This window comes from Verticiella sediminum, assembly GCF_007558815.1.
Lineage (GTDB): Bacteria > Pseudomonadota > Gammaproteobacteria > Burkholderiales > Burkholderiaceae_B > Verticiella > Verticiella sediminum.
The window spans coordinates 1-54,234 of sequence record NZ_VLTJ01000035.1 but is presented as its reverse complement, the minus strand read 5'-3'; the positions used below and the strand labels follow the sequence as shown (position 1 = coordinate 54,234).

Here is a 54,234-nt window from a genome sequence, read left to right as displayed (position 1 = left end):
GGCTTGTCGGTCTCCAGGCCCAGGAAGGCGCTGCCGGGCTCGCCGCGGCCGAGCAGCAGCTCGGCGTAGCTTTCCTTGGGCGGCATGGTCTTCTTCAGATCGGCCCCGGTGCAAAACGCCTTGTCGCCCGCGCCGGTGAAGATGATGACGTGGATGTCGTCGTCCTTCTTCATGCGGTCGTAGAACGCATACAGCTCTTCGCGCATTTCGGGGTCGATGGAATTCATGGCGTGCGGGCGGTTGAGCTCGCACACGCAGACCTTGTCCTCCACGGTGATATTGAGGTTGGCCATGACCACTCCTGAAAATGGATGATGTAATCGTTATGAAGCCTGGCGCGCGGCTTTCGTGCAATGCCGACTTTTTATGTTAGCGCTAACTAAGTATATCACCCCGGCCGTCGGTGTCAACGCCGGCCGGGATGCCCACTAGGCGATGCCGAGCTTCTCCCGGTAGTCCGGGTCCACTTCGTGGATCGCCTTCAGGCGCTGCAGCTCGGCCAGCCCCATGGCGTCGAACGGCTTGGGCGACTTGGGGCCGGTGCACAGCACGCCGGCCTCGAACAGGGCGTCGATGGCGGCCTCGTCCATGCCCAGGACTTCGCGCATCACCGCTCTGCCGTCCTCGCCGTAGCGCGGGGCCGGCTTGCGGATGCGCACCGCGCGTTCGGCGAGCTTCCAGGGCCGGCCCATGATCGGGCGCACACCCATCGGCTCGGGCAGCGCCACCCGCTCGTGAAAGCCCCGCGCCGCCAAGTGCGGATCGAGCAGCAGGTCGCGGTTGTTGAGCACCGGCCCGCTGGCGATGCCCGCGGCCTGCAGCCTGTGCATCACCGCATGGCCGTCCTGTCCGCGCAGCCAGCCCGCCACCAGGGCGTTCACCTCATCGCGGCGCGCTCGCCGGGCCTCTGCGTCGTCCAGCCCGGCCGGCACGGCCGTGCCGTCGGCGGCCATCAACTGCGCCAGCGCGCGCCACTGCGCGTCGGTCTCGACGGTCAAGGCTACCCAGCGGTCGTCGCCGGCGCAGGGGTAGGCGTCGCTGGGCACGTGCTGCGCGTCTTCGTTGCCGATGCGCTCGGGCTCGGTGCCGTCGATCTGGTACTGCAGCAGAGCTTCGGGGATCATGGCAACGCCCACCTGGTACATGCCCAGGTCGATCCACTGGCCCTGGCCGGTGGCGCGCGCATGGCGCAGCGCGGCGAACAGAGCCGCCAGTCCGGTCCAGCAGGCCAGGAAGTCCGGGTAGGACTGGCCGACCTTCCAGGGCTTGTCGCCACGGTAGCCGGTGTAGCTGGCGATGCCCATGGTGACTTCCAGCGTGGTGCCCTGGCTGGGGAAGTTGCGCCACGGCCCGGTCGAACCGTAGCCGGTGTTGGACAGGCGGATCAGGCGCGGGTTGATGCGCAGCAGCTCGTCCATGTCCAGGCCCCAGCCGCTCATGACGCGCGGCGTGAAGTTGTCGATCACGATGTCGCTGCGCGCGGCCAGTTCGCGGAACACCCGGCGGCCCTCGTCCTGCCCCATGTCGAGCACCACCGAGCGCTTGCCGCGGTTGACCACCTGGAACATGCCCGAGCGGTTGATCGCGTCGACCCGCGTGTCGTTGTCCAGATAGGTCGTCAGCACGCCCTGCCGGGTGGGGTCGAGCTTGCGCGGGGATTCGATCTTGATGACCTCGGCGCCCAGGTCGCTCAGCAGCGCGGCCATGTAGGGCATGGCGATGACGGTGGCCATGTCGAGCACGCGCACGCCTTCCAGCGGCAGGCGGGGCGTGCCGCCGGCAGGCACGATCGCGGGGACCGCCGCCCCACCCGCGCGCTCCAGTGCGGCCAGCACCTCGGCGGTGTGCTCGCCCAGCATGGGCGCGCGGCAGCGCACGCGGGTCGGCGTCAAGCTCATGCTCGCGAGCTCGGCCGGGTAGCGGAAGCTGCGCCCGCTCGGGTGCGGCACCTCGGCGAAGACGTCGCGCTCGGCGAGCTGTTCGCAGGCGAGCAGGTCGGGGGCGGTCTGGACCACGCCCATCAGCAGGCGGCGCTGCGACCCGTCGATGAAGATCTCCTTGGCGTCGCGGTCCCTGACGCTGTCGGCGATGATTCGCACGACCTCGGCCACGTGCTCCGAGCGCTGGCGGTTGCTGGCGAAACGCGGGTCGCGCAGGCGCTCGTCGCGGAACAGGTCGGCGAAGGTCTCGGCCGGCATCGAGCCGCCGGCCTGGAACGACAGGTAGCCGCGGCGCGTCTGGATGGGCGCGCCGGAGAACGGGTCCTGGACCGCCAGGCGGCGGCCCTGGATCGCGCCCATGAAGGTGTAATAGGTCTCGCAGGTGACGAGTTCCGAGACCAGGCATTCCTGCACCGACAGGTCGACGTGCTCGCCGATGCCGTCGCGCTCGGCCGCATAGTGCGCGGCCAGGGTGGCGTAGGCCGCGTTCAGGCCCGCGCCCAGGTAGGCCTGGTTCAGCCCATGCTTGAGCGGCGCGCGGTCGGCCTGCCCGCTGATCTGCATGATGCCGCTCATCGCCTGGTGCACCAGGTCGCTGCCGACGTAGTGCGCGTACGGGCCTTCGCGGCCGAAGTCGGTGACCGAGGTCACGACCAGGCGCGGGTTCCACTCGCGCAGGCGTGCGGCCGATAGCCCCAGCGCGGCCAGTTCGTCCGGCCGGAAGCTTTCGATCACGATGTCGCTCTCGCGCACGAGCGCTTCCAGGCGGGCCAGGCCCGCCGCCGAGCGCAGGTCCAGCGTGATGCCCCGCTTGTTCCAGTTCAGGTAGGCGAACATCAGGCTGCGCTCGGCCTGCGGCCCTTCGTGCACCAGGGGGTGCAGCCGGCGGCCCGGGTCGCCGTCCTCGGGTTCCACCTTGATCACCTCGGCGCCCAGGTCGCCCAGCAGGCGCGCGGCGAACGGGGCGGCGATGCCCTGGCCGAGATCCAGGACGCGCACGCCCTCCAATGCAGCGGACATGGCGATTCCTCAGCCCTTGAGCAGCTTGCGCGCGATCAGGATGCGCTGGATCTCGCTCGCGCCGCCGCCGATCTGGGTGTGGCGCAGCAGGCGGTAGAACAGGGTGAGCGGCAGGTCCAGCGATTCGCCCATCGCGCCGTGCACCTGGATCGCGTGGTCCACGCAGCGCGCGCCCCATTCGCTGGAGCACAGTTTGACCAGGGCGGCCTCGGCGCGCACGTCCTCGCCGTTGTCGGCGCGCGCGGCCATTTCGTAGGTCATGGAGCGCAGCGCCTGGATGTCGATGTGCATGTCGACCAGCTTCCACTGGATCGCCTGGCGCTCGGACAGCGGCTTGCCGAAAGTGACGCGCTGCTTGGCCCAGTCGACCGACATGTCCAGCGAGCGCTGCATCTTGCCCAGGGCATAGGGCCCGCGCAGCAGGCGGTCGTGGATGGTCAGCCAGCGCTGGCCCAGCGTGAAACCCTTGCCGACTTCGCCCAGCACGTCCTCGTCCGGGACGAAAACGTCGTCGAAGTGCACGACGTGCTGCTTGGCCTCGGTCGACAGCCAGGTGCGGATGCCCGGCACTTCGACGCGCAGGCCGGGGTTCTTGCGGTCCACCAGGAACATGGTGATGCCGCCGCGCTGGCGCTTCTCGGGGTCGGTCACGGCCTGGACCATGAGGAAGTCGCACTCGTTCGCGTTCGAAATCCACATCTTGGTGCCGTTGAGCACCCAACCGTCGCCCTTGCGCACGGCCCGCGTCTGCATCATGCCGCCGGGGTCCGAGCCGGCGTTGGGTTCGGTCTGCGCGAAGGCGGTGACTTTCTCGCCCTCGATCACGGGCTTCAGGAAACGCTCGACCTGGTCGCCCTTGCACTCGTACAGAATGTTGGCAACGTTGGCCAGCGGCAGCATCACCGGCGTGTAATACAGTTGCTCCAGAATGGCCACCTGGGCCAGCATGGGAAGCCCCATGCCGCCGTGCGCTTCCGGCACCATCAGATACCACAGCCCGGTATCGCGCGAGACCTTCTCGATGCGCTTGGCCACTTCGGGCGAGAACGCTGCGCGGATCGCCGGCAGTTCGCGCATGCCGTAGGCGTGCTTGGGGCTGGCCAGCCACTCCTGCTCGAGCGGCATCAGTTCGTCGTGCACGATGCGCCGCGCAACCTCGCAGAACTCCTCGATTTCCGGTGGCAGCCGGTATGACGCGCTCGCAAGCGCGGAATCCGAACCATGCATCTTCAGGTGCTCCTCTGTCTGTATTGGGAATTCGGGGGGATGAAAACAAGAACGGGGACTGTTCGGTCAGCGACCCATATGTTCGTACAAAGTGCGCGTGTCCGGCGCATCGTCGACGGCCATCAAGGCGTCGAACAGCGGGCGGGCATCGCCCGCGAAGCTTCCCGCGGCCAGGCAGCTCGAGAATTTATCGAACAACTCGCCCGGCAGCAGCGGCAGCTCCGGCCCGCCGCGCACGTAGTCGACCGCGCGCCGCGCGTGCAGGCCGTCCACGGTCCAGACCTCGACGATGTCCTGCGGGGCCTCGCCCGGCCGGGCGGTGTCCTCTTCGTCCAGCGGTTCGACCTGCACGCGCGCCATGAAGGCGCGCACGTCGTCGCGGCGCACGAAATCGTCGGTGAGTTCGAGCAGGCTGCAGCGGCGCGCGAGCGCGGCGGCGGCCATCGCGAACTGCATACTGAACTTGGCCTGCATCGTGTCGTCAGGCCGCTCGAAGCGCAGCGTCGACTTGTTGCGCCGGCTGATGCTCACGACCACCCGGGCGATGCGCTCGGCCGGCCAGTCGCGTTCGCCCAGCAGCGCCAGCATGCCGTCCACCGCGCGGTGCGACGCGAAGCACGTCGGGTACTTCTTGACGTTGACCCCGTCGCGCGACAGCCGCCATTCGCGGCCGATGCGCGCGGGCGCGGCGACGTCCACCCGGCCGCGCGGCGACAGTCCCTGCATCAGGCCCTTGGGATGCTCCAGCGCGTCCGGCGAGGCAGTCATGCCGCGTTCGGCCAGCCGCGCCGCCAGCACGCCGGCATGGGCCGCACGGCCCGCATGGTACGGCTTGGTCATGCTGCCGAAGTTGGCGATCAGGCCGGCGCTCTGCGAGGCGGCGATGCTCAGCGCCGCGGCGGTGCGCTCGGCGTCCAGGCCGCGCAGGCTGGCGCAGGCCATCGCGGCGGCGAGCGGGCCGAGCACGCCCGTCGGATGCCAGCTATGGTTGTGGTACAGGTCCGCTTCGCGCCACAATAGCTCGGCCCAGGTTTCGTAGCCGGCGGCGTAGGCGCTCGCCATGGCCTTGCCGTCCGCACCGCAGGCATCCGCCTCGGCCAGGATGGCCGGCACCAGCACCACGCTCAAGTGCCCTTTCTGCGCAGCATCGTCGTAGTCGAGCGCATGCGCGGCGGTGGCATTCAGCCAAGCGGCTTCCGGCGCGCGTGCCGTGCCCTGGTCGACGAAAAGGCGGCTTTCTCCAGCGGGAGGATCAAGGGTGGCATGCAGAATGCGCGCGGGCTCGCTGTGCCTGCCGGCCACCAAGGTGGCGAAGCAGTCGGTGAAGCCGGTGCGGATGAAGGGCAGCGCCGCGGCCGGCAGGTCGCCATGGCGCAGAGCCGAGCAGAACGCTGCGATCTCTTGGGTGAGGGGCATGATGGTTAGCGGTATCACCGACAGGCCCGGAAAGGCCCTCGAGAGCGGTGAAGCTTGGTTTATGATAGCGCTATCAATTGGTATCGTCAAACAACCGCAGTCAACACGACAAGGAGCCACATACCATGCGTGATGCAGTAGAAACCCAATGGATCGACCTGGACGGGTCGGGCCGCTTCCAGGCCTACCTGGCGCTTCCGCCGGCTCGCAAAGGCCCCGGCATCGTCCTGTTCCAGGAGATCTTCGGCGTCAACGCGCATATCCAGGCGGTAGCCCGCCAATACGCGCTCGACGGTTTCGTGGTGCTTGCGCCTGACTTGTTCTGGCGCCAGGAACAGAAGGTGCAGTTGGGCTACGCCGGCGACGACATGGCGCGCGCGCTGGCCATGATGAAGCAGCTCGACGGCGGCGAACTCGAAGCCGACTGCCGCGCGGCGGCGCAGGCGTTGCGCGACCGTGCCGAGACCACAGGCCAGCCGATCGCCTCGCTCGGCTACTGCCTGGGCGGACGCCTGGCCTATCTGAGCGCGTCGATGGGCCTGGTGGACGCAGCCGTGGCCTACTACGGCGGCGGCATCCATGACCAGTTGGACCGCGCGGCATCGATCACCTGCCCGATGCTGTTCCACTACGCCGAGAACGACGGCAACATCCCGCTGACGGCCGTCGAGAAGGTGCGCGAGACCATGGGCAGCCGCGCCGACGTGTTCGTCTATCCCGGCGCCACTCACGGCTTCAACTGCTGGGACCGCGGCTCCTACGACCCGCCCAGCGCCGTGTCCGCCCATGGGCGCACGCTGAGCTTCCTGGCGGGCCATCTGTTCAGCGCATAGCGACGGCGTCTGCACCAGGGCAGCGCGCCGGAACGCGTGGCCCGCTACCCTGGTACGCCGCGCTGCTTTCAGCTCCCCCCGAGCGCCCGGTCGAGCGACGCCGTGAACCGGCGCGCGTTCTGAAAGCCCACCACGCGCGCCTGTGACAGCTCACGGCCGGCCGCGTCGAAGAAGATGATGCCCGGCGGCCCGAACAGGCGAAAGCGCTTGAGCAGCTCGCGGTCGAGGGCGTTGTTGGCGGTGACATCGGCCTGGACGAGCAGCATCCGCGACATGCGCGCCGCCACGCCGGGGTCGGTGAAGGTGAAACGCTCCATTTCCTTGCACGACACGCACCAGTCGGCGTAGAAATCCAGCATCACCGGCCGGCCCCGATTGGCGGCGATCAGTGCGTCGAGTTCGGCTACGCTGGCCACCCGCTGGAACCGCGGATGCGCCGCGGCTGCGGCAGCCGCCGATGCGCCGGGCCGGGGCGCGTCCAGCCATCCCGGCAGCCCCGTCGCGCCGCCCGGAGCAGCCAGGGCGGGAGCGGCTGAGGCTGGGGCGGGAATGGCTGCGCCGTCCCGAGCGGCGTCGACGTGCGTGGCCACCGGCGCGGGCGCCGCCCAATGCGCGAGCGGCTGCAGCGGGTCGCGGCCGCCGCTGGCCAGCCCCAGGGCCTGCACCACGCCGATCACGGCGAACACCCAGCCCATGCCCTTGGCCAGGCGCGCGCCCGTACTCGCGTCGGCGTCCAGCGGGTCGAAGGCGCGCAACAGGCTCGCCGCGAAGAAGGCCAGCACGACCCAGCCCGCCATCTGCACCCAACCCGGCAGCACCGGCAGCAGCATCCACCAGGCCACCGCCAGCAGGAGCATGCCGAAGAAGCGCTTGACCGCATCCATCCAGGCACCGGCGCGCGGCAGCAGCGCGCCGGCGGACACGCCGGCGATCAGCAGCGTCACGCCCATGCCCCAGGCCAGCGCGAACAGCGCCAGCGCCCCCAGCAGCACGTCGCTGGTCTGCGAGATGTAGAGCAGCGCGCCGGCCAGCGGCGCGGCCACGCAAGGCCCGACGATCAGTGCGGAAATCGCGCCCATGCCGAAGGCGCCCGTGTAGCGGCCGCCCGGCATGCGGTTGGCCCAGCCCGTTGCCGCCGCTTGCCAGCGCGCGGGCGTCTGCACCGTGAAAACGTCGAACATCGCCAGCGCGAGCACGAAGAGCAGCGCGGCGAACATCCCCAGCACCAGCGGCGTCTGCAAGGCCGCCGCCAGGCTCGCCCCGGTCAGGCCGGCCGCCACGCCGGCTGCGGTATAGACCAGCGACATGCCCAGCACGTAGGTCGCCGCCAGCCCCAGCCCGCGCAGACGACGCGGCCGCGCATGCCCGCGGGCATGCGCATCGCCGACCAGGATCGACGACAGGATGGGCAGCATGGGCAACACGCACGGCGTGAGCGAGAGCAGCACCCCGAGCACGAAGAACACGGCCACCGTCTGCCAGGTGCCGGCCGTGGCGAGGGCGCCGGCGAGGCCCACGTCGTTCGCGTTCATCAGCCCGCGCCAGTCGAAGCCGGCCCGGGGAGCCGCCGGCGCGGCGACCTGCCATCCGCCGTCCCCGCCCACGTTCATGGCGATCGTCTGCGTCTGGGGCGGATAGCACAGCCCCGCATCGGCGCAGCCCTGGCTCGTCGCCAACAGCGAGAACGCCGCCGGCGGGCCGTTCACCGGGATGCGCACCGCCACCGCTTCGCGGTGGGTCGCCATGTCCTTCTCGAACACCGGGTCGTAGATCACGTTGCCGCGCGGAACCTGCGGCGCGCCGAGGCGCCCGCCCTCCGGCGGATCGGCCGCGAATGCGAACTGCTCGGTGTACATGTAGTACCCCGGCGCAATCCGCCAGCCGACCTCCACCGTGCCGGCGTCGACCATGCGCGCCTCAATCCGGAAGGCCGCTTCGGGCGGCAGGAAATCGTCCTCGGACAGTGCGTGCGCGGGGCGCAGCAAGGCCAGGACGCACAGCGTCAGCAGCAGCGCCCACCAGAGGGCGAGAGGACGCGCCGGGCGCGCAGGTTGCAAGGACATCGGCACTGCAGGGATCACGACAGCGGGTCGGCGGTTTCTTCGCGGACCCAGTTCAGATAGGCAGGCAGGCCGCCATCGACCGGCAGCACGATGGCCTCGGGCACATCGTACGGGTGCAGCCGCGCCAGCATCTCGAGCACGGCGGCCTCCCGGGCGCGGGTGGACTTGATGAACAGCGGGATCTCCTCGTCCCCTTCGATCCGTCCCTGCCAGAGATACATGGACAGCATCGGCGCCCCCAGGTTCACGCAGGCCGCGAGGCGGGCTTCCAGCAGCTCGTGCGCAATGCGCTTGGCCACCAGCAGATCGGGGGCGTTGCTCACCACCAGAATCACATCCTGCGCCATTGCCCTTCTCCTCGCATCACCGCAACAGGCGCCGGCGCATCACGCCGGACGCCAGCCACACCGCAATCACCGCCGTGGCCACCAACTGCAGCAGCAGCCAGAAGGCGTGCGGCGGCAGCTCGCCCAGCACCAGCGGGCGCACCAGATTGATCGCCGCGGCCATCGGCAGCCACTGCATCACGGCGGCGAGCGACTGGGGCAGTTGGTCGGCCGGGAAGAACACCCCGGACAGGAACACCATGGGCGTGATGCCCAGGGTGAAGTAGTACATGAAGAAATCGTAGCCGCGCGCGAATGCCGTGACGACCATGGCCATGGCGGCAAAGGTCACCCCGGCCACCGCGACCACCAGCGGTATCCAGAGCAGGGTGGGTTCCCGCGAGATGCCGAACAGCGCCACGACCAGCAGGATCGCAACCCCGCTCTTGAACGCCTTGGCCCCGGCCCAGAAGATCTCGGCCCACAGCACGTCGTCCAGCGAGAGCGGCGTGTTGAGCATACCCTCCCAGGTGCGCTGCACCTGCAGGCGCGAGAAGGTGCTGTAGGTGGCCTCGAAGGTGGCACCGTACAGTGCCCCCATGCAGATCGAGCCTGCGGCGAGGAAGGTGATGTAGGGCACCCCGTCGATCGCCGGCAGCAGCCTGCCCAGCCCGTAGCCCAGGGCAAGCAGCACGATCATCGGATCGAGCACGTCGCCCAGCACCGTCGCGCCGGCGGTCTTGCGCCACACCAGCAGATTGCGGCGGAACACGGCCAGGGCCAGGCGACTCGGGCGCGGCCAGGCCCAGGGTTTCTGCACGGGCACGCTGCTCACGGGGTCTTCCTCCTGTCGCTGCGCGACATGCGCCGGGCAGCGGGCGCGCGCGCTGCGGATGGCCGGGCGGGCGTGTTCATCACGCCTCCTCCCGCATGCCGCGCCCGGTCAGGCGCAGGAACAGGTCTTCCAGGTTGGCCGGGCGCTGCAGGTAGCGCACGTCGCGCCGCGCGAAAAGCGTGCGCACGACCGGCCCCGGATCGGACACATAGCAGAAGGCGGTCTCGCCACTCACCTCCACCCGGCCGGCCACCTCGTCGCGGTGCGCGGCCAGCCAGGCAGCGAGGCCGTCGCCATAGATTTCGACCACGTACGGCTCCAGGTGCTGCGCGATCAGCTCGTGCGGCGCGCCTTCGGAGATCATGCGGCCATGGTCGATCACGCCCAGGCGCTCGCACAGGCGCTCGGCCTCGTCCATGAAATGCGTGGTCAGCAGGATGGTCTTGCCATCGCTCAGCAGGGCGCGCAGGCGCTCCCAGACGAGGTGGCGGGCCTGCGGATCGAGGCCGGTGGTGGGCTCGTCCAGCACGATCAGATCGGGGTCGTTGACCATGGCGCGGGCCAGGGTGAGCCGCCGCTTCATGCCGCCCGACAGTTCATTGATGCGCGCGCCGCGCTTGGCCGAGAGTGCGGCGAAATCCAGCAGATCGGGAATGCGCCGCCGCATCTCGGCGTCGGACAGACCGAAATAGCGGCCGAACACCAGGAGGTTCTCCTCGACCGTGAAGTCGGGATCGAGGCTGTCCATCTGGGGCACGACACCGACCTTCATGCGGGCCTGGCGCGCCGCGGCCGGGATCGGATGCGACAGCAGCTCGATGCGCCCGCCGTCGTAGGGCGTCAGGCCGAGCAGCGCGCGCAGCGTGGTGGTCTTGCCGGCGCCGTTGGGCCCCAGCAGCCCGTAGCATTCGCCCGGGCGGATCTCGAAGGACAGGCCGTCGACGATGAGCCGCTCGCCGAAGCGCTTGACGAGGCCGTCGACCCGCAAGGCCGGCGCCGCGCCGCTCGGGACATGCTCCGACACGCCACCCGCCGGCGAGGACGATTCGATCGAGGACCGCTGCACTAGGGACATGCCGCCATTCTACCCAATGGTCGCCGGCCGGATCGGCGAGCACCGGCATGCGCGGCGCCGGACCGCTGCCCGCCGAGCGGGCCCGATTGCAGCGCGCACGCAACAGCGCGCACGCCTTCTTGACGCTGGCACAACGTATCGATACATTGAACAACATTACGAATCGTTCGCATTGTCGTTCATGTCAGACGGCGAACGGTCTCGTAGGGTCGCGTGGCGTTCGCCGCGCGTTTGGTTTGACAACGTTCCGTTCGCACCATCCGGCACCCGCAAGTGCCACCTTCCGCCACTGTCCTGGCGGCGCCGCCGCTGTCCCGGCGACGAATCCTTCACTTCCCATACTCCCCAAAAAAACGACCCGCCCACGGCGTTCGTTCACGTTCGCGCGTACACGCTCTGCGGGTCACCAGGAGAATCTCCGCAGATGTCCCACGCTCCGTTCCGCGTGCACCCCCTGGCCGCCGCCATGGGCTGCACCCTGCTCGCGTTCTCATCCGTCCATGCCCAGACAGCCGCACCGGTGTCCACGCTCTCGCCGATCCGGGTCGAAGCCCAGGCGCCCGCCGACTACGGCACCGAGACTTCCGCATCGATCAAGTACACCGCGCCGCTGGTCGATACGCCGCACACCGTCACCGTCATTCCGCGCGCGGTGATCGACGACACCGCCTCCACGACCCTGGTCGAGGCGCTGCGCACCACGCCCGGCATCACCTTCGGCGCCGGGGAAGGCGGCAACCCGCTCGGCGACCGCCCCTTCATCCGGGGCTACGACGCCCAGGCCAGCACCTTCGTGGACGGCATGCGCGACATCGGCGCCACCTCGCGCGAAGTCTTCAACCTGGAGCAGGTCGAAGTCTCCAAGGGCCCTGACGGCGCCTACGGCGGCCGCGGCGGCGCGGGCGGCAGCCTGAACCTCATCAGCAAGACGCCCAGGGCCGAGAACTTCACCAACGCCAGCCTGAGCCTGGGCACCGACGCCTACAAACGCGCCACGGTCGACGGCAACTGGAAGCTCTCGGACACCGCCGCCTTCCGCCTGAACGCCATGGGCCACGACGCCAACGTGCCGGGACGCGACAAGGTGGACAACCGGCGCTGGGGCATCGCGCCCTCGCTCTCGCTGGGGCTGGGCACACCGACCCGCGCCACCTTCAGCTTCTACCACCTGAAGACGGACGACCTGCCCGATTCCGGCATCCCGTTCCAGTACGGCACGGCCGCCTCGATCCCGGCCGGCGTCACCGAGGTGCGGCCGGTCGATGTCGATCGGCACAATTTCTACGGCCTGACCAACAGCGACTTTCGCGAGACCCGCTCGGACATCGGCACCTTCCGCCTGGAGCACGACCTCGCCCAGGACCTCACGGTGCGCAACACGCTGCGCTACACCAACTCGGCCCAGGACTACATCTGGACCCAGCCCGACGACAGCCAGGGCAACGTGAACAACGGCCTGGTCTGGCGGCGCGCGAACACCCGCACCAGCCGGATCGACAGCCTGGCCAACCAGACCGAGATCTTCGGCAAGCGCACCCTGGGCGGCATGCAGCACAGCTTCACCGCCGGCGTCGAACTGTCGCGCGAGAAGGGCGAGTCGGGCAGCTACACCGTCGCGCGCGGCAGCGGCAGCGGCGCGGCCAATGCCTGCGCCAACGGCGTCGGCGCCGTCTCGTCCTACAACTGCACCAGCCTGTACGACCCCAACCCGGACGATCCCTGGACGGGCGCCATCACGCGCGGCGAGCGCAGCACCGAGAACCGCACCACGACGAAGTCGGTGTATGCCTTCGACACCGTCACGCTGACCGACCAGTGGCTGGTCAACCTCGGCCTGCGCGTGGACGACTACGACACGCGCTACCGCACGCCGACCACCAGCGTCGATCGCGACGACACGCTCTTCAACTACCAGGCGGGCGTGATCTACAAGCCGGCGACCAACGGCAGCATCTATCTGTCCTACGGCACGTCCTCGACGCCCTCCAACGCGACGCTGGGCGAGGGCTCGGGCTACGGGATCACCCCGGGCCGCGGCAACGTGGGCCTCAATGCCGCCGACCTGGCCCCCGAGAAGACCCGCTCGGTCGAACTGGGCACCAAGTGGAATGTCTTCGACGAGAAGCTCGCTTTGTCGGCGGCGATCTTCCGCCTGGACACCACCAACGCCCGCGTGACCCTGCCGGACAACACCTACGCGATGGCCGGCAAGCGCCGCATCAACGGGCTGGAACTCGGTTTCGCGGGCAATGTGACGCAGCAATGGCAGGTCTTCGGCGGCTATACCCTGCTCGACAGCGAGGTTCGGGACGACGGCACCAACAGCGCGGCCGCCGGCCAGCCCTTCCCCAACACGCCCAAGCACAGCGCCAGCCTGTGGACCACCTATGCCATCACGCCGGACATCTCGGTGGGCGCGGGCGCGTTCTACGTGGGCAAGCAATACGGCTCGAATGCCGCCGTGCGGCGCATGATCCCGGGCTACGTACGCTATGACGCCATGGCGGCCTATCGCATCAACCCCAATCTGGACCTGCAACTGAACATCCTGAACCTCACCAACAAGTACTATTTCACGTCGACCTATTCGACGCACTACGCCTCGGTGGGCGCGGGACGCGCGGCGATCCTCAGCCTGAACGCCAAGTACTGATCCCGGCTGGCGCGCTGGGGCGTTCCCCCGTCCCGGCGCGCCTCGTCACGGAAAAACAAGCATGCTGGTCCAGATTCCCCAGGTTCTCGGCAAGGCCGGCGTCGCCCGCTGCCGCGCCATCATCGACGCTGCGCCCTGGGTGGACGGCAACGCCACCTCGGGCGTGCAGTCCGCGCAGGCCAAGCGCAACCTGCAACTGCCCGAGGGCTCGCCCGCCGCGCGCGAGGCGGGCGATCTCATTCTCGACGCGCTCGGCGCGAACCCGCTCTTCATCGCCGCGGCGCTGCCGCTCAAGGTGTTTCCGCCGCTCTTCAACCGATATGCGGGCGGGCAGCGCTTCGGCAATCACATCGACAACGCCATCCGCCAGTTGCGCGGCACCGACTTTCGCATCCGCAGCGACCTGTCCGCCACACTGTTCCTCACCGACCCCGCCGACTACGACGGTGGCGAACTCTGTATCGAGGACACCTACGGCACGCAGCGCGTCAAGCTCGCCGCGGGCGACATGGTGCTGTATCCCGCGAGCAGCCTGCACCGGGTCGAGCCGGTCACGCGCGGCGCACGCGTCGCCTCGTTCTTCTGGATACAAAGCACGGTGCGTAGCGACGAAGACCGCGCCCTGCTGCTCCAGCTCGACCAGGCGATCCAGTCGCTGGCGCTGCAGCAGGGCCAGGCAGCGGCCGAGGTCGTGGCTCTCACCGGCGTGTATCACAATCTCATCCGGCGCTGGGCCGAACTCTGAGCGGCTGAGCAACGCATTCCGATGCGCCGACCCGCGCCTATCGCCGTGCTCAGCCCGCGCCCGGGCCGTCTCCGCGCGCGGCGAGCGCCAGCGCCGCCTCGATCGTGCTCTTCAGGAAAGGCGACTCGTCGTCGGCGCGGTGGCTCATGATGACCGGCGAGACGAAGCCCGGCGCCGCCAGCGGCACGTGCACCACGTCGTCGCGCCGCAGGCGCTGCGCCGAGGCGGGCACCAGGGTCACGCCCATGCCAGCGGCCACCAGCCCGAGCGCGGTCTGCAGCTCGTTGGCCTCGTGCACCACGTCCAGCTCGTAGCCGGCGCCGCGGAACAGCCCGGTGATGTGGTCCGCGTAGCTCGGCCGTGGGCGCGCCGGATAGAGGATGAAGGGTTCGCCTGCCACGTCCTCGACGCGCAGGCGCTCCCGACCGGACAGCGGATTGGCAGGCGAGAGCGCCACCGACAGCGATTCGGTCATGACCACGCGCTGGCAGATGGCATCGTCGCGAATGACGATGCGGCCGAACCCGATATCGATGCGCCCGGCCTTGAGCGCCTCCACCTGCTGGAGCGTGGTGAGCTCGGCCAGGCCCACTTCCATGGTCTCGCGCGAGGCGCGCAGCTCGCGGATGAGTTCGGGAATGAAGCCGTAGAGCGTGGACGGCACCAGGCCCACGCCGAACCAGCGCCGGCCGCTCTGGCCGATGCGGCGCGTGTCCTCGACCAGCGCCCCGAGCCGCGCCGTGAGCTGGGCCGAGTGCTCCAGAAAGAAGCGACCGGCCTCCGTGAGCCGCAGGCCGCGGCGCGAACGCTCGAACAGCGCCACGCCCAGCTCGTCCTCCAGTTGGCGGATCTGCCGGCTCAATGGCGGCTGCGCGATATGGAGCCGCTCGGCCGCACGCGTGATGTTGCAGTCCTCGGCAACCGCCTGGAAGTAACGAAGGTGGCGCAGCTCCATCATACTTCTGAGGTATGGAAAGCCATTAATATAGTCTTGGACGCGCGGCGCGGGCAACGCGGATACTAGGGTCCAACCATCACGCCTTGCGTCGCACCGCGCGCCGGCCGGCCGCCTGCGGCCAGACGGCAGTCGCACGGAGCCTTTCATGAACGCCCCCCGCATCCAGTCCATCGAGACGCTGATCGTCGACCTGCCCACCATCCGCGCGCACCAGCTCGCCATGACGGTCATGCACCACCAGAGCCTGGTCATCCTGCGCCTGCGCTGCGACGACGGCGTCCAGGGCATCGGCGAAGCCACCACCATCGGCGGCATGTCCTACGGCGACGAGAGCCCAGAAGGTATGAAGCTCGCCATCGACACTTACTTCGCGCCCGCGCTGATCGGCCAGGACGCCACCAACGTGCACGCCGCCATGCAGCGCCTGGAGAAGGTGGGCCGCGGCAACCGCTGCGCCAAGTCGGCGGTCGAGACCGCCCTCTTCGACGCGCAGGCGCGCCGGCTCGGCGTGCCGCTCGCCACGCTGTTCGGCGGCGCCGTGCGCGACAAGCTGCCCACGCTCTGGACGCTGGCCAGCGGCGACACCGCCAAGGACATCGAGGAAGCCGAGCGCCTGCTCGCCGAGCGCCGGCACAACACTTTCAAGCTGAAGATCGGGCGCCGCCCGATCGCCGAGGACGTGGCCCACGTCTCGCGCATCAAGGCCGCCCTGGGCGATCGCGCCCGCGTCACGGTCGACGTCAACCAGGCCTGGAACGAGGCGGACGCCGCACCCGCCATCGCCCGGCTCGAAGCCGCCGGCGTCGATCTCATCGAACAGCCTCTGCCGCGCGAGCAACGCGCCGGGCTCGCCCGCCTGGCCGCCCGCTTCGTGGTGCCGATCATGGCCGACGAGGCGCTCGCCACGCCCGAGGACGCCTTCGACATCGCCAGCCGCGGCGGCGCCGACGTGGCCGCCCTCAAGATCGCCAAGTCGGGCGGCCCCTATGCCGTGCTGCGCACCGCGCATGTGGTCGATGCGGCGGGCGTCGCGATCTACGGCGGCACCCTGCTCGAGGGCAGCGTCGGCACACTGGCTGCTGCGCACGCCTTCGCCACCCTGCCGCGCCTGGCCTGGGGCACCGAACTGTTCGGCCCGCTGCTGCTCAAGGAAGACATCGTGCTGGAGCGCCCGCTGTATCGTGAATTCTGCCTGGAGCTGCCGAGCGGCCCCGGCCTGGGCGTCACGCTCGACGAGGACAAGATCGCGTTCTACCGGCGCGATCGCAAGAACAGCCAGCACCCAGCGGGCTGACCGCGCGCCGCGCCGGCAAGCCCGCGCGGCGCCCCGATTCCAGCATCATCAACGACACAGGAGGCCGCCATGCTGTTTCTCGTTCGCATGGACGTCAACATCCCTTCGCACGTTCCTCCCGCCGAGGCCGACGCCATCAAGCTCGCCGAGAAGAACTACTCGCAGGAGCTGCAGCGCTCGGGCAAATGGCCCCACATCTGGCGCGTGGTGGGCGAATACGCCAACTACAGCATCTTCGACGTCGAGTCCAACGACGAACTGCACGGCCTGCTCTCCGGGCTGCCGCTCTTTCCGTACATGAAGATCCACGTCACGCCGCTGGCCCAGCACCCTTCGGCGATCTGACGGCCCGCCGCGCCGGTTCGCCGGCCTTCTTCAGCGCCGCCGCGGCCACGCCGCGTGCGGCGTCATGCACACAACCAGAGACACACATGCGTCTGAGCGCCACCCTTGCCCGCCTGGCCCTCGCCACGGGCGTCATCGCCTGCACCGCCGCCTTCGCCGCCGACTATCCCAGCCAGCCGCTGCGCTGGGTCGTACCGTTCCCGCCGGGCGGCGCGATGGACGTGATCGCCCGCACCATGGGCGAATCCATGAGCCGCGACCTGGGCCAGCCCATCGTGATCGAGAACCGCCCCGGCGCGGGCGGCAACATCGGCGCGGCCAACGTCGCCGCCAGCAAGCCCGATGGCTACACGCTGATGATCGCGGCCAACGGCATGGCCGTGAATCCCGCGCTGTACAGCAACATGAGCTACGACCCGATCCAGGACTTCGAACCCGTGTCGCTGCTGGCGATCGTGCCGAACATCCTGGTCGCCAACCCCCAGCGCTCGCCAGCCAAGACGGTGCAGGAGGTGATCGACCTGGCCAAGGAGAAGCCGGGCCACTACACCTTCGCCTCGGCCGGCGTCGGCACCTCGATCCACCTGGCCGGCGAACTGTTCGTCTCCATGACCGGCGTGGACATGCTGCACGTGCCCTACAAAGGCAGCGGCCCGGCGGTCGCCGACCTGCTCGGCGGCCAGGTCGACTACATGTTCGACAGCATCACCTCGGCCAAGCCGCACGTGGACGCGGGCAAGCTCACCGCCATCGCCGTGACCACCGCCAAGCGTTCGAGTACCATGCCCGAGCTTCCCACCGTCGCCGAAAGCGGCGTGCCGGGCTACGACCTGTCGCCCTGGTTCGCCGCCTTCGTGCCGGCCGGCACGCCCGGGCCCGTCGTCGACAAGCTGCACGAAGCCATGATGAAGGCGCTGGCCGACCCCAAGGTGCAGGAAACCCTGTCCTCGATCGGCGCCGAGCGCATCGGCAGCTCGTCGGACGCCCTGCGCGAGCACCTGGCCAAGGAAACCGCGCAATGGGCCGAAATCGTGAAGGAGCGCGGCATCAAGGCCATGTGAACCGCCAGGGCCGCGCCGGACGTTGTATGAACAGCCGCGCCGCCCGGCGTCAACGGCCCCCGGCGTCCCCCTCCCGCGCTGCGCGTTCGCGCAGCTCGCGCCGGATGATCTTCCCGGTGGTCGTCATCGGCAGTTCCGTCAGGAACTCGACTTCCCGGGGATATTCGTGCGCCGCCAGCCGGGTCCTGACCCAGTCCTGGATCTCCCTGGCCAGCGCAGGGCCCGGCGTCGCCCCCTCTTCGAGCACGACATAGGCCTTCACGATCTCGGTGCGCGCCGGGTCGGGTTTGCCGACGACCGCGGCCAACCGCACCTGCGGATGGCCCAGCAGGCAATCCTCGATCTCGCCCGGGCCGATGCGATAACCCGACGAGGTGATGACATCGTCGTTGCGTCCCACGAAATGTAACCTGCCCTCGGCGTCCCGCAGGCCGACGTCGCCGGTAAGCAGCCAGTCGCCGACGAACTTGTCCGCGGTGGCGCGCGGATTGTCCCAATAACCCAGGAACATCACCGGATCGGGCCGGCCCACCGCGATATTGCCCTGCGCACCATCCGGCACGGGTTGCCCCAGGTCGTCGACGATGGCCAGTTCGTGTCCGGGCACGGCACGTCCCATGCTGCCCGGCAGCGGCGGCTCCAGCGCCGCGCATGCGGACACGATCATGTTGCACTCGGTCTGCCCGTAGAACTCGTTGATCGTCACACCGAAGGTGCGGCGCCCCCATTCGAGCAGTTCGGCCCCCAGCGATTCGCCGCCGCTGGCCACGCTGCGCATGGCGAGCCGCCAGCGCTGGTGCGCCCGCGGCACGGCGCGCATCATCTTGAGCGCCGTCGGCGGGATGAAGGCATTGCGCACGCCGTGGTCCTGGATCAACTGGAACGCCGCCTCGGCGCTGAACTTCTCGAAACGCCGCGCCACCACCGGGACACCATGATGCAGAGCAGGCAGCAGCACGTCGAGCAGGCCGCCGATCCAGGCCCAGTCGGCCGGGGTCCAGATACGGTCGCCCGGCCGGGGCAGGAAATCGTGGCTCATCTCCACGCCCGGCAGGTGGCCGAGCAGCACACGGTGCGCATGCAAAGCGCCCTTGGGCTGGCCGGTCGTGCCCGAGGTGTAGATCAGAATGGCCGGATCGTCCGCCGCCGTGTCGACCGGAACGAACGCGTCCGCCTGCGCGGCCATGTCCGCATGCAGATCGCGCGCCCCGTTCAACGCACCGTCGATGCAGAAGACGTGCCGCAGCGCCGGCAGTTGCGCCCGCAGATCGCGCAGCCGGCCTGCCCCTTCGGCGTTGGTGATGACGACGCTCGCCCCGGCGTTGCCCAGACGGTAGGCCAGCGCCTCGGCACCGAACAAGGTGAACAGCGGGATCGATATCGCACCGAGCTTGTGCACGCCGATATGGCCATAGGCCGTCTCGGGCGCCTGCGGCAACAGGATGGCGACGCGCTCGCCCGCCTGGACGCCGCTGGCGCGCAGCAGGTTGGCGAGCTGGTTGGACAAGCGGCGCAACTCCGCGTAGCTGTACTCGCGCGCGCCGTCGTCGGTCACATGGATCAGGGCCACGCGCCCGGGCTCGCGCTCGGCCCAGACATCGCAGACGTCCACGCCGATGTTGTAGCGCGCCGGGATCTGCCAGCGAAAAGCGTCGCGGACCTCGCGATAGGTGGTGCCGGTGGGCAGCATGTCGGTCTCCTCGATACATCCGCGGCGCGCGGCCGCCCGCGTCTGTCGCGCGGGTATGAGCCGGTATGGATGCGCCGCATGCGGTATGGACAGTATGCCCCGGCGGCGTCCGTTTACGGCGCCGCACGGGCCGGTCTATGCGCCGCGTCGGAAAGTCCCAACCCTGCTTGCACAGTTACTGACCACGAGTCATTATCCATACACGCGCATCGCCGCCGGAGAATCATCGTGACGCTCAACGACTTCACCCACGCCCCCCTGCTCATCACCGTCGGCCTGGGTGCGCCGACCCGCGAAGACCTGCAACGCCACACCCGGCACTGGAACCGCCTGTTCGACGCCGGCACCCCGTTCGCTTCACTGCGCGTCTTCGTCGACGACGAATCCACACAGCGGCCAGAGGGCGGCGCGCAGGACGGCAAGGCCTGGCTGCAGGAGCGCGGCGCCCACATCCGCACCCACGTCTGGGGCATGGCCACCGTGGTGCTGCCGCAACCGGCGTACGAACGGCTGCGCCGCATGGATGCCGAGAAACTCTTTGGCGTACCGGCCAGCACGTTTCCCGACCTGGGTACCGCGCTCGACTGGCTGCAGTCCGCCGTCTTCACGCCGCGCGGATTGTCCGTGCCCGCCGAAGCCGTCTCCTCGACCGTCGCGCGCCTGTGCTGGGACGCGGATGTCTGAGGCCGGCGCGACGACGCGCCGGCGGCGCCCCGACCAGCGCCGCGACGAGATACTGACGGCCGCGCGCAGACGGCTGCTGGCGCACGGCCTGGACAACGCCCGCATCGACGACATCGCAGCCGACGCGGGCATCGCCAAGGGCACGTTCTACCTGTACTTCCGGGACCGGCAGAGCCTGGTCGCCGCGCTGCGCGAGCAGTTCGTCGAAGAACTCGCCGCCGCGCTGGACGCCGCCGTGGATGCACGGCCGGCGCACGACTGGACCGGCCGCCTCGCGCACTGGGTGGAGCAGGCCATCCGCCTGCAGGTCGCCCGCACCGCCGAGCACGATCTCGTGTTCCACGACCTGCGCCACGCCGACGCGCGGCATCGACTGCAGGACAACCCCGTCGTGCACGGCCTCGCCCGCCTGCTCGAGCAGGGCGCCCGGGCAGGCGCCTGGCAGGCGCCCGCGCCGGAACTGCTGGCCGTGCTCCTGTTCCACGCCACCCACGGCGCTTCGGACAGCCTGCGCATGCAGGCCGAGCACACGCGCGACCACGATCACGTATGCGCCACCGTCGTGCAGTGGGCGCTGAACAGCCTGGCGGTGGGAGGCTGACGTCGTGCGCCGCGGACCACTACATAGGTAGGAGAGGCGGGGCCACCCGCCAGCGCCGCCTTACCGCCCGGCGGCGCGTGCGGCCATCTCCTGCGCGGTGGCGGTCGCGACGGCGCCCAGGTCGTTCGCCATGCGCGCGCGCACGCCGTCGTCCAGGCGCGAGGCGATCGCCACGATGCTCAGGCTGGCCATCGGTTCACCGCCCGGGTCCCGGATCGCCACGCCGACCGAGCGGGTGCCCTGCCGCAGGCCGGGGTCGGCATACGCATGGCCCTGGATGCGCGCACACGCCACCCGGTGCCGCACACGATCGGCCGCGATGCCATAGCGCGGGTAGCGATCGGCATTCGCGGCGACGATGGCTTCGCTGCGTGCGGACGTCATGGCGCCGAGCATGGCGATGCTCCCCACCGCCACACCTAGCGGGCGCCGCGAGCCCCGGCTGATCGACAGGACCTTGCGCTCGCTGGTCCCGATCTCGCGGTGGATGCAGACCGAATCCCATCGGCTGCACACAGTGAGGTAGACCGTCTCGCCGAACGTGCGGACCAGGTACTGCATATGCGGCAGGGCGCAGGATCCCAAAGCGAAAGGGCCGGCGCGCGCCAAGCCGAGCAGGGTGATCTCCTCGCCGATCCGAAAGCGCCGGCCGTCCTCGGACAACTCCACCGCACCCTCGGCCAGCAGCCCGGCGAGGATGCGCCGCGCGGTGGTATAGCTCAGGCCCAGTTCGGCGCTGACCTCCGACGTGCGCAGGCCGTGCTCCTGGCTGGCCGCCACCACGCGCAGCACGGCCATCAGACGTGCCGCGCTGCGGCCGTCGGTCTGCGCCGCCAGATCGCCGGCCGGCAAGCTTGCGCCGGCCTGGAGCAGGTCACGCGCCCGCCGCGACACCGTCATGCTGGCAGGCGAAATGCAGCACCTCGTCGGCGCAGGCCCGCGCCATCAGGAACTGGATCGCATGGTATCGGCTCGGCAAGCCGACGTAGGTGATGCCGGGTATCCTGGACCTGATGATGTCCTCGTCGGGCCCGGTGATCGAGCCGGCCACCGGATAAATGCCCAGGGTGGGCGTGGCGATCTTCTCGAGCAGGGGCTCGATGTCCGCCCGGGCGGCGAGTCTGGACAGCGCGATCAGCGAAGCCTTGTCGGTCTGTCCCATCATTTCCGCGTACCAGTTCTGCATGCCGGGATCGGCATCGGGGGGAAAGCGCAGGCTGCCATTGATTTCGTGCGCCCAGGCCCGCGTGCCCAGCTCGTCGATCGCCGCCTGCCAGCTCTCCCGGCCGCAGGCGAAGGTCTGCTGGGTGGCTTGCGATATGCGCAGCGGGGCGGCGATGAGCGACAGTGTACGCAGCTTGTCGGGATGCGCCACCGCCAGGGCGGCACCCACCATTCCGCCCAGGGATTCGCCGCAGTAGTGCACGGGCGCCTGCGCGACCTCGTCGATGATGGCGGCAAGATCGTCGACGAAGGTCTCGACGGTCATGCCGCCGGCGAGGTCGAAATCCCGACCCGACCTGCCCAGGCCGCGCAGATCCGGACGCACGACCTTGAAATGCCGGGCCAGCAACGGCACCCATGGGTACCACAGATCCGCGGACCGGCCGAAGCCGTGCTGCAGAACGATGACCGGGGCGTTCTTCCAGGGGTCGGTGAAATCGTCGACCAGATAATGCAGTGCGGGCTGTCCGGGACGTTCGAGGTAAGGCATGCGGGTCTCCTGTGTGAAAGCGCGTTTACTGGGCTTCGATACCCGCGGCCTCGGCCACGGCGGTCCATTTGTCGATTTCGGTGCCGACGTATTCCTGGAACGCCTGCGGGCCGGCGCCTTCGATGGTCAACCCGAGCTGCGCGATCCGGTCCTTGACCTGCGGGTCCGCCAGGGCCTTGCGGACCTCCTGCGCGAAGCGCTCCATCACCGCCTCCGGCGTATTCGCCGGCGCGAAGAAACCGTACCATGACGAAATCGCGACATCGACGCCGGCCTCCCTGAGCGTCGGCACCTCGGGAAACGCCGGCCAGCGTTCCTCGCTGGTCACCGCCAGCGCCTTGACCTTGCCCGATTGCACGTGCGGCACGGAAGACAGAACATTGTTGAAGAAGAAATCCACCTCGCCGGCGAGTATGGCCTGGGTCGCGGGCGCCGCGCCGTTGTAGGGAATGTGCAGGGCATCGACGCCCGCCGCCCCCTTGAACAGCTCTCCGGCGAAATGATTGACCGTGCCGATGCCCGTGGACGCGTAGGACAGCTTGCCGGGGCGTTCGCGCAGCAGCGCGAGGAAATTGTCCATGGCGTCGACCGGCAGGCCGGTCTTGGCCAGCAGTACGACCGGGCCGCTCGCGACGTTGACCACGCCATGCATGTCCCGCCTCGGATCGAACGGCAGGTTCGAGCGGATCGCCGGGTCCATGGCGTACGAACTGGCGGTCATCAGCAAGGTGTAGCCGTCGGGGGCGGCGCGCGCCACCTGCGCCGCGCCGATCGAGCCGCCCGCGCCGGCCTTGTTTTCGATGACGAGTTGCTGCCCCATCGAGCGGCTCATGGGCCCGGCCAGCAAGCGGGCCAGCGTGTCCACCGGGCCGCCGGGCGGGAACGGCACCACCACGGCGATCGGCTTGTCGGGATAGGTCTGCGCGGCAGCGCAGGCGCCGGACCCGAACAGTACCGCCATCGCAGGCAGCAGCACCAGGAATTGCCGCAGTTTCATCGCTGTCTCCTCTTTTCGAATGAAAAAAGTCTAGCGATGGGGAACCACGCGCGGCAATGACGAAAACGGCGTTATGACCGGCTGGCGGTCACGATGAGCCAGTAGCGACCCGGACGGCCCGCGCCGACATCGCCGCCCGCGATCGCACCTAGGCTGGGCGCACATGCAAAAAGAAAAAGGGCCGCTCGCGCGGCCCTTTCGTCAGTACCGACGAAGATCACTCTTCGGCAGCCTGCTCGGCTTCGACCGGCTCGGGACGGTCGACCAGCTCCATGAACGCCATCGGCGCGTTGTCGCCCTGGCGGAAGCCCATCTTCAGCACACGGGTGTAGCCGCCGTTGCGGGCAGCGTAGCGCGGGCCGATTTCGTCGAACAGCTTGACGACGGCGTCGCGATCGCGCAGGCGGGCGAAGGCCAGGCGGCGGTTGGCGACCGTGGCGTCCTTGCTGAGCGTGATGAGCGGCTCGACGACGCGGCGCAGTTCCTTGGCCTTGGGCAGCGTGGTCTTGATCGCCTCGTGGGTGATCAGGGCGACGGCCATGTTGCGGAACATGGCGAGACGGTGGCTGCTGGTACGGTTGAGCTTACGAAGCCCGTGACGGTGACGCATGATGTTTCCTTGTTGAATCTAGGAGTGTGAGACAAAGCCGGCCGGCCTTGCCTGATCGAGGGATGTCCATGTCTCCATGGATGCCCCACACGTATCCAGCTCTTCTATCGATCCTGCATGAATGCAGGCGCGGGCCGGTAAGCGCGCGATTGTACTACGGAACTGGGGAGGCCATCGGGGTGCGGTCGATGGCTCCGTGGAAGCTGCTTCAGGGTCTTTCAAGGCCCAGAGGCGGCCAGTTTTGCCTCGAAGCATGGCCGGTGCCCGGCCATGCTTCTCCGCGGAATTGGTCTGTCCGGCTTTGCCGGACAGCATCCTGCGGCTGAGCCGCAGGATGCCCCTCAGGGCCTCTCGAGGCCCAGAGGGGGCCAATTCTCCAACTTCATCCCCAGCGTCAAACCGCGAGCAGCCAGGACTTCCTTGATCTCGTTCAGCGACTTGCGGCCGAGGTTCGGGGTCTTCAGCAGCTCGTTCTCGGTGCGCTGGATGAGGTCGCCGATGTAGTAGATGTTCTCGGCCTTCAGGCAGTTCGCCGAGCGCACGGTGAGTTCCAGGTCGTCGACCGGACGCAGCAGGATCGGGTCGATCTGCGGCGTGCCGCGCGAGGGCATGTCGGACGATTCGGCCGAGCCTTCCAGGGCGGCGAAGATCGAGAGCTGGTCCATCAGGATGCGGGCAGCCTGGCGCACAGCTTCCTCGGGCGAGATCACGCCGTTGGTCTCGATGTCGAGCACCAGCTTGTCCAGGTCGGTACGCTGTTCCACGCGGGCGCTTTCCACGGCGTAGCTCACGCGCAGCACCGGGCTGTATGAAGCGTCGAGCACGATGCGGCCGATCGAACGCGAATGGTCTTCTGCGAAGCCGCGCACGTTGCCCGGCACGTAGCCACGGCCCTTCTCGACCTTGATCTGCATCTCGAGCTTGCCACCCTCGGCGAGGTTGGCGAGCACCTGCTCGGGATTGATGATCTCGACGTCGTGCGGCAGCTCGATGTCGGCCGCGGTGACGATCCCGGCGCCGGTCTTGCGCAGCGTCAGGGTGACTTCTTCACGGTTGTGCAGCTTGAAGACCACGCCCTTCAGGTTGAGCATCAGGTCGACCACGTCCTCGCGGACGCCTTCGACCGTGGAGTACTCGTGCAGCACGCCGGTGATCTGCACTTCGGTCGGCGCATAGCCGGTCATCGAAGACAGCAGGATGCGGCGCAGCGCATTGCCCAGGGTGTGGCCATAGCCACGCTCGAACGGCTCCATCACCACGCGCGCATGATTCGCGCTGAGGGTTTCGACGTCGATACTGCGGGGCTTCAGAAATGCGGCGTTAGCCATGTGACAGCTTCCTTTTCAATACCCTCGGCTCGTTACACCGATAAGGCTGATGGAATGACGACGGGCGACGCCCTGTTTCCCGAAGGAAAAGGCCGCCGCCCGACGGGAGAACTACAACTTAGCGCGAGTACAGTTCGACGACCATGGACTCGTTGACATCGCGGGCGACATCAGCGCGGTCCGGGGCCGACTTGAAGGTACCGGTCAGCTTGTTGGCGTCGACTTCCACCCACTGCGGGATGCCCTGGCCGGAAGCCAGTTGCAGCGATTCGTGGATGCGGGCCTGCTTCTTGGCCTTCTCACGCACGGACACGATGTCGCCAGCCTTCAGGATGATCGACGGGATGTCGGCGGTATGACCGTTCAGCTCGATGGCGCGGTGATTCACCAGTTGGCGAGCCTCGGCGCGGGTCGAGCCGAAGCCCATGCGGTAGACGACGTTGTCCAGGCGCGATTCGAGCAACTGGATCAGCGTTTCGCCGGTGTTGCCACGGCGGCGCTCGGCTTCCTGGAAGTACTTGTGGAACTGCTTCTCCATCAGGCCGTACATGCGCTTGAGCTTTTGCTTCTCACGCAGTTGCTGGCCGTAGTCGGAGGTGCGCGCACCGGACGTGCGACCATGCTGACCCGGCTTGCTGTCGAGCTTGCACTTGGAATCGAGCGAGCGACGGGCGCTCTTCAGGAACAGGTCGGTGCCCTCACGACGCGAGAGCTTGCACTTGGGACCAATATAACGTGCCACGGTGTATCCCTCTTAGATGCGACGACGCTTGGGCGGCCGGCAGCCGTTGTGCGGCACCGGGGTGACATCGGAAATGCTGGAGATCTTGATGCCCAGCGCGTTCAGCGCGCGCACCGAGGATTCGCGACCGGGGCCGGGGCCCTTGATGCGAACTTCCAGCGTCTTGATGCCATATTCCAGAGCGATACGGCCGGCGTTCTCGGCCGCGACCTGCGCAGCAAAGGGAGTCGACTTGCGCGAGCCCTTGAAGCCCGCGCCACCCGACGTGGCCCACGACAAGGCATTGCCTTGGCGATCGGTGATCGTGATGATGGTGTTGTTGAACGACGCGTGGACGTGCGCAATGCCGTCCGAGACGTTCTTCTTGACTTTTTTGCGGACGCGCTGGGCGCCGCCTTGAGCTTTTGCCATGATGAGCTAATCCTGAATTATTTCTTCAGCGCGACACCGGCGCGACGCGGGCCCTTGCGGGTACGGGCGTTGGTGCGGGTACGCTGACCGCGGACCGGCAGGCCGCGCTTGTGGCGCAGGCCGCGATAGGTGCCGAGGTCGATCAGACGCTTGATCGAGAGCTGAACTTCACGGCGCAGGTCACCTTCGACGGTGAACGTGCCGAGCTGTTCACGAATGCGTTCGAGCTCCGCATCGTTCAGATCCTTGACCTTCTTGTCGTAGGGGATGCCTGCGCCTTCGCAAATCTTGCGCGCGCGCGAACGGCCAACGCCGAAGATCGCCGTCAGGCCGATCTCGGTGTGCTGATGCGGCGGAATGTTGATGCCAGCAATACGGGCCATAACGTTTCCTTGTTCCTATGTAGCTCGACTCAACCCTGGCGCTGCTTGTGGCGCGGGTCGGTGCAAATCACGCGCACCACACCGTGGCGCTTGATGACTTTGCAATTGCGGCAAATGCGCTTCACAGATGCCATGACTTTCATGTTTGACTCCTAGTGTTCCGCACGCGTCATTTCGTACGAAAGACGATACGTGCGCGAGAAAGGTCATAGGGGGTCAATTCCACAGTGACCTTGTCGCCCGGAAGGATCCGGATGTAGTTCATTCGCATCTTGCCGGAGATGTGGCCCAACACCACATGACCGTTTTCCAGTTTGATGCGAAACGTTGCGTTGGGCAGGTTTTCGAGGACCTCACCCTGCATCTGGATGACATCGTCTTTGGCCATGGCCGTGTTTATCGCACCGGTAGGTTCATACCCTTGAAATTGGCTTTCTTGAGCAGCGAATCATACTGGTGCGACATGATGTATGCCTGCACCTGGGCCATGAAATCCATCGTCACCACCACGATGATGAGCAGGGAGGTTCCACCGAAGTAGAACGGCACATTCCAGCGCAGTACCAGGAATTCCGGCAGCAAACACACCAGGGTGATGTAGATCGCCCCGGCCAGCGTCAGCCGCGTCAGAATCTTGTCGATGTAGCGGGAAGTCTGTTCGCCCGGGCGGATGCCGGGGATGAACGCCCCACTCTTCTTCAAGTTGTCCGCGGTTTCGCGGCTGTTGAACACCAGTGCCGTATAGAAGAAGGCGAAGAAGATGATCGCCAACGCATACAGCGCGATGTAGAACGGCTGCCCCGGCGTCAGTGCAGCGGCGACGTTGCGCAGCCAGACCAGGCTTTCGCCGGTCGCGAACCAGCTCGTCAGCGTGGCCGGGAACAGAATGATCGACGATGCGAAGATCGGCGGAATCACCCCGGCCATGTTGAGCTTGAGCGGCAGGTGCGAACTCTGGCCACCGTACAGCTTGTTGCCGACCTGGCGCTTGGCGTAGTTCACCGTGATGCGGCGTTGACCGCGCTCGACGAACACCACGAACGCGGTGACCAGTACCACCACCACCACGATCAAGAGCGCGGAGATGACGGACATCGCACCCGTGCCCACCAGATCGAACAGCCCGGCCAGCGCAACCGGCAAGCCGGCCACGATACCCGAGAAGATGATGATCGAAATGCCGTTGCCCAGGCCACGCTCGGTGATCTGTTCACCCAGCCACATCAGGAACATCGTGCCGGTCACCAGCGAAATGATCGTGGTGACCCGGAACAGCATGCCCGGATCGATCACCAGCCCGGGCTGGGATTCGAGCGCCACGGAAATGCCGATGGCCTGGACGATCGCCAGGAGCAGCGTGCCGTAGCGCGTGTACTGCGTGATCTTGCGCCGGCCAGCCTCGCCTTCCTTCTTGATGGCTTCGAGCGAGGGAACGATGACCGTCATCAGCTGCATGATGATCGATGCAGAAATGTACGGCATGATCCCCAGCGCGAAGATCGAGAATCGCGACAAAGCCCCGCCCGAGAACATGTTGAACAGGCCCAGGATGCCGCCCTGGTTCTGCTGGAACAACAGCGCTAGCTGATCCGGGTTGATGCCCGGCACCGGGATATGCGTACCCAGCCGGTAGACGACCAGCGCCAGCAGCAGAAACACCAGCCGGCGCTTGAGGTCGCTGAAGCGACCACCGGCTTTGCCCAACGTATTCGCAGTAGCCAACGTAGACCTCTTGCCCTATCAGGCGGCCGCGTTCAGCGAGCCACCGGCCGCTTCGATCGCAGCCTTGGCGCCGGCCGTTGCCGACAGGCCGTTCAGCACGACCTTGCGCGACAGCTCGCCCGACTTGATGACCTTGGCGTAGCGCACTTGCTGGCCGACCACGCCGGCCTGCTTGAGCACTTGCACGTCGATTTCGTCGACGGGCAGCTTCTCCAGATCGGACAGGCGGACTTCGGCGTACAGGTGATCGTTCAGCGGCTTGAAGCCACGCTTGGGCAGGCGGCGCTGCAGCGGCATCTGACCGCCTTCGAAACCGACCTTGTGAAAACCGCCCGAACGCGACTTCTGGCCCTTGTGACCGCGACCCGCCGTCTTGCCCAGGCCGGAGCCGATGCCGCGGCCGACACGGCGCTTGGCATGCTTGGCGCCGTCAGCGGGCTGCAGCGAATTGAGTCGAATCGTATCTTCCATGACTGTTCCTTCAGGCTTCCGACACGGCGACCAGGTAGGACACCTTGCGGATCATGCCGCGAACCTCGGGCGTGTCCACCAGCACGCGGCTGCTGTTCATCTTGCCCAGGCCCAGACCGCGCACGGTGGCGCGGTGCGACTCGCGCGTACCGATGGGCGAGCGCACGAGCGTGACTTTGACGTGCTTCTTTTCAGTCGTCATGTCTTACCCCAGAATTTCCTCGACGGTCTTGCCGCGCTTGGCAGCAATTTCCGACGGGGTGGAGGAGGCGCGCAAACCGTTAAGCGTAGCACGCACCAGGTTGTACGGGTTGGTCGAACCCAGGCTCTTCGCCACGACGTTACGCACACCCATCACGTCGAAGATAGCGCGCATCGGGCCGCCGGCGATCACGCCGGTACCTTCGGCGGCCGGCGAGATCAGCACCTTGGAGGCACCGTGCTTGCCGACGACGGCGTGGTGCAGGGTGCCGCTCTTCAGCGAAACCTTGACCATGTCGCGGCGGGCCTGCTCCATCGCCTTCTGAACGGCGACCGGCACTTCACGCGCCTTGCCCTTGCCCATGCCGATACGGCCATCACCGTCGCCCACCACGCTCAGCGCGGCGAAGCTCATGGTGCGACCACCCTTGACTACCTTGCTGACGCGGTTGACCGCGATCATCTTTTCGCGCAGACCGTCGTCGCGCTCTTCGGCAGCCTGATTCTTGCCTTGCATCTTGGCCATGTGATCCTCGCTTAGAACTTCAGGCCGGCTTCGCGCGCGGCTTCAGCCAACGCCTTCACACGACCGTGGTAGCGGAAACCGGAGCGATCGAACGCCACCGACTCGATACCGGCCGCGCGCGCCTTCTCGGCGACACGCTTGCCGATGAGCGTGGCAGCGGCAACATTGCCGCCCGCGCCGCTCTGGCCAGCCAGTTGCTGGCGCACTTCGGGCTCGACCGTCGACGCGGAAACGAGCACCTGGGTGCCCTCCGGCGCGATGATGCTGGCGTAGATGTGCAGGTTCGAGCGATGCACCGTGAGACGATGCATGCCGAGTTCCTGGATCTTGCGGCGTGTAGGCACGGCACGGCGCAAACGAGATTGTTTTTTGTCCATGATGAGTCCTTACGCCCTTACTTCTTCTTGGTCTCTTTGATGATGACCCGCTCATCGGCGTAGCGGACACCCTTGCCCTTGTAGGGCTCGGGCTCGCGGTACGCGCGGATTTCAGCGGCCACCTGACCAACGACCTGCTTGTCCGACCCCTTGACCACGATCTCGGTCTGGGTGGGGCACTCGACCTTCACGCCGGCGGGCATCTTGTGCACGACGTCATGCGAGAAGCCGAGCTGCAGCTTGACGGAATCGCCTTGGGCCTGGGCACGGTAACCCACGCCGACCAGGTTGAGCTTGCGCTCGAAACCCTTGCTGACGCCGGTGACCATGTTGTTGACCAGGGCGCGCACGGTGCCGGACATCGCCTTGGCGTGGCGCGAGTCGTTCGCAGCGACGAACGACAGCTTGCCGCCTTCCTCGGTGACAGTGACGTCGCCGGTGAGCGCCTGCGTCAGGGTGCCCAGCGGGCCCTTGACGGTGATCTGGTCCTGGGCGATGTTGGCTTCGACGCCCTTGGGCAGTTCGACGGGATACTTAGCAATACGCGACATGTGCTTCTCCTTATGCCACGTAGCACAGGACTTCGCCGCCCACGCCATTGGCGCGGGCACGGCGATCGGTCATCACGCCACGCGAGGTGGAGACGATGGCAACGCCAAGGCCGTCCATGACTTGCGGAATATCGCTGCGGCCCTTGTAGATGCGCAGGCCGGGACGCGAGACGCGCTCGATGCGCTCGATCACGGGACGACCGGCGTAGTACTTCAGGGCGATTTCGAGTTGCGGCTTGCCGTCGTTGGCATCCACGCGGAAATCTTCAATGTAGCCTTCATCCTTCAGCACGGTGGCGATGGCCACCTTCAGCTTGGAGGAGGGCATGCTGACCGACGCCTTTTCCACTTGCTGGGCGTTGCGGATGCGCGTCAGCATATCGGCGATGGGATCGCTCATGCTCATGTGTATTCTCCTACCAGCTGGCCTTGGTCATGCCCGGGATCTCGCCGCGCATTGCCATCTCGCGCAGCTTGTTGCGACCCAGACCGAACTTGCTGAAAACACCGCGGGGGCGGCCCGTCACGGCGCAGCGATTGCGCTGGCGCGTCGGGTTGGCGTTGCGCGGCAGTTGTTGCAGCTTCAGGCGAGCCTGATAGCGCTCTTCGTCGGATTTCGACGCGTCGTCGATGATTGCCTTCAGGGCATTGCGCTTGGCGGCGAATTTCTCAGCCAGCTTGGCGCGCTTGACATCACGATTGATGAGTGAAAGTTTGGCCACGTCATCACCCCTTAGTTACGGAACGGGAAGCTGAACGCGGCAAGCAGCGCGCGGGCTTCTTCGTCGGTCTTGGCGGTCGTGGTGATGCTGATGTTCATCCCACGCAGAGCGTCGATCTTGTCGTACTCGATTTCCGGGAAGATGATCTGCTCTTTCACGCCGATGTTGTAGTTGCCACGGCCGTCGAACGCACGACCCGACACACCACGGAAGTCGCGCACGCGCGGCAGGGCGATGTTGATCAGACGATCGAGGAATTCGTACATGCGTTGGCCACGCAGGGTCACCATGCAGCCGATCGGGTAGTTTTCCCGGATCTTGAAGCCGGCGATGGCCTTTCGGGTCTTGGTGATCACGGGCTTCTGGCCGGCGATCTTGGTCAGGTCGCCGACAGCGTGCTCGATGACCTTCTTGTCGGCCACGGCTTCGGACACGCCCATGTTCAGGGTGACCTTGGTGATGCGGGGTACCTGCATCACGCTCTTGTAGCCGAACTTCTCGGTCAGGTCGCCAGCGACCTTGTTACGGTAGAACTCTTGCAAACGAGCCATTTCAGATCCCCATTACGCCTTCGCGCCAATGACAGCGCCATTGGAGCGGTAGATGCGTACTTTCTTGCCGTCTTCTTCCTTGATGCCGACGCGGTCGCCCTTGCCGGTAGCGGGGTTGAAGATCGCGACGTTGGAGATGTGGATCGGCATGGCCTTTTCCACGATACCGCCCGTCTCGTTGCGCATCGGATTCGGCTTGACGTGCTTCTTGGCAACGTTCACGCCTTCGACCAGGACGTAGTCGGCGCTGACGCGCTCGAGGACGACGCCACGGGCCTTGCGATTCTTGCCGGCGAGGACGATGACCTCGTCGCCTTTACGGATGTTGTTCATGGCGGCTCCTTACAGCACTTCCGGCGCCAGCGACACGATCTTCATGAACTTCTCGGTACGCAGTTCGCGCGTGACCGGTCCGAAGATGCGAGTGCCGATGGGCTCGAGCTTCGCGTTGAGCAGCACGGCGGCATTGCCGCCAAAACGGATGAGCGAGCCGTCCTTGCGGCGCACGCCCTTGGCGGTGCGCACGACGACGGCGTTGTAGATCTCGCCCTTTTTCACGCGGCCGCGCGGAGCTGCGTCCTTGACGCTGACCTTGATGATGTCGCCGATAGCGGCGTAGCGACGCTTGGACCCGCCCAACACCTTGATGCACATGACGGCACGCGCACCCGTGTTGTCAGCCACGTCCAGCGTGGTCTGCATTTGAATCATGATTTAACCTATATCCAACTTGACCGCGAGCCCGGCGCAACGCCCCTGGCAAACGATCAGTTTTGGCCCCGTCAAGCCGGGCTTGCGCCCCGCTCTGGGTTGAAATCCTGCGGCCCCTTGCCGCAGAGCGTGGAACCACAGCGCTTTTTTCAAGCAGCCTTTGAAGCAATGACAGCCAGCGCCCCGAGAACTTCCGGGCCTGCCGGCTGACGACTTCACCAGAATCACCGTAAAAAAACATCGCCTGCTGGGCGCTGTTTGGATAGAGATCGCTGGAAAGTCTGCCATTCTAGCGTGTTGATCTACCACACGCAATAGCGCATATGCAACAGTGCCGCAACCCCCACGCAAGGGCCGGGAAGAACGACGGCAGCGCGTGGCTGCCGTCGGTACTGCATCCAGCGGCTCGGCGGAGGGCGTGCCCTTGGCCCGCCAGGCCGAGATGGCGCCCCGGATTCCGGGACGCCCTGGCCGGTTCGCCCTTGCGGGCGCGCCGGCCGCGGAGCATCAGATGATGCGGGCCGCTTCGACCAGACGGGTCACCGTCCAGGCCTTCGAACGCGAGATCGGACGGCCTTCGGCAATCTCGACCGTGTCGCCTTCGTTGTACTGGTTGGTCTCGTCGTGGGCCTTGTACTTGGCCGAGCGCATGATGACCTTGCCAAGCAGCGGGTGCTTGACGCGGCGCTCGACCAGCACGACCACGGTCTTGTCCATCTTGTTGCTCACGACCTTGCCGACCAGCTTGCGCTGGCGCTTGGCCGGGGCCTGGGCTTGTTCGGTAGCAGTGCTCATTGTTGTTCCCCTGCCTTCTGGGTCAGCACGGTGCGCACGCGAGCGATGTCGCGGCGAACATTGCCGAGTTGGCTGGTGTTGGACAACTGCTGGGTAGCGGCCTGCATGCGCAGGCTGAACTGGGCCTTCAGCAGGCTTTCGAGCTCTTTCTTGAGCTCAGCAACATCCTTGGAGCGAAGTTCGCTGGCTTTCATGTTCTTTCCTCCGTCAAGCGCCGACGTGGCGGGTCACGAAGGTCGTCGAGATCGGCAGCTTGGCCGCAGCCAGGCGGAACGCCTCGCGGGCCAGCTCTTCGTTCACGCCGTCCATTTCGTAAAGCACCTTGCCCGGCTGGATCTCGGCAACCCAGTATTCCGGGTTGCCCTTGCCGTTACCCATACGGACTTCGGCGGGCTTTTGCGAGATCGGCTTGTCCGGGAAGACGCGGATCCAGATGCGGCCGCCACGCTTGATGTGGCGGTTGATCGCACGACGCGCCGCTTCGATCTGGCGAGCAGTCAGGCGGCCACGACCGGTGGCCTTCAGACCGAATTCGCCGAACGAGACGTGAGTGCCGCGCGTGGCCAGGCCGGTGTTACGGCCCTTCTGCTCTTTGCGGTATTTCCTGCGTGCTGGTTGCAGCATGCTTATTCTCCGTCTTTGGCGGCGGGGGCATCTGCGCCACCTGCCGGCCGACTATCCTTACGCGGGCCACGGCCACGCCCCGCCGGGGGACGGCCACCCGGGCGGTCGCTGCGCGGGCCACGGCGCGGACGACGCTCGTCTTCGCGCGGGGTCTCGGCGGCAGCAGCCAGCTCGGCATTGCCCAGCGTATCGCCCTTGTACACCCACACCTTGATCCCGATGATCCCGTAGGTGGTGTGCGCTTCGGACGTACCGTAGTCGATGTTCGCGCGCAGCGTATGCAGCGGCACGCGGCCTTCGCGGTACCACTCGGTACGCGCGATTTCGATGCCGTTCAAACGGCCCGAGCTCATGATCTTGATGCCTTGGGCACCCAGACGCATCGCGTTCTGCATGGCGCGCTTCATGGCGCGGCGGAACATGATGCGCTTTTCGAGCTGCTGGGAGATCGAATCGGCGATCAGTTGGGCATCGACTTCCGGCTTGCGGATTTCTTCGATGTTGACGTGCACGGGCACGCCCATCAGACGCTGCAGATCGGCCTTCAGGATCTCGATATCCTCGCCCTTCTTGCCGATCACCACGCCCGGACGAGCCGAGTGGATGGTGATGCGGGCATTCTTGGCGGGACGCTCGATGACCACGCGGCCAACGGAGGCGTTCTTCAGCTTCTTCTTCAGGTACTCACGGACTTGTGCGTCCTGAAGCAGCATGCCGGCATAGGCCTTGTCGTCGGCGTACCAGCGCGAGGACCAGTTGCGGCTGACAGCCAGCCGGAAGCCGGTCGGATGAATTTTCTGTCCCATCGTGGCTCCTTACGCGCCGACCTTGACCACGATGTGGCAAGTCTGCTTTTCGATCTTCACGCCACGGCCCTTGGCACGCGCGTCGAAGCGTTTCATCGAAGCGCCCTTGTCGACGTAGATGGTCTTGACCTTCAGTTCGTCGATATCGGCGCCGTCATTGTGCTCGGCGTTGGCGATCGCCGACTCGACAGCCTTGCGGATGATCACGGCCGACTTCTTGGGCGTGAAAGCAAGGATGTTCAGAGCCTGCGCCACCGGCTTGCCGCGGACCAGATCGGCCACGAGGCGAGCCTTCTGCGCGGAGACGCGCACGCCCTTGATGACGGCGGCGGTGTCATTTCCCTTTTGCATGGCCATTACCTCTTCGACTTCTTGTCGGCGGCGTGACCCTTGAACGTGCGGGTCAGCGCGAACTCGCCGAACTTGTGGCCGACCATGTTCTCGTTGATGTACACGGGAACGTGCTGACGGCCGTTGTGCACGGCAAAGGTAAGCCCGATGAACTCAGGCAGAATGGTGGAGCGGCGCGACCAGATCTTGATCGGCTTCTTTTCCCGGCCACCCGTGGCCGCCTCGACCTTCTTGATGAGGTAGGCGTCGACAAAGGGGCCCTTCTTGATCGAACGTGACATGGTTCGCCTCTTACTTGCGCTTGCGTCGTTGGACGATCATGTTGTTCGTCCGCTTGTTCCGACGGGTCTTGAAGCCCTTGGAGGGAGTACCCCACGGGCTGACCGGTTCACGGGCTTCGCCGGTACGGCCTTCACCACCACCGTGCGGGTGGTCGATCGGGTTCATGGCCACACCGCGAACGGTCGGGCGCACGCCGCGCCAACGCGTGGCGCCGGCCTTGCCGATCTGACGCAGGCTGTGTTCTTCGTTGCTGACTTCACCGATCGTGGCGCGGCACTCGATGTGCACGCGGCGCACTTCACCGGAGCGCAGACGCACCTGGGCGTACGTGCCTTCGCGAGCCAGCAGGACCGCCGAAGCGCCGGCCGAACGCGCGAGCTGGGCACCCTTGCCGGGGATCATCTCGACGCAGTGGATCGTCGTACCGACCGGGATGTTGCGGATCGGCAGCGTGTTGCCAGCGCGGATCGGGGCTTCCGAGCCGGACATCAGCGTCGTGCCGACCTGCAGGCCGCGCGGAGCGATGATGTAGCGGCGCTCGCCATCGGCGTAGCACACGAGCGCGATGTGCGCGGTGCGGTTCGGATCGTATTCCAGGCGCTCGACCTTGGCGGCGATGCCGTCCTTGTTGCGGCGGAAATCGACGACACGGTAGTGCTGCTTGTGACCACCGCCGCGGTGACGCGTGGTGATGTGGCCGTTGTTGTTGCGACCGGCGTTCTGGATCTGCTTCTCGAGCAGCGGCGCGTAGGGCGCGCCCTTGTGCAGGTGGGGATGAACCACCTTCACCATCGCGCGACGGCCGGGCGAAGTCGGCTTGAGCTTGACGACAGGCATTTACTTGACCTCCTGCGCGAAGTCGATCTCTTGGCCTTCCTTCAGGCAGACATAGGCCTTGCGCTCGTTGCGGCGGCGACCGATGAAGCGACCGAAGCGCTTTTGTTTGCCCTTGGTGTTCAGCACCTGGACCGACTCGACCTCGGCCTTGAACAGCAGTTCAACGGCGGCCTTGATCTCGGGCTTGGTGGCATCGGGCACGACACGGAACGCGATCTGCTGGTTCTTGTCGGCGACGAAGGTGGCCTTTTCGGTCACGATCGGCGCGAGCAAGACCTGCAGCAGGCGCTCGGTGGACAGATTGGCTTTGACTTGGCCGTTCATCCCAGCATCTCCTCGAGTTGAGCGATAGCCGGGCGCGTGATCAGCACATTCTTGTAGTGGATCAACGACAGCGGATCGGCGTAGCGCGGCTCGATCACGGCCACGTGCGGCAGGTTGCGCGTGGCGAGGTAAAGGTTTTCGTCGAACGCATCGGTGATGATGAGGACCGACGACTTGGCGTCGCCCAGACCGTAAGCCTTGAGCTTGTCAGCGGCTTGCTTGGTCTTGGGAGCGTCCAGCACGAAATTCTCGACCACCGAGATGCGATCTTCGCGAGCCAGTTGCGACAGGATCGAGCGGATCCCGGCGCGGTACATCTTCTTGTTGACCTTCTGGCTGAAGTTCTCTTCGGGCGAGTTCGGGAACGCGCGACCACCCCCACGCCACAGCGGCGAGGACGTCATACCGGCACGGGCGCGGCCCGTACCCTTCTGGCGCCAGGGCTTCTTGGTCGAGTGCTTGACTTCGGCACGATCCTTCTGGGCACGGTTACCGGCACGCGCGTTGGCCTGATAGGCCACGACGACCTGGTGCACCAGGGCTTCGTTGAATTCGCGGCCGAACACGGTGTCCGGGGCGCTGACGGTGGCGGACGACTGACCTTGGTCGTTGAGGATCTTGATATCCATTTACGCCCCCTTCACGGCAGCTTTGACGGCCGGACGCACGACGATGTCCGCACCGGCATGACCGGGGACGGCGCCGCGAACGAGCAGCAGGCCACGTTCGGCGTCGACACGCACGACGTCGAGATTCTGGACGGTACGCTGGACGGCACCCATGTGGCCGGCCATGCGCTTGCCCGGGAAGATACGGCCCGGATCCTGTGCCTGGCCGATCGAGCCGGGCACGCGGTGCGAACGCGAGTTGCCGTGCGAAGCACGCTGCGAACCGAAGTTGTGGCGCTTGATGGTGCCGGCAAAGCCCTTACCGATCGTGGTGCCCGTGACGTCGACCAGTTGGCCGACGCTGAACACGCTGTCCACGGCCAGATCAGCACCTGCCTGGAATTCGGCGGCCTTCTCGGCGGAGAGGCGGAATTCCTTGAGGTTGCTGCCGGTTTCGATGCCGGCCTTGGCGAAATGGCCGACTTCGGCCTTGGTGACGCGCGACGCACGGCGGGTGCCATAGGCAACCTGCACGGCGGCGTAGCCGTCGACTTCCGGGGTCTTGACCTGGGCCACACGATTGCCCGACACGTCCAGCACGGTCACCGGAATGGACTCGCCGTCCTCGGTGAAAATGCGGGTCATGCCGACCTTGCGACCTACCAGACCCAGCCGGAATGCGGCGGGCGTGGATGTCGTATTCGACATTGTTTTCTCCATTCCCGGCTACGATTGGCCGGGGCTAATACCACTTGCAGAATCTGTACACACCCCGCGCGGCGCCGCGCCAATAAGGCCACGGCCCTGCCTACGCAAAGGCGGCACACGCAAGAAAAGGCGGGAATTTGACGCCAAGAAAAAAGCAAAGGCGTCATGCCAATGGGGGTCTTACCACTGTCTTACCACTCTTACTACCGTTCTCTTGCCATTAATAACACTGCCACTAACGGCAAGCTAGCGATCGTAGCACGCCGGGCGGGACAAAGCAAGCAACGCGGCGAGGACACCATCGAGCGCGGCCCGCGGCCGGCGCGCCCTGTCGAGCGGCTGCATAAATGACAATGGTTCAGCAGACCAGCGCAAGGCCCTGGCGGCTGAAGCGCGGTTCGGGCCTTGGCATACCGGTTGCACTGATGCCGGCCTGTTCCGGAGGCCACATGAGCGAGCCATCAGCCAGCGAACCTGCGTATGACGGGCGCGACCCACCCGGGTCGCAGCCGGCATTGGGCCGCGTCTGCGCGATTTCACCCCACCTGGATGACGCAGTGCTCGGTTGCGGCGCCTTGCTTGCGCGCTGCCATGACGCCTGCGTCGTCACCGTGATGGCGGGCCTGCCGCCGGAGGGCCCGCCGCCGCCGTGGGACGAGGCCTGCGGCTTTGCCAGCGGCCCCGAGGCCATGCGCGCCCGCCGCCACGAGGATATCGTGGCGCTGGGCCTGCTGGGCGCGCATGCGTGTCATCTCGATTTCCTCGATGCCCAGTACGGTGATCCGCCCGCCGTGGCGTCGCTGGAAAGCGCGATCGCCGCGCGCACCGCCGCAGCGGACACGGTGCTGATCCCGATGGGCCTGTTCCATGCCGATCACGACCTCACGCATCGCGCCGCGCTGTGCGTCTGGCGCCGCGCCGGGGCACGGCAGCGATGGTGGGCGTACGAGGACGTCCTGTACCGACGCAAGCCGGGGCTGTTGCAGCGCAGGCTGGCCCAACTGCAGTCCGAGGGCGTGCGCGCCACCCCGCTGCCGCCGCAACCGGCGCGAGCCCCTCTCAAGGCGCAGGCCGTACAGGCCTATGCCAGCCAGCTCCGCGGCCTGGGGTTGGCTGGCCACGCAGGCGACACCGCCGCACCGGAAGGTTATTGGCATCTGGAAAGGCTGGACGCGGCATGAACGAGCCTCGCATCAGCGCTGTGGTCCTTACCTACAACCGACGCCGGGAGGTGCTCGCCACTCTGGAGCATCTGCAGGCCGCGCTCGACGCCGCGCCGACGATCGTCGTGGACAACGGTTCGACCGACGGCACCGTCGACGCGATCGCCCGCCGGTTTCCGGAGGTCGAGCTGGTGCGCGCGCCGGCCAATCTGGGCGCCGCCGGACGCAATCTCGGCGTCGCCCGCGTGCGCACGCGGTATGTGGCGTTCGGCGACGACGACACACAATGGGAGGCCGGCGCGCTCGAACGCGCCGCCGACATCCTCGACGCCGCGCCGCAAGTGGCGGTGCTCAGCGGTCAGGTCCTGGTCGGCCCGGACGGCCGCGTCGATCCGACCTGTACGGCGATGACGCACAGCCCGCTCGGCACAACGGCCCACGGGCCGCGCCTGCTCGGCTTTCTGGCGGGTGCGTGCGTGATGCGTACCGCGGTCTATCGCGCGGTGGGCGGCTACTGGCCACGCTTTTTCATCGGCGGCGAGGAACAGTTGATGGCGCTGGACATCGTCGCGCTCGGCTGGGACATCGTCTACGCGGACACGCTGCGCAGCCGCCACTTCCCTTCGAACGCCCGCGACGCCGGCCAGCGCCGTCGTCTGCTGGCCCGCAACGCCATCTGGACCGCATGGCTGCGCCTTCCCGTGCGCGACGCCTTCGCGCGCAGCACAACCATCCTGCGTGAGACGGGCAATGCCGGCTCGGCCATGCGCACGGCCGCTGCGGCGCTGCTGGGCATGCCCCATGTCCTGCGGCACCGGCGCGTACTGCCGGCCCGGTGCCTGCACATGTATGAGCAACTCGCTCAGCACCCTCCCTGATTCCCCGCTACCCCTTCCCGATCCCCCCGCACAGCATCCGCACGCCGCGTGCGGATGCGCCCAGTCTCTTCCCCTGCCGTGGAGGTACGCATGCCGCCTTTATCCCAAGCGCCGCAACCTGCGGCGCCCGTCGTCGGCCTTGCCGATCCGCACGCCGCGCGCGAGGCCGTCGAGATGGCGCTTCCGCTCATGGAACGCGCCATACAGGACGTACGCGTCGGTCAAAGCGGATTCCTGTACATCGTCGTCATGAACCCCTTGGCCTGCCCGCAGCAGCATGCTTTTGAAGCCGCCATCCTGTACGAGCACGCGCTCGGCGACCAGGGTGCCTGGGACGCCGACTACGCAGGATTCGCGCGCGCGAAGGCGCTCGTTCACTGGCGCACCGGCATGGACTCGCATGCGGTGCAGACGCGCGCACCGCACCTGCTGGCCCCGGGCGACACGACGCTCTGGGGAAGCGCGGAACTCGACGGCATCGTCGTGGCGGTGAGCGGCGCGAACGCCTGGTATGACGAGGCGTTCGCGGGCATCGTCGCGCATTGCCTGAGGGCAGTGGCCAGAGGCCGGAAAGCGGCTTCGGACGCGCTGTTCCTGCCCGGTTGATGACTGGACATTCGAATGAGTCGCTTCTGTCCAGTTAATGACTAGACATTTTCCCGCCTTGGTACGGCTGATGCTAGGTCTCTCTTCACACACCCATGCAGCACACGCATCGCCAAAGAATAGGATGCACCATGCCGAGCGTAGCCCTCATCAGTGAACACGCCTCGCCCCTCGCCCGCCCGGGCGCGGTGGACAACGGAGGACAGAACGTCTATGTCGCGCATGTAGCGCGGCATCTCGCCAATTCCGGGCATCGCGTGGATGTCTTCACGCGCAGGGACGGCCCGCTCCCGGAGGTCGTACAGTGGCATCCCCGCGTGCGCGTCATCCACGTTCCCGCCGGGCCGCCGCACTACCTGCCCAAGGAGGACATGCTGCCGTTCATGGACGCGTTCGCGGAGTACATGCTCGGCTTCGCCCGCCGGCAGCGCCAACACTACGACGCAGTGCACGCGAACTTCTTCATGTCGGGCAAAGCCGCGCTTCCCCTGTGTCGCGCACTGAGCATTCCGCTCGTCATTACCTTCCACGCCCTGGGCCGCGTGCGCCGGCTGCATCAGCGGGAAGCCGATCGCTTTCCGCCCAGCCGCTTCGCGATCGAAGAGGAGCTGGTGCGCTGCGCCGATCGCATCATCGCCGAGTGCCCGGCCGACCATGCGGACCTCGTGCAGCACTATGGCGCCGATCCGAGGCGCATCGACATCGTGCCGTGCGGCTTCGACGCATCCGAGTTCGCTCCCACGGACCGCGCGCAGGCCCGCGCGGCGCTCGGCTGGGATCCGGCCACCTTCTCGATCCTGCAGCTTGGCCGCATGGTGCCGCGCAAAGGCGTGGACAACGTCATCCGCGCGCTCGCCCTGCTGCGGCGCACGCACGGTGTGGCCGCGCGCCTGTATGTCGTCGGCGGCGAATCCACCGACCCCGCCAGGGATCGCAGCCCGGAACTCGCCCGCCTGCGCCACCTCGCGCAGGCCGAGGGTCTGGCGCACGCGGTGCAGTTCGTCGGCCGGCGCGACCGCGACCAGCTAGCCACGTTCTACGGCGCGGCCGACGTGTTCGTCAGCACGCCATGGTACGAGCCGTTCGGCATCACGCCCGTCGAGGCGATGGCCTGTGCCAGGCCGGTGGTGGGCTCGGACGTCGGCGGCATCCGCTACAGCGTGCTCGACGGCGACACGGGCTTTCTGGTGCCGCCCAACGACCCGGCGGCCCTTGCGCAGCGGTTGGCCTTGCTTGCGGCGCGGCCGGAACTCGGTCGACGGCTGGGCACGGCCGGCCTGCGGCGCGCACGCGGCATGTTCACCTGGCGCCTGGTGGCGCGGCAACTGGCGCGAATCTACGCCGATTGCCAGCGCGCCTCCCCCGCCGAACGTCCCATGGCGCATGCCATCCGCGCCCGCTTGAGCGCGGGCGCGTCGCCGCCGGCCGTGGGCGTGCGCGGCGCCAGCCCTGCAGCCGTGCCCGGCCTGGCCTCGCCTTGAGGCGAGCCGCGGTGCCGCACGGCGGCCCGCCCTAGCGTGCCACCCTTTGCCGCCCGCCAGCCGGTGGACGGCGGCCATCAGGAGTTCCATCGATGAATCCCTCTGCCTGTCCCGAACTGCAGGATCGCACCATCCTCGTCACCGGCGCCGGACGCGGCCTCGGCGCCGCCATCTGCCATACGCTGGCCGCCGACGGTGCGCGGCTCGTGCTTGCCGATCTGGACGCGGCCAGGGCACGCGCACAGGCCGAGCAGCTCGATTGCAAGACGCTCGCCCTCGCGCTGGACGTGGGCGACGACGCCGCCGTGCAGAACGCCATCGCGCAGGCGGTCGAGCACTTCGGGGCGCTGGACGCGGTCATCAACAACGCCGCCATCGACATCACCGTCCCGATAGACGAGCTCGACGTGGCCGATTGGGAGCGCGTGCTGCGCACCAACCTGACGGGGCCCTTCATCGTGGCCAAGCACGCGGCGGCGCACATGCGCACCCGGCGTCGCGGCCATATCGTCAACATCGCCTCGACCGCGTCCAAGCGCGCATGGCCGAACGCCTCGGTGTATCACGCCAGCAAGTGGGGGCTGCTCGGCCTGTCCCATGCCCTGCATGCCGAACTCCGGCCGCAAGGCATCAAGGTGAGCGCCGTCGTGGCAGGCGGCATGCGCACGCCGTTCCTGCTGGATCGCTTTCCGGATATCGACCCGGGCCTGCTGCAGGACCCGGCCCATGTCGCACGCGCCGTGCGGTTCGTGCTCACCCAGCCCGACGAGACCGTGATCCCCGAAGTGATGGTGCTGCCCATGCGGGAGACATCATGGCCATGAACCCGGCCGCCGAGGACGCAGGCTGCGAGCCTGCGGGCGCCGTCTTTCTGGACAAGGACGGCACGCTGCTCGAAGACGTACCGTACAACGTCGATCCGGCCCGGATGCGCTTTGCACCCGGGGTGCCGTCCGGGCTGCGACGCCTCGCCGCGCTCGGCGTTCCCCTGGTAGTCGTCAGCAACCAGCCCGGCCTCGCCCTGGGCTTGTTCGAGGAGGCCGCACTGCAAGCCATGCAGAGCCACCTGCGGCGCATGTTCGCAGACGCCGGCGCCGCACTGACCGCGTTCTACTACTGCCCGCACCATCCGGACGGTACGGTCGCCCCGTTCGCCTGTGCATGCCGTTGCCGCAAGCCCGATAGCGGCATGCTGGAGCGCGCGGCGCGCGAACATGGCCTGAGCCTCGCGCGCAGTTGGCTCATCGGCGACATTCTGGACGACGTCGAGGCGGGGCGGCGAGCCGGTTGCCGAACCGTCCTGCTGGACAACGGCAACGAGACGCAATGGCGTCCGGGAGCGCTGCGCGTGCCACAGCACATGGCCGCCGACTTCGATGAAGCAGCGAGCTACGTCGCGCAATGGATGGCGGCGCGTTCAAGGAGCCATGCATGAACGATTCTTCCTGGGCCGCCGCGCGCAAGCTGCTGTGCATACGTGTAGACAACATGGGCGACGTGCTCATGACTTCGCCTGCGGTGCGAGCGCTGCGCGCCGCCGTGCCCGGCCGCCGCATCACCCTGCTCGCGTCGCCCTCGGGCGCGGCCATCGCCGGGCTGCTGCCGGAAGTGGACGAGATCCTGGCCTACGAGGCGCCATGGGTCAAGCTAGAGCGCGCCACCCCGGTCGATGCCGATCTCTCCTTGATCGAGCGGCTGCGCACCCAGGGCTTCGATGCAGCGGTGATCTTCACCACCTACAGCCAGAGCGCCCTGCCGGCGGCCATGATGTGCAGGCTGGCAGGTATCCCGCGCGTGCTGGCGCATGCCCGCGAGAACCCCTACCAGTTGCTCACGGACTGGGCGTGCGAAGGCGGCGACCTCGACGACGGCCGCCACGAAGTGCAGCGCCAGTTGGACCTCGTGGCGTGCGTCGGCGCCCGCATCGCCGACGAGCGCATGCGCTTGTCGGTGCCGCCCGCGGCGCGTGCGGCCTTGACGTTGCGGCTGGCGCGCCACGGCGTGACGTCCGGCGGCGGCTGGGTGCTGGTCCATCCCGGCGCGACCGCGCCCTCGAGGCGCTACCCCGCGCAGGCGTTCGCCGCCGCGATGGCGGGCCTGCCGGACGACGGCACGCCGCTGTTCGTCACGGGCAGCGCCGGCGAGCGCGCGCTGGCCGACGAAGTCTGCCGGCTGGCCGGCCGCGGCATCAACCTGGCCGGCGAACTGCCGTTGGCCGAGTTCGCCGCGCTGGTGGAGGCGGCCGGGGTGCTGGTGTCGAACAACAGCGGCCCGGTGCACGTCGCCGCGGCGACCGGCACGCCGGTCGTCGATCTGTATGCACTGACCAATCCCCAGCACACGCCCTGGCGGGTGGCCAGCCGGGTGCTCTATCACGACGTGCCCTGCCGCTTCTGTCACCGCAGCATCTGTCCCGAAGGCCACAACGCCTGCCTGCGCGGCGTGCCGCCCGCAGCCGTCCTGGAAGCAGCCATCGCCCTGCTCGCGGAGCCTGCGAGAGCGGGGCCGGACGCCGCGTCCCGGGCCGCCTGAGCAGCCCCCGCTGCCCCACAACGAACGCGGAGCCAACCACGATGCATACGCTGGGAATCAACGCTGCCTACCATGACTGTTCGGCAGCCCTTGTGCGCGACGGGCAGGTGATCGCCGCCGCCGAGGAAGAGCGCTTCACGCACATCAAGCATGGCAAGCGGCCGCTGCCGTTCACCACGTGGCAGCTCCCTTTCCATGCCATCGACTATTGCCTGGCCGAGGCCGGCCTGCGGCTGGCCGACGTCGATCACATCGCCTACGCGTTCGACCCCTGGCTGCTTCCCGAGGCCCGGCACGGCGCCGACATCACGCTGCCGCTGGAGCCCTCCGCGCAGCGCGGGCCCACGCGCAGCGCGTCGCCGTGGGACCCCCTGTTCCTGTCATACATCGCGAACGCCCCGCGCCAGCTCGCCAGCGGCGCGCCGCACCATCTGCAGGCGCGCTTCAAGGGCGTGGACACGGCGCACGTGCAGGCGCGCTGGCGCTTCGTCGAGCACCATCTCGCGCACGAGGCGAGCGCCTACCTGTCCGCCCCCTTCGACGAAGCCGCCGTGCTGACGATGGACGGCCGCGGCGAAATCGCGACCACCAGCTACGGCGTGTTCCGCGACGGCCGCTATCAGCGGCTCAAGCAGGTGGACCTGCCGCACTCGCTCGGCCTGCTTTATGAAGAAGTGACCGACTACCTGGGCTTTCTGCGCTCGTCGGACGAATACAAGGTGATGGCGCTCGCTTCCTACGGAGAGCCGCGGTACCTGGACGAATTCAGGCAGATCCTGCGCGCCGACGGCGAAGGCGGCTACACGGTGGCCGCCCCCGAGCTCGTGCGCCGCTTCGGCGCGCCACGCGCGCGCGGCGGGCCCCTCGAACAACGTCACTACGACATCGCGCACTCGCTGCAGAAGGTGCTGGAAGAGACCGTGGCCGGCATGGTGCGCTGGCTGCATGCGGCGAGCGGCGCGCGGCATCTGTGCATGGCGGGCGGCGTCGCGCTGAACTGCGTGCTCAATGCCCGCGTGCTGCGCGACGGCCCCTTCGAGGACGTCTGGGTGCAGCCGGCCGCGGGTGACGCCGGCACGGCCCTCGGCGCAGCCTTGTGGCTGGACCGCGAGCTGGCGCCGCGCCCTGCGGCGCGCTGGGTCATGCATCACGCCTATCTCGGCCCGGCGCAGGACGACGACGAAATCCGCGCCTTTCTCGATCGCGCCAAGCTGCCATACCGCCGGATGGAGAACGTGGCCGAGGAAGTCGCGGAGCGGCTCGCACGCGGCGAGATCGTCGGATGGCACCAGGGCCGCATGGAATTCGGCCCGCGCGCGCTGGGCGCGCGCTCGATCCTGGCCTCGCCGATCGATCCCGACATGCAGGCCCGCCTGAACGACATCAAGGACCGCGAGGACTTCCGCCCCGTCGCGCCGGCCGTGATGCAGGAGCACGCGCACGAATGGTTCGCGGCCGTGCGCCCCGGCGAGATCGTGGCGCCCTTCATGCTCTTCGTGTTCGACGTCCTCGACGACAAGGCTGCACGCATCCCGGCCGTTCGGCATGTCGACGGCACCGCGCGGGTGCAGACGGTGCGGCGCGACCAGCACCCGCTCTACTACGAGCTGCTCGCCGCCTTTTATCGCCGCACCGGCGTGCCCGTGCTGGTCAACACGTCGTTCAATACCCGCGGCGAACCGGTGGTATGCACGCCGCGCGACTCGATCGAATGCTTCTGGACCTCGCCGCTCGACGTGTTGGCCATCGGCTCGTTCCTGCTGGAGAAGCGGCGATGACGAGCCTTCCTCTGCGGCCCACCGCCGTTCCGGAGTACGACGTGCGGGCAACGCTCGTGCAAGCGTCCGACGCCGGAAGCCCCGTCGCTGCCAACGCGGCGCCGGCGTCGTCGGGCCTGCGCGTCTGCGTCGTGATCCCGACCTACCGGCGTGCCGACATGCTCGAACGCTGCCTGCGGGCCGTGCTGTGCCAGACCTTGCCCGCACACTGCTACGAGGTGGTGGTGGCCGACGACGGCCCGGACCGCAGCGTCCTGGCCGTACTCGAGCGGCTCGCCAGCCCGACGGGCCCGGCGCTGCGGTACGTACCCGTCACGGCGAGCCAAGGGCCCGCGGGCGCGCGCAATCGCGGCTGGGAACAGGCGCGGGCGCCGGTGGTCGCGTTCACCGACGACGATACGGTACCCGCTGCGCAATGGCTGGAAGCGGGGCTGGCAGCCTTGTCCGGCGGCGCAGCCGCCGTTGCGGGAGGCGTCTCGATGCCGATCGGCGATCCTCCGACGGACTACGAACGCAACGAGAGCGGCCTGACAACAGCCGAGTTCGTCACCGCCAACTGCTTCGTGACCCGCCGCGCGCTGGAAGAAGTCGGCGGCTTCGACGAGCGCTTCCGCATGGCATGGCGGGAGGATTCCGATCTGCAGTTCGCCCTGCTCGCACGCGGGTACCGCATCGCCAGGGAACCGCGCGCCCTGGTGGTCCACCCCGTGCGCCCGGCCGCGCCCGGCGTCAGCCTGCGCCAGCAGCGCAAGGTGCTCTTCGATGCGCTTCTGTACAAGAAATGGCCTGCGCAGTACCGCGCGCGCATCCGGCCGCGCCCGCCATGGAACTATTTCCTGATCGTCGCCAGCCTGCTGCTGGCGGCGGGCGCCGCCCTGACGGGCGCCTGGCGCCTCGCCGGCATGGCGATGGCGCTGTGGACGCTGCTCACGCTGCACTTTTGCGCCGGACGCCTGAAAGGCACCTCCCATGCGCCCGCGCACGTGCTCGAGATGCTCGCCACGTCGGCGCTCATACCGCCGCTGTCGGTGTACTGGCGGCTGCGCGGCGCCTGGCAGTTCCGCACGAGGTTCCTGTGAACGCGCCCGGCGGCCCTCAGGCAGAGACGCCGACCACGGCGCCAGCGCCGTGGCAGCCGCCACCCGCGCGCATCGCCGTGTTCCGCGCCTTGCAACTGGGCGACATGCTGTGCGCCATGCCGGCCCTGCGCGCCTTGCGGCGTGCCGCGCCCGCAGCGCACATTACGCTGGTCGGCCTGCCGGGAGCGGCCTCGATCGTGCAGCGCTTTCATGGCGAGCTGGACGCGCTCCTGCCTTTCCCCGGCTTGCCGGGCATGCCCGAGCAGGCGCCCGACGCCGACGGTTGGGGAGAGTTCACGCGCCGCGCACGGGCCGCGCGCTTCGATCTGGCCATCCAGTTGCACGGCGACGGCCGGATCACCAACCGCGTACTGCCGGCGCTGGCGGCGCGGCGCACGGCCGGCTTCGTGCCTCAGGGAACCTCACCGCCGTCGCCGGATTTCCTGGCCTGGCCCGACGAGTTGCCGGAGGTGCTGCGCTACACCGCATTGATGGAGCATTTGGGAATCGCTGTCGCCGACACGGGCCTGCACATCCCGCTGGAACCGGAAGACACGGCTGAATGCGATGCGCTGCTCGAAACCTGCGGGCTGACGCCCTCGCGGACGGTGCTGTTGCACCCGGGCGCCCGGCTCGCTTCGCGCCGCTGGGCGCCGGCACGCTTTGCGGCAGTCGGACGGCGGCTGGCCCGGGCAGGCTACCAGCTCGCGATCACCGGCAGCCCCGACGAAGCCCTCATCACGGGCGAACTGAAGCACCGCCTTGGCGTTCCGGCCCATGACCTGACCGGACGCACCAGCCTGGGCGGCCTTGCCGCCCTGGTCCAGCGCTGTGCCCTGGTGGTCTGCAACGACACCGGCATGTCGCACGTGGCCGCCGCGATGCGCACGCCGAGCGTGGTGATCGCCTCCGGCAGCGACGTGCACCGCTGGGCACCGCTGGACCGGCAGCGCCACCGCGTGCTGTGGCACGACCTGCCCTGCCGGCCGTGCGCCCACGCCGCCTGTCCCTACCCTGGGCACCCCTGCGCGAGCGCGGTGGACCCCGGCACCGTAGCGCACGCGGCGCTGCTGCAACTCGGCCACGGAGAACGACGCCATGCCTGATACCCCGCCCGACTCATCGCATGCCCGCAACGGCGAGGCAGCGCCGGGGTTGCCGCGACCCGTTCGGCAACCCACGCCTAGCGCTGCGGGGCCCGGCCTCGCCCACGCCGGCGCCTCGCGGCGGCGGCTGCGCATCCTGACCTGGCACGTGCACGGCAACTACCTGTATTACCTGTCGCAATTGCCGCACGATATTGCCGTCGTGGTGCGGCCCGGCAACCCGCCCGGCTACGCTGCGCCGGGCGACGCACTGCCCTGGGGCGGCAACGTGCATACGGTCGCCGGCGACGCCCTGGCGCACGAACGCTTCGACTGCATCCTGTTCCAGTCGCGCGTGCACTACGACCGCGACCAGTACGAATTGCTCACGCCCGAGCAGCGCAAGCTGCCGCGCATCTACCTGGAACACGACCCGCCGCAGGAGCACCCGACCAACCAATGCCATTGGTTCCAGGAACCCGACGGCATCCTGGTGCACGTCACGCCGTTCAACGCGTTGATGTGGGACAGCGGCATCACGCCCGTGCAGGTGGTCGAGCACGGCGTGATCGTGCCGGACGACGTGCGCTACACGGGCGAGAAAGACCGCGGCATCGTCGTGGTCAACCACCTGGAGCGCCGCGGCCGCCGCCTGGGGGCGGACATCTATGCCCGGGTCCGGCGCGACGTGGCGCTGGACCTGGTCGGCATGGATGCCCAGGCCAGCGGCGGCCTCGGCGAGATCGCCAATCTCGCCCTGCCCGGCTTCATGGCCGGCTATCGGTACTTCTTCAATCCGATTCGCTATACCAGCCTGGGCCTGGCCGTGATCGAAGCCATGCATGTGGGCCTGCCCATCGTCGGCCTGGCAACGACGGAACTCGCCACGGTCGTTCGCAACCACGAGACGGGCTACGTCGACACGGACGTCGCCCGCCTCGTCCAGGTCATGCGTCAGTTGGCGGCAGACCGCGAGCTGGCCGCCGAATGGGGCGCGAACGCCAGGCGCCATGCGCGCGAGCGCTTCGGCATCGAACGTTTCGTGGCCGACTGGCAAGCCGTGCTCGACGCCGCGACGCACGGCACGAGCCTGGCGCAGCCCGATCTTGCGCATGCCACCAGCGCCCCGCCCCGGCAGGACCTGCCGACAAGGAGACAAGCATGAAGGAAAGAGACAGCAAGCGCGTTCTCGTGACCGGCGGGGCCGGCTTCCTGGGCTCGCATCTGTGCGCACGGCTGCTGCAGGCCGGGCACGACGTCCTGTGCGTCGACAACTTCTACACCGGCAGCAAGGCGAACATCGCGCGGCTGCTCGGCCACCCCCGCTTCGAGCTCCTGCGCCACGACATCACCTTCCCCTTGTACGTCGAGGTCGACGAGATCTACAACCTCGCGTGCCCGGCCTCGCCGGTGCACTACCAGTACGACCCGGTGCAGACGACCAAGACCTGTGTGCACGGGGCGATCAACATGCTCGGCCTCGCCAAGCGCGTCAAGGCGCGCATTCTGCAGGCGTCGACCAGCGAAGTCTATGGCGACCCGACCGAGCACCCCCAGCGCGAAACCCACTGGGGACACGTCAACCCGGTCGGCCTGCGCTCGTGCTACGACGAGGGCAAACGCTGCGCCGAAACACTGTTCTTCGATTATCGGCGCCAATACGGTTTGCCGATCAAGGTCGCCCGCATCTTCAACACCTATGGCCCGCACATGCATCCGGACGATGGCCGGGTGGTGTCGAACTTCATCATGCAGGCGCTCGCCGATGCCCCGCTGACGGTGTATGGCGATGGTTTGCAGACGCGCGCTTTCTGCTATGTCGACGACATGATGGAGGGCCTCATCCGGCTCATGCAGACCCCGCCGGATTTCGCCGGCCCGCTCAACCTGGGCAATCCGCAGGAGCTCACCATGCTGGAAATCGCGCAACGCATCGTGGCGCTGTCGGGCTCCCGATCGGCGATCGAACATCGCCCCTCGCCTTCGGACGACCCGGCGCGGCGTTGTCCCGACATTTCACTTGCCCAGGAGCATCTGGGATGGCGGCCAACCACCGCTCTGGATACCGGCCTGCGCCGTACCATCGCCTACTTCCAGGAACGCCATTTCCCCGATCGGGCTCTGCCCGCCGACGCCACCGCCTCGGCCGGACATCTGCATTAGGGCCTCTCGATGCAATGGCCTCGTGTACGTCAGTCAACGGGGCCCTAGTCGGACGCGCCGGAGAAACCCTGGCGACGGTGCCATTGCGCAAGCGATTCGTCCGGATATTCGTCGAACATGCGGTCGCCGGCATTGGGCTGAGGGACGGCCCAGTTGGCGCGCGAGCCCAGCATCATGTGCGTGTGCTCCGGCGGTACGGGCAGCGGCGTGTCGATGGCCGACGCGTGCGGATGCACCAAGTCCGGCCACTGCGGGTCCCACAGCCAGAGCTGGCTGCCGCACTGGCGGCAGAAATGCCGGTGGCCGGAACTGCGCTCCATGCCACCGCCCTTCGTGGGCATGCACGCACGGTAGACCGAGAGGTGCTCGCGGCCCTCGACGTCCAGCGTGCGATTGTCCGCGCCCAGGTTGATCGCGAAGCCGCCCGCGCCGGCCGTCTTGCGGCAGATCGAACAGTAGCAGCGCATGAATGGCACGGGCTCGTGCGATTCCACCCGGAACCGCACAGCGCCGCAATGGCAGGAACCCTCTAGCAGCATGGCACACCTCTTCGCATGGGGGCGTTGCCCATTCAGCGCGTGCGCCTCGTGCACGGGCCGGCCTCAGCCGCCCAGGACCGCCTGCGTCAGATTCAGCACGGCCACGCCGACGACAACGCCGATCAACGGATTGCGCAGCCGCAGGTAGACGACGGCCACGATCGCCAGGCTCAGCAATTCCGAGGCCAGCATGCCGGGCTGCGCAGGGCTGCCCTCCAGCGAATGGAGCAGCAGCACGACCATGACGCACAGCGGCAGGCGCCGATTCAGGGCTTCGATCAGACGGCTGTGGGCGAGCCAGCGGTACGCGATGAGCGGGAACGCCCGCAGCGAGAACGTGATGGCCCCCATCACTGCAACGCCCAGAATCCAGTAGGAGACCTGGCTCATGCGTCGCTCCGGGCGCGCCGTGCGTCATGCCATGCCTGTACGCCCAGCCACGCCAGCGCGGACAACAGGGCGCCCGCCAGCACGTGCGCCGGCGGCAGCGCCCAGCGTGCGCCGAGCAGGCAGACGAGGGCAACCACTGCTGGCTGCCAACGCCGATATGCGCGATATTGCTCGATCGCGAGGATCAGGAAGAGACAGGGCAAGGCGAACTGCAGATTGGGAACGTAGGCGGCCACGGTCGGGCCCAGCCACGCGCCGCCCAGCGTTCCGGCCACCCACCAGGCCTGGTTGGCGGCAGCCACGGGCAGCAGCATGGCGGCGCGCCGTTCCGCGGGCATGGCCGTCACGAGCGAGTAGGTTTCGTCCGTGAGCGCGGCGAGCGCATAGGCGCGGGCGGCGCGCGCCCGCGGCAGCGAGCGCAGCAGTGGCAGCGCATACAACAGATGACGCAAGTTCACCAGGAACGCGGTGGTGGCCAGCGCAGCCAGACCCGCACCACTGGCGAGCATCGGAATCGCGGCGAACTGCAGCGCTCCGGCATACACGAACACACTCAGGAGCATGGCTAGCCACAGGGGCAGGCCAGCCTGCACGGCGAGCACGCCGAACGCAAAGCCAGTGGGCAGGTAGCCCAGGCCGACCGGCAGGCTAGCCGTCAAGGCCGTACGCCAGCGGACGTCGGGAAGGGATTCAGGATGCAAACGAGACATGAGGGACCGTAGCCACGCGCCGGGCCGTGCACCTGCCCTGTACGACATGTGCCGGCATCGCCATGAAAAACGGCGGGCCCCGCTTACGCCGGGCCCGCCGTCGGGAACACGCGCGAAACGCGCGGATTCCGGGATTATTGCAGTGCGATTTCCACGTCCACGCCAGCCGGCAGGTCGAGGCGCATCAGGGCGTCCACGGTCTTGTCGGTGGGGTCGACGATATCCATCAGGCGCTGGTGCGTACGGATCTCGAACTGGTCACGCGACGTCTTGTTGACGTGCGGCGAACGCAGAACGTCGTAACGGCGAATGCGCGTGGGCAGCGGGACGGGGCCACGAACCACGGCGCCGGTGCGCTTGGCGGTGTCGACGATTTCCGTAGCCGACTGGTCGATGAGCTTGTAGTCAAACGCCTTCAGACGGATGCGGATCTTCTGCTTTTTCATGGATATTCCTAAAGAACGAAGCGGTTAGCGCAGTGCGGCGAGGCCGCAACCGGCAATTGTAGCCGGCTGCGGCCTTGGCGTCACGAATTACGCGATGATCGTCGCGACGACACCGGCGCCGACGGTACGGCCGCCTTCGCGGATGGCGAAGCGCAGGCCTTCTTCCATGGCGATCGGGGCGATCAGTTGCACGGTGATCGAGACGTTGTCACCGGGCAGGACCATTTCCTTGTCCTTGGGCAGTTCGATCGAGCCGGTCACGTCCGTCGTACGGAAGTAGAACTGCGGACGATAGCCCTGGAAGAACGGGGTGTGGCGCCCGCCTTCTTCCTTGGACAGGATGTACACCTCGGCCGTGAAGTTCGTGTGCGGCTTGATCGAACCGGGCTTGCACAGCACCTGGCCGCGCTCGACGTCTTCGCGCTTGGTGCCGCGCAGCAGGATGCCGACGTTGTCGCCCGCCTGGCCCTGGTCCAGCAGCTTGCGGAACATTTCCACGCCGGTGCAGGTGGTCTTGACCGTGGGCTTGATGCCGACGATTTCGATTTCCTCGCCGACCTTGACCACGCCGCGCTCGATACGCCCGGTCACCACGGTGCCGCGGCCCGAGATCGAGAACACGTCTTCGACGGGCATCAGGAACGTGCCGTCCACGGCGCGCTCGGGCGTCGGGATGTACGTGTCCAGGGCTTCGGCCAGTTGCATGATCGCTTGCTTGCCCAGCGGGCCTTCGTCGCCTTCGAGCGCCAGACGGGCCGAACCCTTGACGATCGGGGTGTCGTCGCCCGGAAAGTCGTACTTGGACAGCAGCTCGCGAACTTCCATCTCGACCAGCTCGAGCAGCTCTTCGTCGTCGACCAGGTCAGCCTTGTTCAGAAACACGATGATGTACGGAACACCCACCTGGCGCGAGAGCAGGATGTGCTCGCGCGTCTGCGGCATCGGGCCGTCAGCGGCCGACACCACCAGGATCGCGCCGTCCATCTGCGCGGCGCCCGTGATCATGTTCTTGACGTAGTCAGCGTGGCCCGGGCAGTCGACGTGGGCGTAGTGACGGTTCTGCGTTTCGTACTCGACGTGCGCGGTGTTGATCGTGATGCCGCGCGCCTTTTCTTCGGGCGCCGCGTCGATCTGGTCGTAGCCCTTGGCTTCGCCGCCGAATGCCTTCGACAGAACCGTCGTGATCGCTGCCGTCAACGTGGTCTTGCCGTGATCGACGTGACCGATCGTGCCGACGTTCACGTGCGGCTTGGTACGTTCAAACTT

At 67.5% G+C, this 54,234-nt stretch carries 66 protein-coding genes (1 of these 66 only partly in view); 20 read left to right on the top strand and 46 right to left on the bottom strand.

Going from position 1 to position 54,234, the window contains the following annotated elements; translation table 11 throughout:
• The 4 genes from FOZ76_RS18330 to FOZ76_RS18315 form a co-directional block, all read right to left on the bottom strand.
• Positions 1-293, bottom strand: partial view of an enoyl-CoA hydratase/isomerase family protein gene (locus tag FOZ76_RS18330; RefSeq protein ID WP_143949734.1) — the 5' end (the start) only. It extends 487 nt beyond the left edge of the window; the window shows 293 of its 780 coding nt (coding positions 1-293); the start codon lies at positions 291-293; its stop codon lies beyond the left edge, outside the window.
• A 135-nt stretch (positions 294-428) separates the two neighbouring features.
• Positions 429-2,960, bottom strand: coding sequence for a CaiB/BaiF CoA transferase family protein (locus FOZ76_RS18325; RefSeq protein ID WP_143949733.1), 2,532 nt, complete (start codon positions 2,958-2,960; stop codon positions 429-431).
• A 9-nt stretch (positions 2,961-2,969) separates the two neighbouring features.
• Positions 2,970-4,187 carry an acyl-CoA dehydrogenase family protein gene (locus FOZ76_RS18320; protein WP_143949732.1) on the bottom strand — a complete coding sequence of 406 codons (1,218 nt, stop codon included), beginning with the start codon at positions 4,185-4,187 and terminating at the stop codon, positions 2,970-2,972.
• A 66-nt stretch (positions 4,188-4,253) separates the two neighbouring features.
• Positions 4,254-5,603 carry an MmgE/PrpD family protein gene (locus FOZ76_RS18315; protein WP_143949731.1) on the bottom strand — a complete coding sequence of 450 codons (1,350 nt, stop codon included), beginning with the start codon at positions 5,601-5,603 and terminating at the stop codon, positions 4,254-4,256.
• A gap of 125 nt (positions 5,604-5,728) precedes the next feature.
• On the opposite strand from FOZ76_RS18315, the gene FOZ76_RS18310 reads away from it, so the two are divergent.
• Positions 5,729-6,436 carry a dienelactone hydrolase family protein gene (locus FOZ76_RS18310; protein WP_143949730.1) on the top strand — a complete coding sequence of 236 codons (708 nt, stop codon included), beginning with the start codon at positions 5,729-5,731 and terminating at the stop codon, positions 6,434-6,436.
• 68 nt (positions 6,437-6,504) lie between these two features.
• Here FOZ76_RS18310 and dsbD read toward each other — a convergent pair whose 3' ends face one another.
• From dsbD to FOZ76_RS18290, 4 genes are all read right to left on the bottom strand, one after another.
• A complete protein-coding gene (dsbD, locus tag FOZ76_RS18305; RefSeq protein WP_143949729.1) occupies positions 6,505-8,499 on the bottom strand; it encodes a protein-disulfide reductase DsbD in 1,995 nt (664 codons plus the stop codon).
• A 14-nt stretch (positions 8,500-8,513) separates the two neighbouring features.
• On the bottom strand, positions 8,514-8,846 hold the full coding sequence (gene cutA / locus FOZ76_RS18300; protein WP_143949728.1) for a divalent-cation tolerance protein CutA: 333 nt from the start codon (positions 8,844-8,846) through the stop codon (positions 8,514-8,516).
• Between the two features lie 16 nt (positions 8,847-8,862).
• Entirely contained in the window at positions 8,863-9,660 is a 798-nt protein-coding gene (locus FOZ76_RS18295) for an ABC transporter permease (RefSeq protein WP_246129612.1), read from the bottom strand.
• A 79-nt stretch (positions 9,661-9,739) separates the two neighbouring features.
• On the bottom strand, positions 9,740-10,735 hold the full coding sequence (locus tag FOZ76_RS18290) for an ATP-binding cassette domain-containing protein (protein ID WP_143949727.1): 996 nt from the start codon (positions 10,733-10,735) through the stop codon (positions 9,740-9,742).
• A 424-nt stretch (positions 10,736-11,159) separates the two neighbouring features.
• Here FOZ76_RS18290 and FOZ76_RS18285 point away from each other — a divergent pair, with 424 nt between their 5' ends.
• Positions 11,160-13,388: a TonB-dependent receptor gene (locus FOZ76_RS18285; RefSeq protein WP_143949726.1), complete on the top strand. Its 2,229-nt coding sequence runs from the start codon at positions 11,160-11,162 to the stop codon at positions 13,386-13,388.
• 61 nt (positions 13,389-13,449) lie between these two features.
• The gene (locus tag FOZ76_RS18280; protein ID WP_143949725.1) at positions 13,450-14,133 is read left to right on the top strand and encodes a Fe2+-dependent dioxygenase; all 684 of its coding nucleotides are present in this window, start codon (positions 13,450-13,452) and stop codon (positions 14,131-14,133) included.
• Positions 14,134-14,182: 49 nt separating this feature from the next.
• Here FOZ76_RS18280 and FOZ76_RS18275 read toward each other — a convergent pair whose 3' ends face one another.
• Entirely contained in the window at positions 14,183-15,088 is a 906-nt protein-coding gene (locus FOZ76_RS18275) for a LysR family transcriptional regulator (RefSeq protein WP_143949785.1), read from the bottom strand.
• Between the two features lie 148 nt (positions 15,089-15,236).
• On the opposite strand from FOZ76_RS18275, the gene FOZ76_RS18270 reads away from it, so the two are divergent.
• From FOZ76_RS18270 to FOZ76_RS18260, 3 genes are all read left to right on the top strand, one after another.
• Complete coding sequence (locus FOZ76_RS18270; RefSeq protein WP_143949724.1) at positions 15,237-16,385, top strand: muconate/chloromuconate family cycloisomerase; 1,149 nt, start codon at positions 15,237-15,239, stop codon at positions 16,383-16,385.
• Positions 16,386-16,454: 69 nt separating this feature from the next.
• Complete coding sequence (gene catC / locus FOZ76_RS18265; RefSeq protein WP_143949723.1) at positions 16,455-16,730, top strand: muconolactone Delta-isomerase; 276 nt, start codon at positions 16,455-16,457, stop codon at positions 16,728-16,730.
• Positions 16,731-16,816: 86 nt separating this feature from the next.
• Entirely contained in the window at positions 16,817-17,791 is a 975-nt protein-coding gene (locus FOZ76_RS18260) for a Bug family tripartite tricarboxylate transporter substrate binding protein (RefSeq protein WP_143949722.1), read from the top strand.
• A gap of 49 nt (positions 17,792-17,840) precedes the next feature.
• On the opposite strand, the gene FOZ76_RS18255 is transcribed toward FOZ76_RS18260, so the two are convergent.
• Positions 17,841-19,481: an acyl-CoA synthetase gene (locus FOZ76_RS18255; RefSeq protein ID WP_143949721.1), complete on the bottom strand. Its 1,641-nt coding sequence runs from the start codon at positions 19,479-19,481 to the stop codon at positions 17,841-17,843.
• Positions 19,482-19,709: 228 nt separating this feature from the next.
• On the opposite strand from FOZ76_RS18255, the gene FOZ76_RS27565 reads away from it, so the two are divergent.
• Together FOZ76_RS27565 and FOZ76_RS18250 are read left to right on the top strand one after the other, a co-directional pair.
• The gene (locus tag FOZ76_RS27565; protein WP_170235527.1) at positions 19,710-20,165 is read left to right on the top strand and encodes a hypothetical protein; all 456 of its coding nucleotides are present in this window, start codon (positions 19,710-19,712) and stop codon (positions 20,163-20,165) included.
• Positions 20,158-20,766, top strand: a complete 609-nt coding sequence (locus FOZ76_RS18250; protein ID WP_170235526.1) for a TetR/AcrR family transcriptional regulator — start codon at positions 20,158-20,160, stop codon at positions 20,764-20,766. The genes FOZ76_RS27565 and FOZ76_RS18250 overlap by 8 nt, the downstream gene beginning before the upstream one ends.
• A gap of 60 nt (positions 20,767-20,826) precedes the next feature.
• Here FOZ76_RS18250 and FOZ76_RS18245 read toward each other — a convergent pair whose 3' ends face one another.
• The 31 genes from FOZ76_RS18245 to rplC form a co-directional block, all read right to left on the bottom strand.
• Positions 20,827-21,666 carry an IclR family transcriptional regulator gene (locus FOZ76_RS18245; protein ID WP_143949719.1) on the bottom strand — a complete coding sequence of 280 codons (840 nt, stop codon included), beginning with the start codon at positions 21,664-21,666 and terminating at the stop codon, positions 20,827-20,829.
• Positions 21,641-22,480 carry an alpha/beta fold hydrolase gene (locus FOZ76_RS18240; protein WP_143949718.1) on the bottom strand — a complete coding sequence of 280 codons (840 nt, stop codon included), beginning with the start codon at positions 22,478-22,480 and terminating at the stop codon, positions 21,641-21,643. Before FOZ76_RS18240 ends, FOZ76_RS18245 begins: the two co-directional genes overlap by 26 nt.
• 25 nt (positions 22,481-22,505) lie before the next feature.
• Positions 22,506-23,477 (bottom strand): Bug family tripartite tricarboxylate transporter substrate binding protein, encoded by a 972-nt coding sequence (locus tag FOZ76_RS18235; RefSeq protein ID WP_143949717.1) that lies wholly within the window; start codon positions 23,475-23,477, stop codon positions 22,506-22,508.
• 217 nt (positions 23,478-23,694) lie between these two features.
• Complete coding sequence (gene rplQ, locus FOZ76_RS18230; RefSeq protein WP_143949716.1) at positions 23,695-24,087, bottom strand: 50S ribosomal protein L17; 393 nt, start codon at positions 24,085-24,087, stop codon at positions 23,695-23,697.
• A 341-nt stretch (positions 24,088-24,428) separates the two neighbouring features.
• Positions 24,429-25,415 (bottom strand): DNA-directed RNA polymerase subunit alpha, encoded by a 987-nt coding sequence (locus tag FOZ76_RS18225; protein ID WP_143949715.1) that lies wholly within the window; start codon positions 25,413-25,415, stop codon positions 24,429-24,431.
• Positions 25,416-25,533: 118 nt separating this feature from the next.
• The gene (gene rpsD, locus FOZ76_RS18220; RefSeq protein ID WP_143949714.1) at positions 25,534-26,157 is read right to left on the bottom strand and encodes a 30S ribosomal protein S4; all 624 of its coding nucleotides are present in this window, start codon (positions 26,155-26,157) and stop codon (positions 25,534-25,536) included.
• A 12-nt stretch (positions 26,158-26,169) separates the two neighbouring features.
• The gene (gene rpsK / locus FOZ76_RS18215) at positions 26,170-26,568 is read right to left on the bottom strand and encodes a 30S ribosomal protein S11 (RefSeq protein WP_143949713.1); all 399 of its coding nucleotides are present in this window, start codon (positions 26,566-26,568) and stop codon (positions 26,170-26,172) included.
• 17 nt (positions 26,569-26,585) lie between these two features.
• Positions 26,586-26,951: a 30S ribosomal protein S13 gene (gene rpsM, locus FOZ76_RS18210; RefSeq protein WP_143949712.1), complete on the bottom strand. Its 366-nt coding sequence runs from the start codon at positions 26,949-26,951 to the stop codon at positions 26,586-26,588.
• 29 nt (positions 26,952-26,980) lie between these two features.
• Entirely contained in the window at positions 26,981-27,094 is a 114-nt protein-coding gene (gene rpmJ, locus FOZ76_RS18205; protein ID WP_003806928.1) for a 50S ribosomal protein L36, read from the bottom strand.
• 26 nt (positions 27,095-27,120) lie between these two features.
• Positions 27,121-27,339, bottom strand: coding sequence for a translation initiation factor IF-1 (gene infA / locus FOZ76_RS18200; RefSeq protein ID WP_143949711.1), 219 nt, complete (start codon positions 27,337-27,339; stop codon positions 27,121-27,123).
• An 8-nt stretch (positions 27,340-27,347) separates the two neighbouring features.
• Entirely contained in the window at positions 27,348-28,673 is a 1,326-nt protein-coding gene (gene secY / locus FOZ76_RS18195) for a preprotein translocase subunit SecY (protein WP_143949710.1), read from the bottom strand.
• An 18-nt stretch (positions 28,674-28,691) separates the two neighbouring features.
• A complete protein-coding gene (gene rplO / locus FOZ76_RS18190) occupies positions 28,692-29,144 on the bottom strand; it encodes a 50S ribosomal protein L15 (RefSeq protein ID WP_143949709.1) in 453 nt (150 codons plus the stop codon).
• A 10-nt stretch (positions 29,145-29,154) separates the two neighbouring features.
• Entirely contained in the window at positions 29,155-29,346 is a 192-nt protein-coding gene (gene rpmD, locus FOZ76_RS18185; RefSeq protein ID WP_143949708.1) for a 50S ribosomal protein L30, read from the bottom strand.
• Between the two features lie 3 nt (positions 29,347-29,349).
• Positions 29,350-29,871, bottom strand: a complete 522-nt coding sequence (gene rpsE / locus FOZ76_RS18180) for a 30S ribosomal protein S5 (RefSeq protein ID WP_143949707.1) — start codon at positions 29,869-29,871, stop codon at positions 29,350-29,352.
• An 11-nt stretch (positions 29,872-29,882) separates the two neighbouring features.
• Positions 29,883-30,248 carry a 50S ribosomal protein L18 gene (gene rplR, locus FOZ76_RS18175; protein WP_143949706.1) on the bottom strand — a complete coding sequence of 122 codons (366 nt, stop codon included), beginning with the start codon at positions 30,246-30,248 and terminating at the stop codon, positions 29,883-29,885.
• Positions 30,249-30,265: 17 nt separating this feature from the next.
• Complete coding sequence (gene rplF, locus FOZ76_RS18170) at positions 30,266-30,799, bottom strand: 50S ribosomal protein L6 (RefSeq protein ID WP_143949705.1); 534 nt, start codon at positions 30,797-30,799, stop codon at positions 30,266-30,268.
• A 10-nt stretch (positions 30,800-30,809) separates the two neighbouring features.
• The gene (rpsH, locus tag FOZ76_RS18165; RefSeq protein WP_143949704.1) at positions 30,810-31,205 is read right to left on the bottom strand and encodes a 30S ribosomal protein S8; all 396 of its coding nucleotides are present in this window, start codon (positions 31,203-31,205) and stop codon (positions 30,810-30,812) included.
• 10 nt (positions 31,206-31,215) lie between these two features.
• Complete coding sequence (gene rpsN, locus FOZ76_RS18160; RefSeq protein ID WP_143949703.1) at positions 31,216-31,521, bottom strand: 30S ribosomal protein S14; 306 nt, start codon at positions 31,519-31,521, stop codon at positions 31,216-31,218.
• An 11-nt stretch (positions 31,522-31,532) separates the two neighbouring features.
• Entirely contained in the window at positions 31,533-32,072 is a 540-nt protein-coding gene (rplE, locus tag FOZ76_RS18155; protein WP_143949702.1) for a 50S ribosomal protein L5, read from the bottom strand.
• Positions 32,073-32,084: 12 nt separating this feature from the next.
• Complete coding sequence (gene rplX, locus FOZ76_RS18150; RefSeq protein WP_143949701.1) at positions 32,085-32,405, bottom strand: 50S ribosomal protein L24; 321 nt, start codon at positions 32,403-32,405, stop codon at positions 32,085-32,087.
• Between the two features lie 9 nt (positions 32,406-32,414).
• A complete protein-coding gene (rplN, locus tag FOZ76_RS18145; protein ID WP_143949700.1) occupies positions 32,415-32,783 on the bottom strand; it encodes a 50S ribosomal protein L14 in 369 nt (122 codons plus the stop codon).
• Positions 32,784-33,290: 507 nt separating this feature from the next.
• Complete coding sequence (rpsQ, locus tag FOZ76_RS18140; RefSeq protein ID WP_143949699.1) at positions 33,291-33,578, bottom strand: 30S ribosomal protein S17; 288 nt, start codon at positions 33,576-33,578, stop codon at positions 33,291-33,293.
• Positions 33,575-33,772 (bottom strand): 50S ribosomal protein L29, encoded by a 198-nt coding sequence (rpmC, locus tag FOZ76_RS18135; protein ID WP_143949698.1) that lies wholly within the window; start codon positions 33,770-33,772, stop codon positions 33,575-33,577. Before rpmC ends, rpsQ begins: the two co-directional genes overlap by 4 nt.
• A 13-nt stretch (positions 33,773-33,785) precedes the next feature.
• Positions 33,786-34,202, bottom strand: a complete 417-nt coding sequence (gene rplP, locus FOZ76_RS18130) for a 50S ribosomal protein L16 (RefSeq protein WP_143949697.1) — start codon at positions 34,200-34,202, stop codon at positions 33,786-33,788.
• 2 nt (positions 34,203-34,204) lie between these two features.
• Positions 34,205-35,008, bottom strand: coding sequence for a 30S ribosomal protein S3 (gene rpsC, locus FOZ76_RS18125; RefSeq protein WP_143949696.1), 804 nt, complete (start codon positions 35,006-35,008; stop codon positions 34,205-34,207).
• A gap of 9 nt (positions 35,009-35,017) precedes the next feature.
• The gene (rplV, locus tag FOZ76_RS18120; RefSeq protein WP_143949695.1) at positions 35,018-35,359 is read right to left on the bottom strand and encodes a 50S ribosomal protein L22; all 342 of its coding nucleotides are present in this window, start codon (positions 35,357-35,359) and stop codon (positions 35,018-35,020) included.
• Between the two features lie 5 nt (positions 35,360-35,364).
• Positions 35,365-35,640, bottom strand: coding sequence for a 30S ribosomal protein S19 (rpsS, locus tag FOZ76_RS18115; RefSeq protein ID WP_143949694.1), 276 nt, complete (start codon positions 35,638-35,640; stop codon positions 35,365-35,367).
• A gap of 10 nt (positions 35,641-35,650) precedes the next feature.
• Positions 35,651-36,478 carry a 50S ribosomal protein L2 gene (gene rplB, locus FOZ76_RS18110; protein WP_143949693.1) on the bottom strand — a complete coding sequence of 276 codons (828 nt, stop codon included), beginning with the start codon at positions 36,476-36,478 and terminating at the stop codon, positions 35,651-35,653.
• Entirely contained in the window at positions 36,479-36,778 is a 300-nt protein-coding gene (gene rplW / locus FOZ76_RS18105) for a 50S ribosomal protein L23 (RefSeq protein WP_143949784.1), read from the bottom strand. It lies immediately after the preceding gene.
• A gap of 20 nt (positions 36,779-36,798) precedes the next feature.
• On the bottom strand, positions 36,799-37,431 hold the full coding sequence (gene rplD, locus FOZ76_RS18100; protein WP_143949692.1) for a 50S ribosomal protein L4: 633 nt from the start codon (positions 37,429-37,431) through the stop codon (positions 36,799-36,801).
• Positions 37,432-38,118 (bottom strand): 50S ribosomal protein L3, encoded by a 687-nt coding sequence (rplC, locus tag FOZ76_RS18095; RefSeq protein WP_170235524.1) that lies wholly within the window; start codon positions 38,116-38,118, stop codon positions 37,432-37,434.
• A gap of 449 nt (positions 38,119-38,567) precedes the next feature.
• Here rplC and FOZ76_RS18090 point away from each other — a divergent pair, with 449 nt between their 5' ends.
• From FOZ76_RS18090 to FOZ76_RS18035, 12 genes are all read left to right on the top strand, one after another.
• Complete coding sequence (locus FOZ76_RS18090) at positions 38,568-39,299, top strand: PIG-L deacetylase family protein (RefSeq protein ID WP_170235523.1); 732 nt, start codon at positions 38,568-38,570, stop codon at positions 39,297-39,299.
• Positions 39,296-40,159, top strand: a complete 864-nt coding sequence (locus FOZ76_RS18085) for a glycosyltransferase family 2 protein (RefSeq protein ID WP_143949689.1) — start codon at positions 39,296-39,298, stop codon at positions 40,157-40,159. The genes FOZ76_RS18090 and FOZ76_RS18085 overlap by 4 nt, the downstream gene beginning before the upstream one ends.
• Positions 40,160-40,249: 90 nt before the next feature.
• Positions 40,250-40,765, top strand: a complete 516-nt coding sequence (locus FOZ76_RS18080) for a hypothetical protein (protein ID WP_143949783.1) — start codon at positions 40,250-40,252, stop codon at positions 40,763-40,765.
• Between the two features lie 131 nt (positions 40,766-40,896).
• Entirely contained in the window at positions 40,897-42,246 is a 1,350-nt protein-coding gene (locus FOZ76_RS18075; RefSeq protein ID WP_143949688.1) for a glycosyltransferase, read from the top strand.
• A gap of 92 nt (positions 42,247-42,338) precedes the next feature.
• The gene (locus FOZ76_RS18070; RefSeq protein ID WP_143949687.1) at positions 42,339-43,070 is read left to right on the top strand and encodes an SDR family oxidoreductase; all 732 of its coding nucleotides are present in this window, start codon (positions 42,339-42,341) and stop codon (positions 43,068-43,070) included.
• Complete coding sequence (locus FOZ76_RS18065) at positions 43,061-43,681, top strand: D-glycero-alpha-D-manno-heptose-1,7-bisphosphate 7-phosphatase (RefSeq protein ID WP_246129610.1); 621 nt, start codon at positions 43,061-43,063, stop codon at positions 43,679-43,681. The genes FOZ76_RS18070 and FOZ76_RS18065 overlap by 10 nt, the downstream gene beginning before the upstream one ends.
• Positions 43,678-44,778 carry a glycosyltransferase family 9 protein gene (locus FOZ76_RS18060; RefSeq protein WP_143949686.1) on the top strand — a complete coding sequence of 367 codons (1,101 nt, stop codon included), beginning with the start codon at positions 43,678-43,680 and terminating at the stop codon, positions 44,776-44,778. Before FOZ76_RS18065 ends, FOZ76_RS18060 begins: the two co-directional genes overlap by 4 nt.
• 41 nt (positions 44,779-44,819) lie before the next feature.
• Entirely contained in the window at positions 44,820-46,556 is a 1,737-nt protein-coding gene (locus tag FOZ76_RS18055; RefSeq protein WP_143949685.1) for a carbamoyltransferase family protein, read from the top strand.
• Positions 46,553-47,635 carry a glycosyltransferase family 2 protein gene (locus tag FOZ76_RS18050; protein WP_143949684.1) on the top strand — a complete coding sequence of 361 codons (1,083 nt, stop codon included), beginning with the start codon at positions 46,553-46,555 and terminating at the stop codon, positions 47,633-47,635. The genes FOZ76_RS18055 and FOZ76_RS18050 overlap by 4 nt, the downstream gene beginning before the upstream one ends.
• The gene (locus tag FOZ76_RS18045) at positions 47,632-48,741 is read left to right on the top strand and encodes a glycosyltransferase family 9 protein (protein ID WP_246129608.1); all 1,110 of its coding nucleotides are present in this window, start codon (positions 47,632-47,634) and stop codon (positions 48,739-48,741) included. Before FOZ76_RS18050 ends, FOZ76_RS18045 begins: the two co-directional genes overlap by 4 nt.
• Positions 48,734-49,885 (top strand): glycosyltransferase family 4 protein, encoded by a 1,152-nt coding sequence (locus FOZ76_RS18040; protein ID WP_143949683.1) that lies wholly within the window; start codon positions 48,734-48,736, stop codon positions 49,883-49,885. Before FOZ76_RS18045 ends, FOZ76_RS18040 begins: the two co-directional genes overlap by 8 nt.
• Positions 49,882-50,883: a UDP-glucuronic acid decarboxylase family protein gene (locus tag FOZ76_RS18035; RefSeq protein WP_143949682.1), complete on the top strand. Its 1,002-nt coding sequence runs from the start codon at positions 49,882-49,884 to the stop codon at positions 50,881-50,883. Before FOZ76_RS18040 ends, FOZ76_RS18035 begins: the two co-directional genes overlap by 4 nt.
• 44 nt (positions 50,884-50,927) lie before the next feature.
• On the opposite strand, the gene FOZ76_RS18030 is transcribed toward FOZ76_RS18035, so the two are convergent.
• The 5 genes from FOZ76_RS18030 to tuf all read right to left on the bottom strand — a co-directional run.
• Positions 50,928-51,422 carry a GFA family protein gene (locus tag FOZ76_RS18030; RefSeq protein ID WP_143949681.1) on the bottom strand — a complete coding sequence of 165 codons (495 nt, stop codon included), beginning with the start codon at positions 51,420-51,422 and terminating at the stop codon, positions 50,928-50,930.
• A 63-nt stretch (positions 51,423-51,485) separates the two neighbouring features.
• On the bottom strand, positions 51,486-51,812 hold the full coding sequence (locus FOZ76_RS18025; protein WP_143949680.1) for an AzlD domain-containing protein: 327 nt from the start codon (positions 51,810-51,812) through the stop codon (positions 51,486-51,488).
• Entirely contained in the window at positions 51,809-52,471 is a 663-nt protein-coding gene (locus tag FOZ76_RS18020) for an AzlC family ABC transporter permease (protein WP_170235522.1), read from the bottom strand. Before FOZ76_RS18020 ends, FOZ76_RS18025 begins: the two co-directional genes overlap by 4 nt.
• A gap of 185 nt (positions 52,472-52,656) precedes the next feature.
• A complete protein-coding gene (gene rpsJ / locus FOZ76_RS18015) occupies positions 52,657-52,968 on the bottom strand; it encodes a 30S ribosomal protein S10 (protein ID WP_143949678.1) in 312 nt (103 codons plus the stop codon).
• Between the two features lie 87 nt (positions 52,969-53,055).
• On the bottom strand, positions 53,056-54,234 hold a 1,179-nt coding region (tuf, locus tag FOZ76_RS18010), incomplete at its 5' end, for an elongation factor Tu (RefSeq protein WP_143949677.1).

Coding starts and splice junctions, on each gene's coding strand:
- FOZ76_RS18325 (WP_143949733.1), bottom strand. CDS start 2,960: ATGTCCGCTGCATTGGAGGGCGTGCGCGTCCTGGATCTCGGCCAGGGC.
- FOZ76_RS18320 (WP_143949732.1), bottom strand. CDS start 4,187: ATGCATGGTTCGGATTCCGCGCTTGCGAGCGCGTCATACCGGCTGCCA.
- FOZ76_RS18315 (WP_143949731.1), bottom strand. CDS start 5,603: ATGCCCCTCACCCAAGAGATCGCAGCGTTCTGCTCGGCTCTGCGCCAT.
- FOZ76_RS18310 (WP_143949730.1), top strand. CDS start 5,729: ATGCGTGATGCAGTAGAAACCCAATGGATCGACCTGGACGGGTCGGGC.
- dsbD (WP_143949729.1), bottom strand. CDS start 8,499: ATGTCCTTGCAACCTGCGCGCCCGGCGCGTCCTCTCGCCCTCTGGTGG.
- cutA (WP_143949728.1), bottom strand. CDS start 8,846: ATGGCGCAGGATGTGATTCTGGTGGTGAGCAACGCCCCCGATCTGCTG.
- FOZ76_RS18290 (WP_143949727.1), bottom strand. CDS start 10,735: ATGTCCCTAGTGCAGCGGTCCTCGATCGAATCGTCCTCGCCGGCGGGT.
- FOZ76_RS18285 (WP_143949726.1), top strand. CDS start 11,160: ATGTCCCACGCTCCGTTCCGCGTGCACCCCCTGGCCGCCGCCATGGGC.
- FOZ76_RS18280 (WP_143949725.1), top strand. CDS start 13,450: ATGCTGGTCCAGATTCCCCAGGTTCTCGGCAAGGCCGGCGTCGCCCGC.
- FOZ76_RS18275 (WP_143949785.1), bottom strand. CDS start 15,088: ATGGAGCTGCGCCACCTTCGTTACTTCCAGGCGGTTGCCGAGGACTGC.
- FOZ76_RS18270 (WP_143949724.1), top strand. CDS start 15,237: ATGAACGCCCCCCGCATCCAGTCCATCGAGACGCTGATCGTCGACCTG.
- catC (WP_143949723.1), top strand. CDS start 16,455: ATGCTGTTTCTCGTTCGCATGGACGTCAACATCCCTTCGCACGTTCCT.
- FOZ76_RS18260 (WP_143949722.1), top strand. CDS start 16,817: ATGCGTCTGAGCGCCACCCTTGCCCGCCTGGCCCTCGCCACGGGCGTC.
- FOZ76_RS18255 (WP_143949721.1), bottom strand. CDS start 19,481: ATGCTGCCCACCGGCACCACCTATCGCGAGGTCCGCGACGCTTTTCGC.
- FOZ76_RS18250 (WP_170235526.1), top strand. CDS start 20,158: ATGTCTGAGGCCGGCGCGACGACGCGCCGGCGGCGCCCCGACCAGCGC.
- FOZ76_RS18245 (WP_143949719.1), bottom strand. CDS start 21,666: ATGACGGTGTCGCGGCGGGCGCGTGACCTGCTCCAGGCCGGCGCAAGC.
- FOZ76_RS18240 (WP_143949718.1), bottom strand. CDS start 22,480: ATGCCTTACCTCGAACGTCCCGGACAGCCCGCACTGCATTATCTGGTC.
- FOZ76_RS18235 (WP_143949717.1), bottom strand. CDS start 23,477: ATGAAACTGCGGCAATTCCTGGTGCTGCTGCCTGCGATGGCGGTACTG.
- rplQ (WP_143949716.1), bottom strand. CDS start 24,087: ATGCGTCACCGTCACGGGCTTCGTAAGCTCAACCGTACCAGCAGCCAC.
- FOZ76_RS18225 (WP_143949715.1), bottom strand. CDS start 25,415: ATGGCTAACGCCGCATTTCTGAAGCCCCGCAGTATCGACGTCGAAACC.
- rpsK (WP_143949713.1), bottom strand. CDS start 26,568: ATGGCAAAAGCTCAAGGCGGCGCCCAGCGCGTCCGCAAAAAAGTCAAG.
- rpsM (WP_143949712.1), bottom strand. CDS start 26,951: ATGGCCCGTATTGCTGGCATCAACATTCCGCCGCATCAGCACACCGAG.
- rpmJ (WP_003806928.1), bottom strand. CDS start 27,094: ATGAAAGTCATGGCATCTGTGAAGCGCATTTGCCGCAATTGCAAAGTC.
- infA (WP_143949711.1), bottom strand. CDS start 27,339: ATGGCCAAAGACGATGTCATCCAGATGCAGGGTGAGGTCCTCGAAAAC.
- rplO (WP_143949709.1), bottom strand. CDS start 29,144: ATGGAAGATACGATTCGACTCAATTCGCTGCAGCCCGCTGACGGCGCC.
- rpmD (WP_143949708.1), bottom strand. CDS start 29,346: ATGACGACTGAAAAGAAGCACGTCAAAGTCACGCTCGTGCGCTCGCCC.
- rpsE (WP_143949707.1), bottom strand. CDS start 29,871: ATGGCCAAGATGCAAGGCAAGAATCAGGCTGCCGAAGAGCGCGACGAC.
- rplR (WP_143949706.1), bottom strand. CDS start 30,248: ATGGACAAAAAACAATCTCGTTTGCGCCGTGCCGTGCCTACACGCCGC.
- rplF (WP_143949705.1), bottom strand. CDS start 30,799: ATGTCGCGTATTGCTAAGTATCCCGTCGAACTGCCCAAGGGCGTCGAA.
- rpsH (WP_143949704.1), bottom strand. CDS start 31,205: ATGAGCATGAGCGATCCCATCGCCGATATGCTGACGCGCATCCGCAAC.
- rplE (WP_143949702.1), bottom strand. CDS start 32,072: ATGGCTCGTTTGCAAGAGTTCTACCGTAACAAGGTCGCTGGCGACCTG.
- rplX (WP_143949701.1), bottom strand. CDS start 32,405: ATGAACAACATCCGTAAAGGCGACGAGGTCATCGTCCTCGCCGGCAAG.
- rplN (WP_143949700.1), bottom strand. CDS start 32,783: ATGATTCAAATGCAGACCACGCTGGACGTGGCTGACAACACGGGTGCG.
- rpsQ (WP_143949699.1), bottom strand. CDS start 33,578: ATGAGCACTGCTACCGAACAAGCCCAGGCCCCGGCCAAGCGCCAGCGC.
- rpmC (WP_143949698.1), bottom strand. CDS start 33,772: ATGAAAGCCAGCGAACTTCGCTCCAAGGATGTTGCTGAGCTCAAGAAA.
- rplP (WP_143949697.1), bottom strand. CDS start 34,202: ATGCTGCAACCAGCACGCAGGAAATACCGCAAAGAGCAGAAGGGCCGT.
- rpsC (WP_143949696.1), bottom strand. CDS start 35,008: ATGGGACAGAAAATTCATCCGACCGGCTTCCGGCTGGCTGTCAGCCGC.
- rplV (WP_143949695.1), bottom strand. CDS start 35,359: ATGCAAAAGGGAAATGACACCGCCGCCGTCATCAAGGGCGTGCGCGTC.
- rpsS (WP_143949694.1), bottom strand. CDS start 35,640: ATGTCACGTTCGATCAAGAAGGGCCCCTTTGTCGACGCCTACCTCATC.
- rplB (WP_143949693.1), bottom strand. CDS start 36,478: ATGCCTGTCGTCAAGCTCAAGCCGACTTCGCCCGGCCGTCGCGCGATG.
- rplD (WP_143949692.1), bottom strand. CDS start 37,431: ATGGATATCAAGATCCTCAACGACCAAGGTCAGTCGTCCGCCACCGTC.
- rplC (WP_170235524.1), bottom strand. CDS start 38,118: ATGTCGAATACGACATCCACGCCCGCCGCATTCCGGCTGGGTCTGGTA.
- FOZ76_RS18090 (WP_170235523.1), top strand. CDS start 38,568: ATGAGCGAGCCATCAGCCAGCGAACCTGCGTATGACGGGCGCGACCCA.
- FOZ76_RS18085 (WP_143949689.1), top strand. CDS start 39,296: ATGAACGAGCCTCGCATCAGCGCTGTGGTCCTTACCTACAACCGACGC.
- FOZ76_RS18080 (WP_143949783.1), top strand. CDS start 40,250: ATGCCGCCTTTATCCCAAGCGCCGCAACCTGCGGCGCCCGTCGTCGGC.
- FOZ76_RS18075 (WP_143949688.1), top strand. CDS start 40,897: ATGCCGAGCGTAGCCCTCATCAGTGAACACGCCTCGCCCCTCGCCCGC.
- FOZ76_RS18070 (WP_143949687.1), top strand. CDS start 42,339: ATGAATCCCTCTGCCTGTCCCGAACTGCAGGATCGCACCATCCTCGTC.
- FOZ76_RS18065 (WP_246129610.1), top strand. CDS start 43,061: ATGGCCATGAACCCGGCCGCCGAGGACGCAGGCTGCGAGCCTGCGGGC.
- FOZ76_RS18060 (WP_143949686.1), top strand. CDS start 43,678: ATGAACGATTCTTCCTGGGCCGCCGCGCGCAAGCTGCTGTGCATACGT.
- FOZ76_RS18055 (WP_143949685.1), top strand. CDS start 44,820: ATGCATACGCTGGGAATCAACGCTGCCTACCATGACTGTTCGGCAGCC.
- FOZ76_RS18050 (WP_143949684.1), top strand. CDS start 46,553: ATGACGAGCCTTCCTCTGCGGCCCACCGCCGTTCCGGAGTACGACGTG.
- FOZ76_RS18040 (WP_143949683.1), top strand. CDS start 48,734: ATGCCTGATACCCCGCCCGACTCATCGCATGCCCGCAACGGCGAGGCA.
- FOZ76_RS18035 (WP_143949682.1), top strand. CDS start 49,882: ATGAAGGAAAGAGACAGCAAGCGCGTTCTCGTGACCGGCGGGGCCGGC.
- FOZ76_RS18030 (WP_143949681.1), bottom strand. CDS start 51,422: ATGCTGCTAGAGGGTTCCTGCCATTGCGGCGCTGTGCGGTTCCGGGTG.
- FOZ76_RS18025 (WP_143949680.1), bottom strand. CDS start 51,812: ATGAGCCAGGTCTCCTACTGGATTCTGGGCGTTGCAGTGATGGGGGCC.
- rpsJ (WP_143949678.1), bottom strand. CDS start 52,968: ATGAAAAAGCAGAAGATCCGCATCCGTCTGAAGGCGTTTGACTACAAG.